This window comes from Flavobacterium sp. UBA4197 (genome assembly GCF_002379575.1).
Lineage (GTDB): Bacteria > Bacteroidota > Bacteroidia > Flavobacteriales > Flavobacteriaceae > Flavobacterium > Flavobacterium inviolabile.
The window spans coordinates 1-57,671 of the sequence record NZ_DFUB01000004.1 but is presented as its reverse complement, the minus strand read 5'-3'; the positions used below and the strand labels follow the sequence as shown (position 1 = coordinate 57,671).

The following is a 57,671-nucleotide window of genomic DNA, read 5'->3' as shown; positions in this document are numbered from 1 at the left end:
AGTGGTTGAATTGATTAAAAAAGATTACCTGAGCCTCTTTCTAAAAGGCTTTTTATTAAACTTCATTAATATTGGCGTACTTGGTTTTTGGCTGGCCATCATTATTACTTTCGGTCCAAAACTGGACATGGAAGCCGGCAGAATGCTCACCTTTTTTAGTGCTGTAATCGGTTCTTATTTTATTACCGATATCGGTAAAATCATGCTGGCAAAACAATTGCGTAAAAAATTAACGCCAACGAACATTATCCGGGTTAAAAAATTCAGCAGTGTTTTATTAATGGTCTTCGGGATGGTTTTAATGATTCAGGGATGGTTTCCTAAAGAAAAAGAGTTTGTAAAAAATACCTTAGAAAAAATAGAAGAAAAAAAGTAAGTCTTTTATACATCCAAACGATATAAAAACAAAAAAAGCTGTCAGAAGACAGCTTTTTTTAATTCTGAGGCATCGAGCGGATTCGAACCGCTGTAGACGGTTTTGCAGACCGCTGCCTAGCCACTCGGCCACGATGCCAGTGTTATTGGTGGGCAAACTTACTAAAATATTTTTAATTCCAAATCCTAAATTGATAATTTATTCGGTATATTTTGTAATTCGCTCGTTATCAATAATATTTTAACTTCTGTATTCTTCCATTTGTATCGTTACGGCTTCCACATCACCACCAATAGGCGGGTTTAGCTTGGAAACGGCTACAATTATTCTGGAAACAGCAGGAATTTCTTTAAAAATTCTTACAATAATACGCTTCGTAACATGTTCTAATAATTTCGAACGGATAGCCATTTCTTCACGAACGATACGGTTTAAATGAACATAATCAACGGTGTCTTCCAACTCATCTGTTTCCGATGATTTTCTTAAATCTGTTTTTATTTCTAAATCAACACTATAATCAGAACCTATTTTACTTTCTTCTACCAAACAACCGTGAAAAGAAAATGTTCTGATGTTTTTCAGCTTAATAATTCCCATTTTAAATGTATTCAATTATTGGTTATTCCTTCAATGGATAAAAGTACAACTTTTTGGAACGTATTCGTTGAATAAGCATTCAAAGAAATGAGTTTATAATGAACATTTTTGGTAACTTTGCCTTTCTAATTTTATTTTATGTCAACAAAAGAAAAATCATTAAATTTTATCGAACAAATCATTGAGGAAGATTTAAAAAATGGTTTATCTCAAGATAAATTACGTTTCCGTTTCCCGCCAGAACCTAATGGTTATTTACACATTGGGCATGCCAGTTCAATTTGTTTAAACTTTGGACTTGGATTAGATTATCAGGCGCCTGTAAACCTGCGTTTTGATGATACCAATCCGGCTAAGGAAGAGCAGGAATATGTAGATGCTATTAAAAGAGACGTACAATGGTTAGGATATGAATGGGCGCATGAATGCTATGCTTCCGATTATTTCCAGCAGTTGTATGACTGGACAGTTGCCCTAATTAAAAAAGGAAAAGCTTACGTTGACAGTCAGACTTCTGAAGAAATGGCGAAACAAAAAGGAACACCTACACAACCTGGTGTGGACAGTCCTTACCGAAATCGTTCCATTGAAGAAAATCTGGATTTATTCGAACGTATGAAAAACGGTGAGTTTGAAGAAGGAACACATATTTTGAGAGCCAAAATAGATATGACCGCGACCAATATGCTGATGCGTGATCCTATCATGTACCGAATCTTACACAAACACCACCACAGAACCGGTGATAAATGGTGTATTTATCCAATGTATGACTGGGCACACGGCGAAAGTGATTATCTGGAGCAGATTTCCCATTCTTTCTGTACACTGGAATTTTTACCTCACAGAGAATTATACGATTGGTTTTTAGACCAGATTATCGATACTAATTTAACACGTCCTAAACAACGTGAGTTTGCACGCCGGAACCTTTCCCATACCGTTGTCAGTAAACGTAAATTATTACAATTGGTTCAGGACGGGCATGTTACCGGATGGGACGATCCGAGAATGTCAACCATTTCAGGAATGAGAAGACGCGGTTATACACCGGCTGCTATCCGCAATTTTGCCGATACCATTGGTATTGCCAAACGCGACAACCTGATTGACGTTTCCTTACTGGAATTCTGTGTTCGTGAAGATTTAAACAAAACAACTCCGCGTGTCATGGCTGTTTTAGATCCGGTTAAACTGGTAATTACCAATTATCAGGAAGGAAAAGAAGAATGGCTGGAAGCAGAAAATAATCCGGAAGAAGAAGTTATGACCTATAGAACAGTTCCTTTTTCTAAAGAATTATATATTGAAAGAGAAGACTTTCTGGAAGAAGCAAACAGTAAATTCTTCCGTCTTACTCTTGGAAAAGAGGTTCGTCTGAAAAATGCTTACATTATTAAAGGCGAAAGCGTAGTAAAAGACGCTGAAGGAAATATAACAGAAATTCACGCTACTTATGATGAAGAGAGTAGAAGTGGCAGCGGTACAGAAGCCAGTAAAAGAAAAGTAAAAGGTACTATTCACTGGGTGTCCGTTTCACATGCTATTCCGGCAGAAATAAGAATCTATGACCGTTTGTTTTCACATGAAAACCCGGATGGAAACAAAGAGATTGATTTTAAAGAATTTTTAAACCCTAATTCATTAGAGGTGATTACCGGATATTTGGAACCAAGCCTGAAAACAGCTGTTGACGGGGACCGTTTCCAATTCCAACGCTTAGGATATTTCTGTGTCGATAAAGAAAGTACTGCTGAAAAGTTAGTATTTAACAAAACCGTAGGCCTGCGGGATACATGGGCAAAATTAGAAAGTAAAGAATAAAATCATGTTGGATCAGTTTTTAGGTGAACAAGGTGTTGCTAACGTTTATTTGTACTCAGCACCTTTACACATTATTATCATATTGTTTGAAATGTTTTATAGTCGTTCTCACAAAAAGAAATTCTATGAAACAAAAGATACCTTAACGAATATTTACATGGCTTGTTTGAACTACGGTTTGGACATTATCATGAAAGCCTTTGCGATAGGGGTGATGTTTTTTTTCTATCAGCACCGCATTTTTGATTTGGAATTTAACAGTATCTGGTACTGGATTGGCGTATTCCTGCTGCAGGACTTTGCCTATTATGTGCACCATTACGTAGACCACCATTCAAGAATGTTCTGGGCTGTTCACGTAACACACCACAATTCAGGGTATTTTAACATTACAACAGGATTCCGATCCCCGGTTTTACAGCCGTTATACCGTTATTTATTCTTTTCACCCATAGCCTTTTTAGGTTTTGATCCGTGGCACATTATGGCCGCTTATGCAATTATCCAGATCTATGGAACCTGGGTGCATACGAAAACCGTGAAAAGCATGGGAATATTGGAATGGATATTGGTAACACCTTCTCATCACCGTGTACACCATGCTTCCAATGCAAGATACCTGGACAGAAATATGGGAATGGGCTTAATTATCTGGGACAGGATTTTTGGAACATTTGAAAAAGAAGATCCCAACTATGAAGAAGTTCGTTTTGGTTTAACTTCCGAAATAAAAGACAAAGGTCCCTTGAATATTGTTTTCCACGAATGGAAAGATATCTGGAAAGATGCTTCCCAACCGGGAATCAAATTTACCGACCGCTTAAAATATATTTTTTACCCGCCGGGTTGGTCCCATACCGGAGATTTTAAAACTTCTGCAAAATTAAGAGCCGAAGAAAAGGCAAATAGAAAATAACTATGAAAGACTCCTAAAACGGAGTCTTTTTTTATTATATACATTATCTATTATTTTTATAATTTTAATATTTAAAAACTATTAAAACCGACTTTAAATAAAAGCTTAAAATCAATTATTATTTTTCCTTAATATATTTTCTTATCTTTAAAAATATGATTCAAAATAAAGCCTCTAATTGAATTTTTGAAATAAACAAGAATTTATTAACGCCTTTTTAACGTATTAGCCGTTTTTATTTTCGTAAGTTTATAATTATTAATTTTTAAAAAGTGAGATTATGTCAAACAACGCAGGAAACACATTATTGGCACTTTTGGCTGGAGCAGCTATCGGTGCTGGAGCAGGAATACTATTCGCCCCGGATAAAGGTTCTAAAACAAGAAGAAAAATTAAAGATGGTTTCGACAGAGAAACAGATCATCTGAAAGACAAATTTAATGAAGCTACCCATAACCTTAAAAATAAATTCTCGAAAGCTAAATTTGATTTAGAATCTGAATTTGATCATTTAGTAGCCAATGTGGATAATAAAACAGAAGATGTAATTGCCACACTGGAAAGAAAACTGGAAGATTTAAAAAAACAGCACGCTAAAGCAACAAAATAGTAGGCTATGGCTTTCGAAAAATTAAAAGAAAATACCGAGCAGATTCAGGATAATGCCAAAGCATTATTGGAAAGCAACGTGGCTTACTATAAACTATGGTTTTTTAAAGTAGCCATGAAATCAACAACAATGATACTTAAAATATTCCTTTTGAGTATATTTTTGATGTTGATGGTACTTTTCTTGTCCATTGCCGGAGCTTTTGCTTTAGGAAACCTGTTGGGCAGTTATGCCCTTGGTTTTTTAATCGTTGGAATTTTATATTTAATCTTATGTATCGTTGTATATTATATCAAAGATAAAATTGTGGAAGGCCCGATTCTTGAAAAATTCTCTGAATTCTTTTTCAATGACTAATTATGGAAAAAAAGAAATATTCATCATACGATGAAATCAATCGTGAACTGGAAATATTAAAAATCCAAAAAGAGTTGGACTATCAACGGCTGGTATATGCTGTTGAAAAAACCAGGGACAATCTTACTCCCAGAATTCTTACATCCGGATTTATGGGTTCTGTAGGTTCTTTTTTCACCAGGTCGGGAACGATACAAAATCTTATTCTTAGCTTTATATTCAACAGGTTATTCAAATAAAAAAGAGGCTTTACAGCCTCTTTTCTTTTGATATTTTTTATTCTTCTTCCTGAATCGGAGTATCGTGATTTGGCCTTGCGCCGTCATCCTTTTTCTTTTTCTGAACATTTTTCATGGCTTCACCAACCTGGTTTGAAGCTGTAAATGAAGCTACCATGTTGTTAAGCATGTCACTACCGGCCTGAGGCGAATTCGGTAACAAGATCAGGTTCGAATTGGTATCGGAACCTATTGCCTGCAACGTATCATAATGCTGTGTTACCACAATTAAGGCAGAGGCTTCCTGTGAATTAATACCTACTTTATTCAACACATCCACACTTTCTACTAATCCACGTGCAATTTCTCTACGCTGATCGGCAATACCCTGACCTTGTAAACGCTTGCTTTCCGCTTCTGCTTTGGCTTTGGCTACAATACGGATACGGCTTGCTTCTGCTTCATATTCGGCAGCTGTTTTTTCACGATCGGCAGCATTAATTCTGTTCATCGCATTTTTAACCTGAATATCCGGATCTATATCCGTGATTAGTGTATTGATAATATCATAACCGTAAGTAGTCATCGCTTCATTTAATTCGCGTTTTACAGCTACAGCAATATCATCTTTTCTTTCAAAAACATCATCTAATTTTAATTTAGGAACTTCGGCACGAACCACGTCAAATACATAAGAAGTGATCTGATCATGCGGATATTCTAATTTATAGAAAGCATCATACACTTTTTCCTGAATTACTTTAAACTGAACGGAAACTTTCATTTTAACGAACACGTTATCTTTTGTTTTCGTTTCAATAATGACATCCAATTGCTGGATTCTTAAATTCACTTTTCCTGCAATCCTGTCAATAACCGGAATTTTTAATTGTAATCCGGAATGGCGAATACTATTGAATTTCCCGAAACGCTCCACAATTGCAGACGATTGTTGCTTAACCGTAAAGAAGGAGGCTAAAAAAAGAAATACAACTATAATAATAATGGCATAACTAAACATAAGAATGTAGTTTAAAAGGTTAATTCGGTTAAGATACAAAATAATAGAAAAAAACCTCCAATAAATTGGAGGTTTCATCATATTTATAACGTACTTATTGCTTTTTGTATTCGCTGTACGGTTTCTTCTTTACCTATCATTTCCACGATATCAAACAAGTGTGGTCCTTTTAAAGCCCCTACAAGGCTCAAACGGAACGGTTGCATCACTTTACCCATTCCTATCTCGTTTTTCGTCATCCAGTCCTTTACAATCGTTTCTATAGTAACGGAAGTAAAATCACCAATGTTTTCAATAACAGAGATTAATTCCTGCATAATAGTTCCTGTATCTTCTTTCCAGTTTTTAGCTGCTTTTTCATCATAAGCGGTTGGTGCTGCAAAAAAGAAATCGGACAAATCATATAAGTCAGTTACAAACGTAGCGCGTTCTTTTACCAAAGCCACTGCTTTTTCAACATACACTTTTTCAACAGTAATACCTTTTTCTTTTAAAATCACATCAAACTTTTCTGCCAGTGATGCATTGTTTTCTTTTACCAGATAATGATGGTTGAACCATTTATTCTTTTCCGGATCAAATTTTGCACCGGCTTTATGAACACGGTTCAAATCGAATTTCGCTATCAGTTCCTCTAAAGAAAATAACTCCTGATCGGTTCCGTCATTCCATCCCAATAAAGCTAAAAAGTTAATAACCGCTCCTGGGAAAAAACCTTTTTCTCGGTAACCGGACGATTTCTCTCCCGAAACAGGATCTGTCCAATCCAACGGAAATACCGGGAATCCTAACTTATCACCATCACGTTTGGACAGCTTACCATTACCAACCGGTTTTAATATCAGCGGTAAATGTGCAAACTTAGGTGCTTCCCAGCCAAAAGCTTTGTATAACAATTCATGCAGAGGGAGAGAAGGCAGCCATTCTTCACCGCGAATCACATGTGAAGTTTCCATTAAATGGTCATCTACTATATTCGCTAAATGGTACGTTGGCATACCATCACTTTTAAACAATACTTTATCGTCTAATAAATTCGTTTCAAACTTAATGTCACCACGAATGATATCGTTTAAATGCAAGGTTTCATCAACAGGCGTTTTAAAACGAATCACATACTCTTCACCGTTAGCAATACGCTCGGCAACTTTTTCTGCAGCATTGGTAAGCGAATTATCCAATTGCTCCCGAACAGTATGATTGTATATAAATGTTTTACCGGTTTCTTCTGCGGTCTTTCTCAAATGATCCAGGCTTTCGGCTGTATCAAAAGCATAATATGCCCATCCGGAATTTAATAACTGATCTGCATATTCCTTATATAAGGCCTTGCGTTCGCTTTGACGATAAGGTCCGAACTTTTCGTTTTTACCGATAGTTTCATCCGGAGCAATACCCAACCATTCCAGTGCTTCCATAATATAAGCTTCCGCTCCCGGAACAAAACGATTCTGATCGGTATCCTCTATTCTTAAATAAAAGGTACCGCCATGTTTTTTAGCAAATAAATAATTAAATAAAGCGGTTCTTACACCACCTATATGTAAAGGTCCCGTAGGACTGGGTGCAAATCGCACACGAACTGGCTTTGACATTTTTTAAAAATTTTACGCAAAGATACAATTATGCCAATTTGAATACCCAACTATTTAAAAAATTGAACAATTAATAATGTTTATAGTATCGTTCATTTTCTGTTCATCCTATTTTAAAAATATTTTCCGCAGGCATTCCCATTAAAAATACCTTTGTATTACAATATTGCTAACAAGTAGATAATCCTGTTGAATTAAGTGTAGTATTCTAAAAGCAGAAATTGAATTATTAAAAGCATAATATGCTGAAAACCAGTTAAGTTTTAATCATTTTAACATTAAAATTGAACAATGTTAATACAACTTTACATTGTATTGATTTTCAGTTAATTATAAGTTAACATATATTGTTTATAACTTTAGATAGAAAATTATAAAAGATTTTTGGTTGTATCGAAAAAAAGACTAATCCAAAACCCGGATGAAACTACCAAATCTATTTTTAAAAATTTGCTTTGGAGTTATTAAAAGTTAGTGAGTAGTTATTAACAGAAATTAACAAGTAAACTTATTAATAATTTCAAAGTAAACTGGTTTTTCAACGATTGTTAATAACGTTTTAAAAACACTTCATTTTAAAAGAATTAACCTCAAATAACATTGTTGATAAAGCGGTATAAAATTGTATAACTCCAAAATCATCCTAAAAAAAATAAAGTTATTGCCACAATTAACAAGCTATAATAACAACAATAATTTTTTAAAATTTTAAATTTCTTTTTTTTATTATTTTAATGTTTGTTGAAAACTATCCTTTGATAATCTCTTCCAAGAATTTGAAAAAGGAACAATTGTACTGTTGTTTGATGCAATGAAATAGTTCCTTTTCGTTTCAATTAAAATTGTAATTTTATCGGTTATAAACAATTTACGGAATTTGGAAACGAAAAATTTGATATTTCAAAAGCTTGAAGACTTTATTAAAAAGTTTTATACGAATGAGTTACTGAAAGGAATTATTCTTTTCATTGGTTTAGGACTGCTTTACTTTTTGTTCACGTTGCTCGTGGAACATTTTTTATGGCTCTCCCCAGTGGGAAGAACAATATTGTTCTGGCTGTTCATTACTGTTGAAATCTTCTTTTTACTGCGTTTCATTTTGTTTCCTTTGTTTAAACTTTTCAAACTGCAAAAAGGAATTGACTATTCCCAGGCTTCTGCCATTATTGGAAATCACTTTACGGAAGTAAACGATAAGCTTACTAATTTCCTGCAGCTGTCCGGTCAATCGGAACAATCAGAATTATTGGCTGCATCCATTGAGCAAAAAGCAAATACCCTGCAGCCCATTCCGTTTAGTAATGCCATTAATTTTAAAAAGAATATCAAATACCTGCCGTATGCAATAGTCCCGTTATTGTTTTTACTTTTCTTTCTGGTTTCCGGAAATACAAAACTGATCACCGAAAGTCTGGACAGGGTAGTGCACTACAAAAAAGAATACCTGCCACCGGCTCCTTTTGAATTTCAGATTGTAAACAATTCGCTGACATCAGAGCAGGGACAGGATTTTATCTTACAGGTAAAAACTGTTGGTACTAAAATTCCGGAGAATGCCATGATTGCCCTCGGTAATGAAAGCTATTATCTGGAAAGTGTTAAACCCGGAGTTTTTCAATACCGTTTTGAGAAAACCAATAAGAATATAGACTTCCGGCTGATAGCCAATGAAGTAACTTCAAAAACCTATGAATTAAATGTAGTCGCTGTTCCGACCATTGCTAATTTTGAAATGATTCTTACGTTTCCTGCCTACCTTGGCAAAAAAGCGGAAAGAGTACAGGGTACCGGTAATGCAGTGGTACCGGAAGGAACAACGGTTACCTGGAAAGTTAATGCGCTGGCTACAAATTCGGTAGCCTGGAAAAGTGCAAACGAAGCAAATGAATTCAATATTACAGACAATACCTTTAGTTTATCGAAAAGAATTAATCAAAATACAGAATACCAGATACTTACTTCAAACAAAAAGGTGAAAAACCATGAAAAGTTGCAATACCAGATTACAACTATCAAAGATCAGTTTCCTACTATATCCGTACAATCGGCACCGGATACTTTAAAACTGAAAAAGAATGTTGTTTTAGGTCAGGTATCAGATGATTACGGATTAACGAAGCTGCTTGTTGTGTATTACCCTAAAAATAATCCGGCTCAGGTTTATCGTGGAACAATCCCGGTTAAAAAAGAAACGTTCGATCAGTTTGTTTATACCTTTCCGAACGGATTGAATATTCAGCCCGGTGTTGACTATGATTATTACTTTGAAATTTTTGATAACGATGCATTGCATAATTTCAAAAGTTCAAAATCTTCGGTTTTTTCCCATAGAGAATTAACGGCTGATGAAAAAGAAGATAAGATTTTGCAGGAACAAAACAGTAATATTAACAGCCTTGAAAAATCTATTAAAAACCAGGATAAACAATTATCGGAGTTAGACAAGCTGCAAAAATTAGGAAAGGAAAAAACAAATCTTGATTTTAAAGACCAGAAAAAAGTACAGGATTTTATTAACCGTCAGAAACAGCAGGATGAAATGATGAAAGAATTTTCTAAGAAATTGGAAGATAACCTGCAGCAATTTAATCCGGAGAAAAAAGATGAATTCAAGGACGAGCTTATGAAACGTCTGGAGAAAAATGAAAAAGAGCTCGAAAAAAATGAAAAACTTTTAAAAGAATTAGAAGACTTAACAAACAAATTAAAAGAAGAAGAACTGTTTGAAAAAATAGATAAGTTCAAGCAGAACTCTAAAAATCAATCTAAAAATCTGGAGCAGCTGGTTGAGCTGACCAAAAGATTTTATGTAGAAAAGAAAGCCGAACAGCTGGCCGGTAAACTGGATAAACTCAGTGAGGAACAAAACAAACTATCCGATAGTAAAGACAACAACCAGAAAGATCAGAATAAGATCAATTCTGAGTTTGATAAATTACAGGAAGAATTAAGAGAACTGGAAAAACAAAATGAAGATTTAAAAGCTCCGATAGATATTCCTTCCGACAAGCAGGAAGAGAAAGACATCAAGGAAGACATGAAAAATGCTTCAGATGAATTGCAAAAGCAAAACCAGTCCAAGGCAAAACCGAAACAAAAATCAGCTGCACAGAAAATGCAGAAGATGGCGCAGAAAATGCAATCTTCTATGGAATCCGGCGAAATGGAACAAATGGAAGAAGATGCTAAAATGCTGCGACAAATTTTAGATAACCTTCTGGCATTTTCTTTTTCTCAGGAAGATCTGATGAAGAATTTCAAATCATCCGGCGACAGAAGTTTAGGCTTTAATAAGCTGTTAAAAAAACAGCAGGATTTAAAATTACAGTTCAAACATGTTGATGACAGTTTGTTTGCATTGTCATTACGGAACCCGAAGATCACCGATCTTATCACGAATGAAGTGGGCAACGTACATTACAATGTTGACAAATCCCTCACAAGCTTTACCGATAACAACATTGGAAAAGGAGTGTCGCATCAGCAATACACGATCACAGCTTCTAACAAACTGGCCGATTTTTTAAGTGACATCATGAACCAGATGCAGATGGAAATGCAAATGCAGATGTCTGGCGGTGGAAAAGGAAAACCAAAACCAGGAAAAGGAGAAGGAATGCAGTTGCCGGATATCATTAAAAAGCAGGAAGGCTTAAGCGAAAAAATGAAAGAGGGAATGAAGAAAGGTGAAAAGCCTGGTGACGGCAAACCGGATAAAAGCGGTAAAGATGGTAAAAGTGGTAAAGACGGACAAAAAGGAAATGATGGAGAAAACGGACAGGATGGAGAAGGAGATGCCGGTCAGGTTTTAGAAATTTACAAAGAGCAGCAGCGTTTGCGGGAAGCTTTACAAAAAGCATTGGAGAAAGAAGGAATGGGTGGCAACGGTCAGAATGCCTTGCGGCAAATGAAAGACATTGAAAAGCAATTGCTGAACAAAGGCTTTAAAAATGAAACCTTACAAAAGATGCTGAATTTAAAACACGAGCTTTTAAAATTAGACAATGCGATACAGCAGCAGGGAGAAGAAAACAAAAGACAGTCGCAAACCAATAAAAAGGAATTCAACAGTACTAATAACCAATTACCTGCGGCACTGAAAGAATATTTGAATAGTGTAGAGATTTTAAATAGACAAAGCTTACCTTTGCGCCCAAATTTTAATCAAAAGGTGCAAACCTATTTTAGAAAAGATGATTAGTTTTAATTACGAAACCGACTTTGAATTAGAAAACGAATCCCAATATGAAAATTGGATTTCTAATGTCATTGCATCCGAAGGAAAACATGAAGGAGAGATCAATTATATCTTTTGTGACGATGATTACCTGCATAAAATCAATGTAGAATACCTGGATCATGATACCCTTACGGATATCATTAGCTTTGATTATAGTGTAGGAAACGAATTACACGGTGATATATTCGTTTCTATTGAAAGAGTTAAAGATAATGCCTTAGATTTCAACGTTTCTTTTGATGAAGAAATCAAAAGAGTAATCATTCATGGTATACTTCACTACTGCGGTTATAAAGATAAGTCTGAAAAAGACGAACTTTTAATGCGTGCAAAAGAAGATGAGAAAGTTGCAATGTTCCACGTGGAACGTTAAACATCTTAATTCTTTGATAAAATATAAAAGAGATTTTATCCTTCTGCGTAATTTTGCATTCGGAATATATAGAAAATTTTAAAAGAAACAGTAAAGTGTTTCACGTGGAACAATGAGTTTATTTCAAGATACATATGATGTCATTGTAGTAGGTGCCGGCCATGCCGGCTCTGAAGCTGCTGCTGCTGCTGCTAACATGGGTTCCAAAACCCTGCTGGTTACAATGAGTTTGCAAAACATTGCACAAATGTCCTGCAATCCTGCCATGGGTGGAATTGCAAAAGGACAGATCGTTCGTGAGATCGATGCATTGGGTGGTTATTCGGGAATTGTTTCCGATAAAACAGCCATCCAGTTCAAGATGCTGAACAAATCAAAAGGACCGGCAATGTGGTCGCCAAGAGTACAGTCAGACCGTATGCGTTTTGCTGAAGAATGGCGCCTGATGCTGGAACAAACCCCAAACCTTGATTTTTACCAGGAAATGATTTCCGGTTTGATCGTTGAAAATGATAAGATAGTAGGTGTGCGCACTTCGTTAGGAATCGAAATCAAATCGAAAACGGTTGTGCTTACGAATGGAACATTTCTAAATGGATTGATCCACATCGGGGAAAAACAGTTTGGTGGTGGTAGAGCAGGCGAGAGTGCTGCCTACGGTATCACGGAAGATCTGGTTAAAATGGGATTCACTTCCGGAAGAATGAAAACAGGAACACCGCCACGCGTTGATGGACGTTCGCTGGATTACTCCAAAATGGAAATACAACCCGGTGATGAAAACCCTTCCAAGTTTTCTTATCTGGATATAACCAAACCATTGACACACCAAAGAGCGTGTCATATGACGTATACTTCAGAACTGGTTCACGATTTATTGCGTGAAGGTTTTGACCGCTCGCCGATGTTTAACGGTAGAATTAAAAGTTTAGGACCGCGTTATTGCCCGTCCATTGAAGATAAAATTAACCGTTTTGCCGACAAAGAACGCCACCAGTTATTCGTAGAGCCGGAAGGCTGGAATACGGTAGAAGTTTATGTGAATGGCTTTTCAACTTCCCTTCCGGAAGATGTTCAGTTTAAAGCCTTGCGTTCTGTAGCCGGATTTGAAAATGTAAAATTCTTCCGCCCGGGTTATGCGATCGAATACGATTATTTCCCGCCGACACAGTTAAAGCACACTTTGGAAACAAAATTGGTGGAAGGTTTATATTTTGCCGGACAGATCAACGGAACCACAGGATATGAAGAAGCAGCATCACAAGGTTTGATTGCCGGAATGAATGCACACTTAAAAGCACACGATCAGGATCCGTTTGTTTTAAAACGTAACGAAGCTTATATCGGAGTGTTGATTGATGACCTGATTACAAAAGGAACGGAAGAACCATACCGGATGTTTACTTCCCGAGCCGAATACAGAACGTTATTACGCCAGGATAATGCCGATTTTCGTTTGACGCCAATGTCACACGCTGTTGGTCTGGCTTCCGACAAACGTTTGCAACGTATGGAGCAAAAAAGAAACAATTCGGAAGCGTTTGTTAATTTCTTTAAAGAAACCAGTGTAAAAGTTGCCGAGGCGAATCCTATTTTGGAAGCCAAAGGTTCTGCACCAATTTCGCAGCCGGATAAGATGTTTAAAGTATTTTCCAGACCACAATTGGATTTGGAAGATATTTTGAAGTTTGAAAAGGTTAAAGAATACGTTGAAGAAAATAATCTGGATCTGGAAGTAATCGAGCAGGCAGAGATCCAGGTAAAATATTCCGGTTATATCGAAAAAGAAAAAAATAATGCCGACAAACTAAACCGATTGGAAGATGTTCGTATTCCTGAAAATTTCGATTACGATAAAATAAAATCCCTTTCGTTTGAAGCAAGAGAAAAATTAAAGAAAATAAAACCGGCCTCTGTTTCACAGGCATCCCGAATCAGCGGTGTATCACCAAGTGATGTTTCTGTGTTATTGGTTCACATGGGAAGATAAAATAGAAGCGGTATAAAGATTGAAAAGTAACGGAAGTATAAAGTACTCAGGTTATTTTTCAATCTTTGCTTTTTATGTTCCACGTGAAACTAACTTTGCGAAGGCTTGTAAATAAAGAGATTTAGCTCCAAAAACAAAATTTTTAAATTCGTTTAGCATCCATGAATTTTTCAGACAACACCATTTATATAAAAGTAAAAGACCATTCCGTTTCCAAAGAAAATTTTGAATTACTGTTGGACGAAGAGCTACAGCTTTTAAAAACCAGTCCGCAGCCCTCTTTAGAAAAATTACCGTCTTATTATGAAAGCGACGATTATATTTCGCACACAGATGGAAAACGTTCTTTGTTTGAAAAAATATACCACTTCATTAAAAGAAAAGCCATTCGTGATAAAGTGCGCTTAATAACAAGCCTACAAAATCAAAAAGGTTCTTTATTGGATATTGGTGCCGGAACTGGCGATTTTTTATTGGAAGCAAAAAAACAGCATTGGAATACTATCGGAATTGAACCCAGCGAAAAAGCAAAAGGAATTGCAATTCAGAAAGGAATTGCATTTGCAGAAAATTTAGCCTCACTTCCGGATCATTCTTTTGATGTCATTACAATGTGGCATGTATTGGAACACGTTCCGGATTTAGAAAATCAGATCGCTGTTTTAAAAAGATTATTGAAACCAAATGGAACAATAATTATAGCTGTGCCAAATTTTAAATCCTACGATGCCAAATATTACGGAGCATACTGGGCAGCTTATGATGTGCCGCGACACCTTTGGCATTTTTCAAAAACTGCTATTGAAAAATTATTCCGGAAGCAAAATATAAAACTGGTAAAAGTTTTGCCAATGGTATTTGACAGTTTTTATGTTTCACTTTTATCCGAAAAATATAAAAACGGGAAAATGAATTTTATTAACGGTTTTTGGATAGGCTTACAGTCAAATTTAAAAGCAAAACGAAATTCGGAGTATTCTTCACACATTTATATCCTGAAAAACGAGTAAAAATTAAAATAAAAGGAAATAATAAACGTTTAGAAGCTGAAATATCCGATTTATAGGGGAAATTTAGAAAGTGGCTTAAATCGCTTTATTTGAATCCGGTTTTTATAGCTATTTATTATTGATTATAAATTCAGCATAAAGAAATCTTATTCCTTTAAAAAAACAATAAAACGAACGGAATTTGAACTTTCCGGTGTACAACTTTGGAACTTTGATTCGAATTCTTATTTTTACAGAAAATTATAAATCATAATTCATAAAATGAAAAAATCCTTATTAATAATCGGACTTGCATTTGCAATGTTTTCTTGTAACAATGCTACACAATCATCTTCTGAACACAAAACGGCTTATGTGGATACAGCCAAATTATTAGAAGAAAACGATGAAGCAAAAGACATCGAATCGAAATACAAAACCAAATCGCAGGAAATGGGAAGAGAGTTAGAAGGAGAAGCGAAACAATTCCAAAGCGATGCGGCAACTTTTCAAAGAGATGCACAGGTAAAAGGAATGGCATGGGCGCAACAAAAAAGTGCTGAATTGCAAAAAAGAGAGCAACAACTGGGAATGAAACAACAGGCAATGTTGCAAACATTACAACAGGAAAGTGGTAAAGAAATGGATTCTTTAGTAAAAAGAATTAAAGAATATATCAAAGATTACGGTAAGAAAAACAGCTACGAATATATTTACGGAACGGGTGATGCAGCTTCCATATTGTATGCTAAAGAAGGATATGATATCACAGAAAAAGTAAGCAAAGAATTAAACGAGAAATATAAAGCCGGCGGTAAAAAAGAAGAGCCAAAAGCTGAAGAGAAAAAATAATCAAAAGCCTTCCTTGTGAAGGCTTTTTTATTGTAAATCAAATACTTATTTATAGTATCTTAGAATATTATTATAATTCTACGCCAAATGGAAAAAATTTCAAACGCCGCAGCTTATGTTTTGCGCTTTATTAACCAAACCCAGAAGTCCGTATTTTTAACGGGCAAAGCGGGTACGGGCAAAACAACCTTGCTACTCGAAATCATCAATACAACTCATAAGAACACCGTTGTAGTGGCTCCCACAGGGATTGCCGCATTAAATGCCGGTGGTGTCACGATACATTCCCTGTTTCAGCTGCCTTTTGCGGCCTTCCTTCCGGATGCGACAATGGATCCGCAGGTTTCCGAAACCACACGCTTTGAAAACCAGGTAACCCTGCGCCGCCATTTCCTGATGAGCAATGTCAAACGTGCCGTTATTCAAAACATGGAACTGCTGGTCATTGATGAAGTGAGTATGCTGCGGGCAGATGTTCTGGATGCGATGGATTTTATGCTTCGGAAAGTAAGACGCAACGAACAGGCATTTGGCGGAGTACAAGTTTTATTTATAGGAGATTTACTACAATTACCACCCGTTGTAAAAAATGAAGAATGGTCGGTGTTGCAGCGTTATTACCGTGGTAAATTCTTTTTTCATTCGCATGTGATCCAGCTGAACCCGCCGTTATACATTGAACTGGACAAAATTTTCCGGCAAACCGATTCGGATTTTATTGCCGTTTTAAACAACCTCCGCAATAACAAAGTCACGAGTGAGGATCTGGCGATACTGAATCAGTTTGTAAAACCCGATTTTGATTTTAAAAAACACAAAGGTTATATTACCCTTACCACACACAATGTAAGGGCAGATACCATAAATACCGAAGCCTTAAAGGATCTGGAAGGAAAAGAATATACGTTCCATCCGGAAATCGTTGGGGAATTTCCGGAAAAGATCTACCCGGTGGACCAGCTTTTAAACCTGAAAGTAGGGGCGCAGATTATGTTTGTTAAAAACGACCTCTCTTTTGAAAAGCTCTTTTTCAATGGAAAAATGGGAATAATCAAATCGCTTTCGGCTAACGAAATCTTTGTCCATTTTCCGGAAGAGAACAAAACAATAGAAGTGGAGCGCTACGAATGGAAGAACATCCGCTACTATGTGGATGAGATGACCAAGGAAATCAATGAAGAAATCCTGGGAACGTTTACCCATTATCCGATTAAGCTGGCGTGGGCGATAACGGTACACAAAAGCCAGGGATTAACCTTCGACAAAGCTGCGCTCGATGTATCACGCGTTTTTCTGCCCGGACAAGCCTATGTTGCTCTTTCGCGTTTGCGTTCGTTAAAAGGGCTTATTTTGCTTTCCCCGATACATATGAACGGTATTTCGAACGATGCCGATGTGATGGACTATGCACAAAACAAAGCCACGGAAGAAAAACTGGAAGATTCGCTGGAAGCCGAAACCCGCTATTTTATTCATAACTACCTGAAAAACAGTTTCGATTGGAGCGACCTGGCGGCACAATGGAGCAAACACCAGCAAACCTACCTTTCCGAAACCGAAAAATCGACCAAATCGAAATCCAGAACCTGGGCACAGCAGCAATCAAAAGCGGTGCATGATTTACTGGAGCCGTCCCGGAAATTTATTGCACAGCTCAACAAACTGTTTTATGAGGAACCCATTAATCTTGAATTCATTGACGAAAGAATAAACAAAGCCTTTGACTACTTTTTTCCGAAAATGGATGCTTTGGCGTTTGATATTTTCTGGAAAATAGAAGAAATAAAACGCCAGAAAAAAGCCAAAACATTTTATGAGGAACTATCCGAGCTGGAAGAACTCCAAACCAATGCTGTCCTGCGATTGCTAAAGACAAGGCTGCTGATGAAAGCCATACTGGACAAGGAAGAAATTTCAAAAGAAAAACTGACCTCACCGTTATTGCAGCGTTACAAACAGGATAAAATTGAGGTGATCAAAGAAGCCCTTCGTAAAAACCCGGTAACACTGATAGAAGACGAGGAAGATGTGCAACGGTATACTTCCAGAAAGAAAAAAGCAAAAGAACCCAAAAAATCGACCATCGAAGAAACGCTGGAACTCTGGACGCAAAACCTTTCGATACCGGAAATTGCCGGTATCCGGAAGCTTACTGTGGCAACCATCTATACCCATTTTTCAAAGCTGATCCAAATGGAAGCATTGTCCCTTTCCGACCTGCTTCCGGAAGAAAAAATCAAACAGATGAAAAAAGCGTTCAAAGGATATAAAGGCGAAAGTCTGAACGAAATAAAAGAAAAATACGGCGATGAATTCTCCTGGGATGAACTGCGGTTGTATAAATCCAGCTTATAAAAAAAGAGCCTCTGATAAACGTCAGAGGCTCTTTTTTTATAAGGAGTATATTTTTATAGCCAGTAAACCGCTAAAATAGCCGGAATAAAATAAATTACAATGGTACGGGCTCCGTCATAATCCTTGGCAATTCGCTGACCGAAAAGCAAAAACAATAACGTCACACAGGAAAAAGTAGCGCCATAATGACCAAAAGTAGTGCTGCCGTTCATAACCAGCTGTGCAATTCCGATCACACACAAAGCGCCGGCGATAACTTCTAAAACTAAAATCAGCAATAGCGATTGCGGTACCTGGTTTTTGATAAAGGTTTTCGAAAAATGCCCTTTCAGCCATTCTACATTTCCTTTCCAGTCCATGATTTTATCATATCCGGATTGTAAAAAAGTAATAGCCAGAAAAGCTAAAATTAAGATTCCAAAGATTTCGGTATTTGTCATGTTGTTTATTTTTTATGTATTAAACGGGTTAGTTTTATAGAAAGGTCGGTAAGGATAATCTTGGCATTTCCGTTGCGCTCAATGTGGTAAATAGCATCCGAAAGTTCCTTGAAAATATCGTGGATGTTATTGCCGTTAACAAAAGGGGCAAAATTTTCCAGTTTGAATTTTTCAACGGTCGGTTCGATGTACACCAGTTTTGGAGACTGATAGTTCAGCAATAAAGCCTGGCGGAACATTTCGATACAAAAATGCAGGAACTGTTTTTGTGCCTCACGGCCAATACCGGCAATTTCCTCACTCCAGGAAATCAAATCCTGAATGGCTGCAGCATTTCCCTTGGCACGAAAAGCCGCACGAACCCATTGTACAAACCAGACTTCAAAAGGAAAATCATCTTCATTTTTGTGCAATAACTGTAAGGCCTTGTTGTAATTACCCTGTGCCTGATGCGCCAGTTTGAAAGCCGATTTTTCTTCGATTTTTTCACGTGAAACAAGGGTTTCCGCAATAACAGTTTCCGGTAAACCGCTAAAATGCAATACCTGGCAACGGGATAAAATGGTTTGAAGAATATCGTCCTCATTTTCTGTGATTAGCAGGAAAACCGTTTTTTGCGGCGGTTCTTCCAGCAGTTTCAGCAATTTATTTGAAGTGGCGATATTCATTTTATCGGCCATCCAGATAATCATCACTTTATAACCGCCTTCGTAAGATTTTAGCGACAAAGATTTTACGATTTCCTGTGCTTCGTCAACACCAATCTGTCCCTGCTTGTTTTGTATGCCAATGGATTTATACCAGTCAAACAAACCGCCGTAAGGAGTAGTGGTCACAAATTCGCGCCAGTGCTTCATAAAATTGGCACTCACCGGGTGGCTTTTCACTTCATCATTTGATGAAACCGGAAAAACAAAATGCAGATCCGGATGTGAAAAATGAGCAAACTTTAAATTGCATGCCTCATTTCCCGAATGGTTTTCACCGTCAACATTGGAACACAGTATATATTGCGCATAGGCAATTGCCATGGGTAAAGTACCTGAACCTTCGGGTCCTACAAAAAGCTGCGCATGCGGAATCCTGCCCGAATCGGCACTTTTTGTCAAATGGCTTTTAATATGAACTTGTCCTAATATTTCTGAAAATAACATAGAGCAAATATAGAATAAAACCCCAACAGTAAAAACAGGGAAAGCAATCACCGCAAAAAAACAATATTTTACCGCAATAATTTTACAGGCTAAACCAATAAGCTTATTTTTGATAGGAAACTTTTAAAAAATGAAAAGAAAGATCTCATTTTATGGTTATCATCTCTGCATCTGCATTTCATTTTTAGTGCTGCCCTATCTTTTTTCATCCCAAAACAGCATCATTAAAATACCGGATATTTTTAATAACGGACATGACAGAACCTATTTTGTGATCTATCTCGGTTTGCTGATTTTCTTTTATGTAAACTATTATTTTTTTATCCCGAAACTGTATTTTGCCGATAAGAAAACGCTGTACTTCACGCTTCTTTTTTTCTTCCTGATTGTATTACTGCTGCTGTCGCATTTTTTTGACAAACCGGAAATGGATATTTTCAACCTGGAAAGAATGCCCAAACCGGAGCCGCCATTCAAAGGAGGACCGGGACCGGAATTTCATCCGATGCACAAGGATAAACCAAATCAGAATTTTAATACAATTTTGGTATATCTGACCGGAACCTTAATGAGCCTTTTTCTGGCAATCAACAGACGGCTTCAAACGGTTGAACGGGATAAAATGAAAGCCGAAATTTCCTTATTGAAAGCACAGATAAACCCGCATTTTCTTTTCAATACGCTAAACAGTATTTATGCACTGGCAATTCGTAAAGATGACCGCACGGCAGATTCGATTGTTCAGCTTTCGGAATTAATGCGCTACATTATCCGGGATGCCCATGACGATAAAATTGCCTTGGAAAAAGAGGTCAACTATATCAACAATTATATTTTATTGCAGCGTTCCCGTTTGGGAAACACGGTAACTATTGAATATGAATTAAACGGCAGCACGGCAGCGAAACAGATAGCACCACTGATCCTGATTTCATTTATTGAAAATGCCTTTAAACATGGCGTGAATCCGGATCAGCCATCGGAAATAAAAATAAAGATTTCAATTACCGATGAAAACATTATGCTGTTCGTCAGCAATAAAAAAGTTGATTCTGTCCAAAGCGAAAAAGGAATGGGATTGCAGAATACGACAGAACGGCTGGAATTGCATTATGCCGGAAAATACAATCTGGAGCTAACGGATACAGCAGCTAATTATACCATTGCACTAAATCTTGAACTATGATCAGAGCCATTGCCCTTGATGATGAACCGCCAGCCTTGGAAATTTTGCAAAGTTTCTGTAGTCAGACAAACGATATTGATTTACAGAAAACATTTACAAAATCGGAAGAAGCATTAAAGCATCTTAAAAAATATCCCACGGATTTATTATTCCTGGATATCAACATGCCGTCTATTTCAGGAATTGATTTCTTTAAAAAAATACCCCATAAAATAATGGTTGTTTTTACAACCGCATATTCCGAATTTGCCGTTGAAGGATTCACCCTCAATGCCACCGATTATCTTTTAAAGCCATTTTCGTTTTCCAGATTTCAACAGGCTGTGGAAAAAGCAAAAAATCAATTTGCTTCCGAAAATAAAAGTCAAAACACGGAACAGCAGTTTTTGTTTATAAGAGCCGATTACAGCCTGATAAAAATTCCCGTTTCGGATATTTTATTTATTGAAGGATTAGACGATTACCTGAAAATCCATATCCGGAACCAGAAAACAGTTGTGGCGCGGATGACGATGAAAAGCATATTGGAAAAATTATCTCCTGATGAATTTTTCAGAGTACATCGGTCGTATATCGTTCCGATAGGCAAGATTGATAAAGTGAAAGGTAAAATCATCCATATCGGCAATGAAGAAATACCTGTTAGTGCAACGTATGAAACTATTTTTTTTCAGGCATTAGAACATAAATCATGAGCAAGTTTTTACAGCAGCCTTCGCAAATTTACAAAGCCCCTTTCCGTGAGCATATCGAAAATAATATCCATCGCTGTCTGGCGACATTTAACTATCTTGAATATCAGGAAGACAGCCGCAAACCGTATAGAAATATTCAGCTGATTAACGATGAAACACTTGCGGCTCAGCAAAAGGTAGTGTATACCGCTCAGCAAAACCAGGATGTCCTGATTATCCCGCTGGTGGGTGCGCTCGATTGTAAAACAACGGCAGAACCGGTATTGGTAAATACCGAACAATGCTTTTTGTTTTCGGCAAATGCCGGGATGCCGTTTGAAATACAGAACCCATACGAAAAGGAGCTGATTAATTTTATTCAGATCCGGTTTGACAATACCGGATTATACCGGGAGCCGTTATTGAAAACATTTGATTTTACGGTAAAGAACCACTTATTTCCATTGGCAGTCACGGATAATTATGCTGTTTTTACCGGAATGTTTGCGGGCAGGGAAGAAGGAACCTATACTCCAAAGAATACCCAAAACGGAATATTTGCCTATGTTATTCACGGTGCTTTCGAATTTCAGAACCGGCTGATAGAAAGCAGGGACGGATTAGCGATTAGTGAAGCCGAAACCATTGAATTTGAAGCACTATCTGAAAATGCGATTTTATTGCTTTTTGAAACGAAATAAAAACGGTTTAAAAATCAATATTCTACAGTTTACCTCAAAATAAAAAGCGTTTACCTCATTTTTTTGGCAATAAAAGTTAGCAAATCTAAATTTGAGTAACTAAATAGCTAAAAAGGATGGAAAGAAAAGTATTTTTAAAGAACAGCCTGGGTTTTCTCGGAATGGTTGTGGCAGCTCCTTCACTTTTACGGGCAGCAGGATCCTGTCAGAGCGATATGGAAATTGAAAACACCGCTGCCTGTAGTGTTACAAATAGTGAAACGGCAGGACCTTTTCCTACTATTTCCCCGGCTTCATGGGTAAGAACCAATATTGTGGGCGACAGAACCGGAATCCCGTTTACGATCAATATTACCATTAAAAATACCAATGGCAATTGTAATGCACTCACCGGAGCAATTGTAGATATCTGGCATTGTGATAAAGATGGTAATTATTCTGAATACGGCGGAACCGGAATGCAGCCTGCCAATTATACCAGCAACCATTTTTTAAGAGGAAGACAAACTACGGATGCTAATGGATTAGTCAGTTTTACCTCCATTTTCCCGGGTTGGTATACCGGAAGGGCTACGCATGTTCACGTACATGTCTATAACGCTTCGGGAACCTCATTGTTAATTACTCAAATTGCATTTCCGGAAGGTACAAACAGTGCTGTTGTTCAGGTTAATGCTGCGACCAGCTACGGGTACACAAAAGGAATGACCGGTTATACTTACAATGCCGGCGACAATGTTTTTTCGGATGGCGTGAGTAATGAAATGTCGGTGATTACCGGAAGCATTGCAGAAGGCTTTGTACAGACACATACCATTTTTGTTGCCGGTCCAACCTTAGGCGTTGCAGATGCTGCCCAGAAAGAATTCCAATTGCAGCAAAACTTCCCGAACCCTTTTCAGACCACAACCAAGATACCATTGCTTTTAAATTCGTATTCTACCGTTAAAGTGGATATTATAGATTTAAGCGGCAGGCATATAGGAACCCCGATTAACGGAGAGTTTCCGGCAGGAACAAATTACCTGGAACTGAACAGGAATAATTTAAGCAGCGGATATTATATTTTTAGAGTTATTGTTGAAAATGATAATGGTGTATTCAGCGAAAGTAAAAAAATGCTGGTACATTAAACTACGTCTGTTTAAGCTGAAGAAGATACAAAAAGTATCTTCTTCTTTATTTTCAGGATATTAAAACAAATTCGGGATGAAATTTTCAAAAATAAGATTAGCCTATCGTATGGTTATTGACAATACATCCGGTATTGTCTGGCAGCAATATGTTTTTGAGGATACCTTTAGAGAATATTTGATGCAGCAGCAGGCATACAATTCCAAAGAAAATCCACAGTTTACCTTCAGGGATTTACTGTATCATAACGATAAGGCTGAAAAGCTGCATTTTTTAACCGGAATAGCAGCAGAACCCTATATCAGCCAGTTAAAAGGAAATATTTATAATGTTCCGGATGCCTTGGGCAACAACTATTTGCCATTTATCAATTACAAACTGGATATTATCAATACCGATATCCGGGATAGTACAAAACACAAAATCGGGATTACGTTCTATTCTCCGGTTGTAAGACTGATTGATCTGATCGACAGGCATTATCTGGTTTCGGTCAATACAGAAACCGATTCAGCATGGGAAACCCTCTCTTTTCCGTTTCAGGAAAATCTGGCTATTTGTTACTTCGAGAAAGCAGACTACTAAGAAATACAAGGTTTGCAGCATGTTTCAGCCATATCAAAACCATCCTTTTTTTACCGTGTAAAAAATCATTTTAGTAGTAAAAATGGCTTTTCTACCGATAGAAATAAATAATACGCAGTTTTGACCGGTTTATTTTTCATTAAAATTCAAAAAAGCACATAAAAAATAAAAATATTATATTTGTAGATTATAAATAAAACAATCAACAAAAAAATATCAAATGAAAACCCTGAACGACTTTAATTTTAAAGATAAAAAAGCTATTATACGTGTCGATTTTAATGTACCGCTTAATGAAAATTTTGAAGTAACCGATGCTACCCGTATTGAAGCGGCAAAACCAACTATCGATAAAATTTTAAGTGAGGGTGGAAGTGTTATTTTAATGTCTCACTTAGGACGTCCGAAAGGCGTTGAAGAGAAATATTCCCTGAAACATATCGTATCGAAAACCGCAGAAATTCTGGGAGTTCCGGTAACATTCGCCTCCGATTGTATTGGAGCTGTTGCTGAAAATGCGTCCCAAAATTTAAAACCGGGTGAAGTTTTACTTTTGGAAAACCTTCGTTTTTATGCTGAAGAAGAAAAAGGCGATGTTGATTTTGCAGAAAAATTAGCCGCATTAGGGGATATCTATGTAAATGATGCTTTTGGAACGGCACACAGAGCACATGCTTCCACAACCATTATTGCCCGTTTTTTCCCGGAAAACAAATGTTTCGGATTATTACTGGCAAAAGAAATTGAAAGCTTAAACAAAGTTTTAAATAATTCGGAAAAACCGGTAACCGCCGTTTTAGGAGGTTCTAAAGTTTCTTCGAAAATCACCGTTATTGAAAACATCCTTGACAAAATCGATCACATGATCATTGGCGGCGGAATGACTTTTACCTTTATCAAAGCCCTGGGCGGAAATATTGGTAATTCCATTTGTGAAGACGATAAAATGGCATTGGCATTGGAAATATTGGAAAAAGCCAAAGCAAAAAATGTTCAGATTCATTTACCGGTTGATGTTGTGGCTGCCGATGCTTTTTCGAACGAGGCAAACACTCAGATTGTTCCGGTAAACGAAATTCCGGACGGATGGCAGGGATTGGACGTAGGTCCGAAATCGCTGGAAGCGTTAAAAGATGTTATTAAAAATTCGAAAACCATTTTATGGAACGGTCCTTTGGGTGTGTTTGAGCTGGAAAAATTTGCAGAAGGAACCATCACTTTAGGGAATTTTATTGCAGAAGCGACTAAAAACGGTGCTTTTTCCCTTGTTGGAGGCGGTGATTCTGTTGCAGCGGTAAAACAGTTCGGATTAGAACCAAAAATGAGTTATGTTTCCACTGGTGGCGGGGCAATGCTGGAAATGTTAGAAGGAAAAACACTACCCGGAATTGCAGCTATTTTAGATTAATTTTCTTTTTTTAACAATATTTATAGAAAATATAAGTTATTAGCTATTATGTTTGCAATGCCTACATAAAGAATTGAGTTGTAATATGTTATAAGATAGAATGTATGAATAATAAAAAAATGTTATCTTTATTTCTCGGTCTTTTCAGCCTGGCTGCCTTAGCTCAGGAAACTGCCGAAAATGAAGTCCAAATCAAACCCGAGATTAAACTATCCTATCTGGATTCCCTGAAATCTACTTTCATCAAATATGAAACCAGTGCCTGCATTGATGAAATGTGGATGAAAGAATTAAGCAATCAGGAACTGTTTACCGATATGGAATCGGACATTGCTAAAGTGAATATTGATCAGGAAGTTTCTTATGATTTACCAACAGACCTACTGAAAGAACGATTGAAAAAACTGGATGAAAAATCCCCGTTTAATATCGAATACAATCCGGCTCTGGAAAATGTAATCAAATCATTCTTAAAGAACAGACCGAAAGCTTTCGAACGAATGATGGCTATTTCGGAGTATTACTTCCCGATGTTTGAAGAGCATCTGGCAAAATACAATATTCCGCTGGAAGTGAAATATCTGGCGATAGTGGAATCGGCTCTGAATCCAAAAGCAAAATCAAGAGTGGGCGCAACAGGATTATGGCAATTCATGTATGCTACCGGAAAACAATACAACCTTGAAGTGAATTCTTATGTGGATGAACGCAGCGATCCTTTGAAAGCTACTGAAGCGGCATGTCAGTACTTCTCAGCGATGTACGGCATTTTTGGTGACTGGGATCTGGTTTTAGCATCCTACAATACCGGACCGGGGAATGTTTCCAAAGCAATCCGCCGTTCGGGAGGATTAACAAACTACTGGAACATCCGTAAATACATGCACAAGGAAACACAGGGATATTTGCCGGCTTTCCTGGCAACCATGTATATTTATGAATATAAAAAAGAACATGGAATTGTGCCTAAAAAAGCACCATTGACCTATTTTGAAACCGATACGTTAATGGTTAAACAGAAAATGTCATTCAAACAGCTTTCCGACTTACTGGATATTCCGGTGGAGCAATTGCGTTTGCTAAACCCGATCTACAAACTGGATGTGGTTCCTTATTTTTCAGACAAACCGCATTATATCCGTTTGCCAAAACAAAAAGCGGGAATGTTTGCTTCCAATGAAGATAAGATTTATGCCTATTTGAAATTTGAAGAGGACAAACGCGAAAAACCATTTACTACAATTCGCAAAGAGGCACTTGCACAGCGAACAGCAAATGGAACAGGCAGGGATTCTGTAGCGATAGCCGATGTGGAAGATTTCCCGATGAAATCCGTTAAAAAAACGAAAACAAAATTCCATACCGTTAAGCGTGGTGACAATCTATCTGAAATATCGTCTAAATACAACGTGACGGTGGCAGAACTGAAAAAATGGAACAAGCTGAAAAAGAATAGCGTTAATGCCGGTCAGAAATTAAAAATACAGTATGAAACTACTGTGGCTGTTGCCGACAGAACAACTGCTAAAAAGAAAATAACAGAACCAAAAGTTGCAGAACCTAAAATCGTTGAGCCTAAAGTTATTGAGAGCGAAGGATTGTATGTGGTTCAAAAAGGAGATAACCTGACAGCAATTGCCGAAAGACATAAAATTACCATTGACCAGTTAAAAGACTGGAATAATATGGAATCGAATGAAATTCAGGCCGGACAGAAATTAACGGTGCAACAGCCGGTTGAAGAAGCGGTTGCCGTTGTGGAAAAAGAAGTTGCCAAAAAAGAAATCATCAGAAGAGATTCCAGCAAAGAACGCAACTATAACAAAGAAAGAATGTATATCGTTCAAAAAGGAGATTCGTTGTTTAGTATTGCAAAAAAACACCCGGGAATTACCGTTGCTGAAATTAAAAAATGGAATAATATAGAAACTGAAAATATTAAACCGGGTATGAAGCTTAAAATAAACGGCTAATACCTGCCCAAGACATAAGTGAAAAAAGGAATCTTTTTGACCATTATCTTATTATTGCTTTCTCTTGTTTCCTGTCAGCAAAAACAGGAACAAGGGGAAGCTTTTTTGCCTTCTTCAAAAGGCAACATCAACGACATTGCGATTGTTATTGACGATGTTTTATGGTCCGGAGAAGTGGGCGACAGCCTTCGTAAAAAACTGGCTTACCCTATTGACGGGCTGCCGCAGGAGGAACCCATCCTGACGATCAACCAGTATTCTCCCAAGATCTTTGAGGGTGTGGTAACCCAAAGCCGGAACATAATTGTGGTTTCCAAAGGCATTACCAAAGAATTCAAACATGTGGAAAACAAATATGCCAGGCCGCAGAATGTTTTTTACATCACCGGATATTCCATACACGAGATTCTGGATCTGATCGAATTGCATTCGGAAACAATTATCTCCATTATAAAATTTTCCGAAATCCAGGTTGTCCAGCAAAAAATGGGCAAAGCGCTGCTGAAAGATGATAAGCTGCGGGGCGTGTTTTTAATCAACATTAAAATACCGGATACGTACAAGTATGTTGCGGAAAAAGAAAATTTTTACTGGATCAAAAAAGATATTCCGTCCGGCAGTTCGAGCCTATTGGTCTATCAGGTGCCGATGGGACAGATAGAAAGAGGGAACGACATCGTTGGAAACATTGTCAAAGTAAGGGACTCCGTTGGAAACCTGTACATTCACGGAACGATGGAAAACTCCTCGATGATCACGGAAGAAGGCTATTCCCCTTATTTTTTTACAACAAAAGTAGACGGGAAGCTTACCTATGAAACGAAAGGTACCTGGGAACTCCAGAATAATTTTATGAACGGACCGTTTCTGAATTATGTCATCCGCGATGAAAAAAACAAACGATACCTGATTTTAGAAGGATTTACCTATAATCCGTCCAATGCCAAAAGAGACCTTATTTTTGAGCTGGAAGCGATTATCAAATCCGTTCACATATTAGAATAATTACTTTTATCAATAAACAATGAGTTTAGAATTCAAAATAAAGCGTTTTAACGAGCTTTCGCTTGTTGAGTTATATTCGGTATTGCAACTGCGCTCAGAGATCTTTGTAGTGGAGCAGGATTGCGTTTATCAGGACATTGACGGTAAAGACGACAAAGCCTTACACGTATTGGGAACTTTTAACGGTGAATTGGTGGCTTATTGCCGGTTGTTTCAGCCGGGCGATTATTTTGCAGATGCTTCTATCGGAAGAGTAGTGGTTAAAGCAACCTATCGCGATAAAAAATGGGGACACAACCTGATCCGGGAAGCCATTAACGGAATTGCAGCCCGTTATAATGCTGCAGTCATAACCATTTCGGCACAGCTTTACCTGAAAAAGTTTTATGAATCCCACGGATTTGTAAAAGTATCGGAAGAATACCTGGAAGATAATATTCCGCATATCGAAATGCGGAAAGCATAAACCGTTACACTTTTGTGATAACCAGTTCCACGCGGCGGTCCTGATCGGGGCCGTTGCCCAATGGCTGTGTGTTGCCGTAACCTTTGAAGGTCATTCGTTTTTTATCGATCTTTTTCTGGATTAAAAACTTATATACGGCCTGCGCACGGTTATGGGATAACATCCTTTTTTTAGTATCCTTGTCTATCGCTTCTTTTTGAAAAGTAGGCGTACAGCAGATATGCCCCTGTATTTCAAACTCTAAGTTTTTGTATTTGTGCAGTAGTTTGGCAATCCTTTCCAGTTCGTTTTTTGACTTTAAGGTCAGGCGGCTGCTGCCTTTATCGAAAAGGATTTTTTCAAGATAGATCCTGTCGCCAATTACCAGGTCGCTTTTAATGGTGGAATGAATACCCGGAATCGGTTTTAACGGAACCGGTTTGAAGTTCATCACAACATCCACGCGGCGGTTTTTCTGGCGTACTTCCGGAAGATTGTCAATAATATCATCATCGATAAGCACGCGCCCTTTTCCTTCAATGGTTACAATGATCTTGTTTTTGATACCCTTTTCAATCAGCTTGTTTTTGATCGTATTGGCACGATTGTTCGAAAGCTTATAGTTATAGGCATCTTTGCCGCGATCGTCGCAATAACCGTAAATCTGGATGCTTTCCACGCGGGTAGTATCGATGGCCTTGACGAAAGCCACCACATCGTTAGCCTGTTTTTCTTCTAAATTAAATTTGTCGAATTCAAAATATACAGAATGAACAACTTCTTCCTGGGCGCTGATGAACTGCGTAATAAACAATAAAAGAAAAACAAACTTCGATAGTTTCATAATGGCTAAGATTGGGTTACTTCCTTTCTTTAATTCTGGTTAAGCTTAAATCTTCCGGCGGGTGAATCACAATCGGATATTGTTCGATTTTCACCGAGCTGCTGTCCAAACCGAAAGCCTGCTCTTCTGAAAGACTTATTTTTTTCAGGAAGAAATAAATATCCAGGATAATTCTTTGGTACCAAGGGAAATCGTTGTCATACGATACAAATTTCTCAATTAATACAAATTTAAAATCACCCAGTACATTGTTTCTGTTTAAGGATTCATAACGGCTGGTAATATCAACCTCTCCGTTTTTCACCATATCCTGAACTACTTTTTTGAATAATAAATTAATACGCGGTGCCACACGGAAACCTAAGTAAAAGTCCACACGGATAATGTCGTCTTTTACAATTTCGCGAACACGGTATTCCATTTCATACGGTTCATCCACAACATTCACGTGAATCAGCCAGTAGATGTCGGCTCTTTTCGGACGCTTCTGTAAAATGGAATAGATAATTTTCGATTCGATTTCGTCACCATGGCTGGCATTGGTCATGTACACCAGGTGCGTTGCATATTTCGGAATGGAAAGGTCATTGCTCAATTCTGAAATGACATTTTTGAATTTCCCGATTTTGACAAATTCGGTATAATCTTTTCGGATTTTTTTAGCGGTAAACCACGTAATCATGATGAAGGCCAGTAGTCCGGCAATAAATACGGATACATAACCGCCATGCGGGAATTTCTCAATATTGGCCAGGAAGAAAGAAATCTCTATGGTCAGATAAACAGAAACAACCAGAACGATAAATATTGGATTATAACGTTTTAGGACCATAAAGAATCCCAGCAGGATCGTGGTCATGATCATACACATTACGATCGCCAAACCGTAGGCCGCTTCCATATTTCCGGATTCTTTGAAGTGTACTACAATGAACACACAGCCAATGAATAACAGCCAGTTAATGGAAGGAATGTATAATTGTCCTTTTAATTCGGTTGGATATTTGATGCGCACTTTTGGCCATAAGTTCAGACGCATTGCCTCACTGATTAAAGTGAACGATCCGCTGATTAACGCCTGGGAAGCAATAACGGCCGCCATTGTAGCAATCGCAATTCCGAATGGTAAAAACCAGTCCGGCATTACCAGATAGAAAGGATTTCCGGGATTGTTCGCGTTTCCGCTCAACTCGATTAACGTACTTCCGGTATGCGAAATCAGGTAGGCACCTTGTCCGAAATAGTTGATAACCAGCATACTTTTTACAAAGATCCAGCTGATACGGATGTTTTTAATTCCGCAATGTCCCAAATCACTGTATAAGGCTTCGGCTCCGGTGGTACAAAGGAAAACATAGCCTAAAACATAAAATCCTTCGTGGTGTATTTTTAATAAATGAAAGGCATAATAAGGGTTAAGTGCTTTTAAAACAGCTACATTGCCCATTAGGTGAATGATACCCAGCGTTCCCAGCATTCCAAACCAAAGCAGCATTAACGGGCCGAAAAATTTTCCAACCAGCTTGGTTCCGAATCGCTGAATAAAGAATAACGCAAATAAAATTCCAATTACAATCGGAATGGTATTCAGTTCCGGATTGTAGGTTCTTAATCCTTCAATGGCAGAAGAAACCGAGATGGGCGGGGTAATAATACCATCAGCCAGCAGGGCACTTCCTCCGAGGATAGCCGGCACAATGAGCCAGCGTTTTTTTAGTTTTTTAACAAGGGTGTATAAGGAAAAGATTCCTCCTTCCCCTTTATTATCAGCACGTAATGTCAGGATTACGTATTTGAAAGTTGTCTGAATTGTCAGGGTCCAGAAAATACAAGAAATAGCACCAAGTACAACATCAGGATTTATTGCTTGTTTGCCAACGATGGCTTTCATTACATATAACGGAGAAGTTCCGATATCTCCGTAAATGATTCCTAATGTTACAATTAAACCACCTAAAGTGACTTTGTTAAGGTGGTTACTGCTATGGGTAGAACTCACGATGTGAAATATTTAAAATCACAAAATTATCATAAAAAACGAAAGTCATGCATAATTCTTTGAAAATTAATTTTTAAGAATTTTGTTGTACTCGGCCGTATTATTCAATATTGCCTGTGCTTTAGTAATTTCGGCATTACTTTTCGTGTAATATTGGTACAATCCTTCCTTGTATTGATAACGTTTTATGATTTCATCGGTGATGAGTTTTTTGATTTCCGTTTTGTTTTTTTCCAGTTCTTTTTCATCACTTCGCTGCAAAGCGGCTAAAAGCTGCTGGTATTCTGCAGTGATCGTTTCGTCTATTTTCTCTTTTTTGGCTGTTGCCAGTGTGTTTTTAAGCGCCAGTTCCGTTTCGGTATCAAATTCGAATTTCTCTTTTTTAAGAAAGGCTTTAAAATCGGCAAAATCGGTATCCGAAAAATTAGGAATGCTGGTACCCAGATTCGGATTTTTATAGTAGTACTGCGTTACATAATTAAAAATACCGTCGTTTTTCAGTAAAGCATCAGCAATGGTACTTTGTTTGGTTTCGGCTAATTCCACATCGGGCTGAATACCGCCGCCGTCATAAACCGTTCTTCCTTTTTTGGTTTTAAATGCATTGTACTGGCTGGCATCGGTGCGGATTGCTTTTCCGTTTTTGTCTTTTTTGGAATAGTCCAAAGCCTGGATGCATCTTCCGGATGGGGTGTAATATCTTGAAATAGTCACTTTTACCTGAGTGCCATAGGTCAGATCCAACGGACGTTGCACCAAACCTTTACCAAAACTGCGGGCACCTACCACTACGGCACGGTCTAAATCCTGTAAGGCACCGGCAACAATTTCGGAAGCCGATGCACTGCGGCCGTCTACTAAAACAACCAGTGGAATTTCCAGATCAACAGGCGGTTTCTGGGTTTTATAGCTGTTATTGTGTTTTTCAATTTTCGATTTCGTCGTTACAATAATCTCATTCTGAGGAACAAAAAGATTACAGATGTTTACCGCTTCGTGCAGTAGTCCGCCCGGATTACCGCGCAGATCCAGAACTATTTTTTTAGCACCCTGGCTTTTTAATTTTTCCAGTGCCTCTTTTGTTTCGGCCGAAGCTTTCGAATTGAATTGCGACAGCACGATATAACCGGTAGTATTATCGCTTAAAAGCGCATAAAACGGAACGGCTTTCAGTTCCACTTCATCCAAAACCAGCTGGGTGTTCATCAGTTTTCCCTGACGTTTGTACTGGATGTCGATTTTGGTGTTTTTGGTACCTTTCAATAATTGTGCGGCATCGTCTTTAAAATCAACCAGATTTACATCGCCAATCTGAACAATTTCGTCACCGGCTTTTAAACCTGCTTTGTCTGCCGGAAAATTTTTATACGGTTCGCGGATAATCAAACGGCCGTCCTTACGGCTGATGTAGGCGCCGATTCCGGTATATTCACCGGTCGAATTGATTTTGAATTTGGCAACGTCCTGTTCGTTAAAATAAACGGTATACGGATCCAGATCCAGTAGCATGTTCTTGATGGCTTTGTCCATCAGTTCTCCCGGATTGGTTTCATCAACATAGTTTTGGTTGACTGTTTTAAACAGGGTTGTGAAAATTTCTATCTGCTTGGCAATTTCGAAGAAATCATCCCGGAAACTGGCACCAACAAATAAAAAACCTCCTGCCACTACAGGAATAATATATTTTTTCTTTAACAGACTTAGCATTTTTTAAACTGATTTTTTCTTAAACCTTCTGCGAATGAAAACAAAAAGCAACACGAAAATAATGATAAATGGCCATACTTGCAGTAATCCCAGAAAGAAAGTTGAAATTCCAAAAAAGCCTTCCTTAAAAGAATTCCACATTTTACTGCCGTAAGATACCGTCGCACCGCTTTCGGAAGCATTGTTCGTGTACATTTCAATCGTTACCGTGCTCATTGCTACCCGGCTTTGCAGGTATTTTAGCTGCCCTTCTTTTGCCTCGATTTCCTCACGAACGGTTGCCAGCCCTTTTTCAATTTCAATTATTTCGGAAACCTTGGTGGCTTTGTTCAGCAATTCGAGATAGCGTTTTTCTAATGTTTTCTTGGTATTGATGCGGGATTCCACATCAATATATTCTTCGGTAACATCGTCTGATGAAATCTCTTTCCGGTCAAAATGGGAAACACCCTGACCGATGTCGGTTATAAAAGCATCAAAAGCAGTATTCGGAATGCGGACGATGAGGTTGCGGTACACCGAACCGTAATCTTTTCCAGACACATCGTTTTGAATGGTGGCTTTGTATTTTACAATGGCTTTCTGAACATCGGAAAAAGACTGGTTGAGGTCGGAAGTCTCAAACCGAAGGTTGGCATTTTTGATAATTTTGGCTTCGATTTTAGCTTCTTCACCGGCACCGCCCGACTCGTTCTGCAGGGATGGTGCCATAGCAGCGGCAACAGGCGCTGCATCATATTCGGTCGCAGCAATTTGTTCTGAACGCTGTTTTTGACAGCCAATGGTAATTAGTAATAACGACAGGGCAACGATAATTCTTTTCATAAGCAATTGCTATTATTTGATATACAACGTAAAAGAGTATTTAAAAGTACACTTTTTGACGGAATATTAAGCCAATAACACGATTGCTAAAACAATAAAGATTATTGATCTGCTGGGTTGATCGTTGCAATGAACTTTTCGAAAAGCAGTATGGTTTTTTCGTTGATTTCCTGGTAAGTCAGGCGTTCTTTGGTTTGATACAGGAACATAAAAGCATAGGGTTTGTCTGTGTTTTCCAGCAACAGCTGTTTGTTGAGACGGTACGTTTCCCGCAAAACCCTTTTAAAATAATTACGGTCCACCGCTTTTTTGAAATAGCGTTTGGAAACGGAAACACCCATTTTGATTTTTGCTTCCTGTTCTGATTCCAGTGGGGTATAGACTAAGCGCAGCGGATATTTCGATACGGATTTCCCTTCAGAGAATAAAATATCGATGGTGTTTCTGCTTTTTAGTTTTTCCGATTTCGGATAGGTGTTTTTCATGTACGTAATTAAGCGGCAAAGTTACGAAGGGAATCACAGAAATAAAAAGCCTTTCTTCAAAAGAAAGGCCGGAACTTATTTATTCTTAATTAGTTTTTTGGCAATTTCATGCAGTGCGTCCCGGTTTTGGTCCACAAAAAACAAACCTGCCTGGATGAGTTCGTAGATGTTTTTCTTGGAAGTATCGTCCATTTCGGATGAAGCATTTTTGAGTTGCGGCATTAAACGGTAATAGTTTTTCCGATTTCTGGGACCCAGGGTTTCATACATTTTTGTCAGGTGATAATCCACCGTTTCCACGTTGGCAGACAACAGCATATCGATTAAAGGAGCGATCCATTTTATCTTTCCGGCATTTTCAAACTTTTCAAACGTATAAGGTTTGTGCACTTCGCCGGTTCCTACCGAAACAATGATCATATCGTTTATAGCGGGATAATCCGGTTTTTTGTCATCGGACAAAACTTTTGAAAAAGCGATCTTGCGCGCTTCCGCATAAGCACAAAGTGCCGGATTGTTTGCATATACGCCGCCATCGATCAGTACAAACTCCTGGCCGTACAGGGATTTTATTTTTGCCGGCTCGAAATAGGTGGGTGCGGCACTGGTGGCCCGGCAAACATCTTTTACATAAAAATTTTCCAGACTGGAATGCGCTTCATGGCTGGCAAAGAATTTGGCTTTGCGCTGACCGATGTCGTATGAAGTGATCAGGCAGGGCTTGATAAAATCTTTTATTTCCAGGTTACCGAAGACTTCTTCCAGCTGTTTTTCGAGATTTTTCTGCGAGATTTTTTCATTAAACAAACCAAAAGGATTGATCGCGTGTTCCCAGAGGGAAACATTGAAAATGCTTTCTCCTTTTTTAGCATACAGATCCAGAGCGGCTTCCACCGAAAATTTTGCCTTTTTGTTTTTATCCGGAAAGAGCAGGATAGAAGTCAGCAATCCACCGGTGCTGCTTCCGGCAATAAGGTCAAAGTAATCACCCAGCCTGGCTGTGGGGTTGTCGAGCTTCTGTAATTCTTCTTCGATATATTTTAAGATGACACAGGTGATGATTCCCCGGATTCCTCCTCCGTCCAGACTTAATATTCTTATCTTTTTAGACATGGCTTTTACGCTGTTAAGTTTCCTCCAAATAGTGGGGATTTATGTGTAGCTAAAGTATTATTAAAGGACAACATATCCGCTTTTATCCTGTTTCAATTTTGATAATTTTTTCCAATCATTATAACCGCGTTTATCAAAATGCGGCAGGTCTTTGAATTTTTTCCAGTTACCGCCCCATTCCCAACCGTGTTTGGCAAAAATGCGGACACATTCGTACCAGTCGGAAATGGTATCGTTGTCCCAGTCTTTTACTGTATCCCAGGAAGCGGTTTTGCCGTCAATGATTAAACAAATATCTACTGCAAAGCCATAATTGTGAATGGACTGGCCGCCTTTGGCATTGGTGACTTTTTTTCCGGGAACGGTTCGCCCGATGGCGTATAGATCGTTTTGTTCCTTTACCGTGCGCAATCCCTGTGTGATCCTGATTTTTGCCCTGCCGGTGAGTTGCTTGTCACATTCCTGTATGATTTTCGTCATTTCCTCCCTGACAAAAGGGTGTAGTTTTTCAATGCGCTGTTGGGTAGCTTTGTCCATGGTTTTTTGGTTTTAGTCTTTTTGGTGGTATAAAATTAAAAGAAAAAAGCGAACACAAACCGGAAGTGGCCGGTTTTGTCCGTCGGCACGGCGCTATCAGGATAAACAAGTTGTAACGTCTAAATAAAGGCGTTTGCGCTTGTAAAAGCCGGTGTCCGGATCAATTCCGGGTATTAACAATAAAAGCGGCTCTAAGGCCGCTTTTATTGTTATTAAGGCTTCCATAGCGGAAGCTTTGGTATTGGTTATGGTTTTGCCGGATAAACATTGTTTTCTTTTTTCACATCGGCCATTAAATCACTCGGATCAATAACAATCGCTTTGATTGCCGATTTCTCTTTTTTGATCGGTAATTCGTAGGTTGTAAATGCCCAATCCCATCCGTTAAGAATTGTTCTGTTAATGTCCGGGAACGGGTTTTCTTTATTCCAGCGCATTAAGGTGTTCGGGATATAGAAACTTTCTTTGGTTCCGTCCTGGTAAACCACAAGAATATCCAATGGCATTGGCATTCTTCCGATTCTTTCCAAAGTTACTTTGGTGTTTTTACCATCTTCCGTTACGGCTTTGATACCGTAATCAATGGTATTGGTTGTTTTGGTCCAGTCGTTTAAATACCAGTCCAGTGATGCACCGGAAACTTTTTCGGCAGTACGCTTGAAATCGTTAGGCGTAGGGTGTGTAAATTTAAAATCGGAATAGTAACGTTTTAAAGTTTCCATCATTTTGTCCATTCCAATCACATATCCCAACTGTGTCAGGAATACTTCTCCTTTGCTGTAAGCCGAGATACTGTAGACCATGTTTTCATCGAAACGGTCGGCATGTGTAGACTGCGGTTGTTCCCTGCCGGTATTTACCATATAGAAATAGTTATTATAGGCAGACTGGAACGGGTTTTCGTCTTCCTGTAATTTTTTCTCCATTACGTTAATCATGGCCAGGTCGGAAATAAAGGAAGTAAATCCTTCGTCCATCCAGAAATGTTTGCTTTCATTGGTTGCCAAAACGTGCTGGAACCAGGAATGCGCCATTTCGTGAGCGGTTACACCAATTAAACTCGGAAGACTTCTGTCGCCGGTAATCAAGGTACACATGGCATATTCCATTCCGCCATCGCCACCCTGGATCACCGAGTATTGTTTGTACGGATACTGGCCTACGGATTTGTTGAAGAATTCCATTAAAGCAGCTGTTTTTGGCTGGAACTCTTTCCATTTGTCTTTGTATTTCGGGTTGTTTTTGTAGAAAAAGTGTAATGCTACATTGTTTGGTCCCGGATAGATGTCGTGGATAAAATCCTTGTCGGCGCCCCAGGCAAAGTCATGAACCATTGGCGCTTTAAAATGCCAGGTTAATGTTTTGGCTTTTTTAGGGTAAGTAACAGTCACGCCTTTATCCTCATAACCGTGTCCGATTTCATTTTTATTTTGCAGGTAACCGGTCGAGCCAATTACATAATCTTTATCCAGTGTGATCTTTACGTCGAAATCACCCCAAACTCCGTGAAATTCACGTCCGATATACGGATCGGCATGCCATCCTTCGAAATCGAATTCGGCAATTTTCGGATACCATTGGGTCATGGAAAGTGCGACACCTTCGTCTGAATTTCTTCCGGAACGACGAATCTGCAACGGCACCTGTCCGTCGAAATCCAAAGTAAATGTTGTGGATTTACCCGGTAATAATGCTTTGGCAAGATCAACTTCCAGTACAGTTCCTACCACACGGTTGTTTGCCGCAACACCATCCTGTTTGAAGTTCGTTATTTTCAGGTAACCGATTTCATTTGGTTTTAATGTGCTTATTCTACTTTCTTTTACCGTTTTATCTCCGGTTTTGAAGCTTTTTACCATTCTTTTATCCGGATCGGAAATGGTTTTCAATCGCGCATCCATTTCGCTTCCCGGCTGGAAAGCATTGAAATATAAATGGTAAAATACCTTGCGTAAGGTATCGGGAGAATTGTTTGTGTAAACCAGGGTTTGCGTTCCTTTATACTGGAAATTTTTCACATCCATGTTTACCTCCATTTTATAGTCAACATGCTGTTGCCAGTATCCCGGATTTGGATTGTGCTGAGCAAACAAACTACCGATGCTCAGTAAAGAAAGTAGGAATAACTTTTTCATTTTTGTAGTAATTGAATTTAGGCCGGAAGCGGCCTTATGTAATAGTAAAATGGAAGGGAAAGCCCCTTCCATTTTATTCTTTTCTTATTTTTTTGAAGCTACTTTTTCAGCCATGATCAATGCATTGTATGCATTAACCATTTTTCCTGATTTGGAAATTTCGCTGAACATACGCTTGTTGTCAGGATCACCACCTAAAATAACTTCCTGTTTCACTGCAATTCCGGAGTCCATGATAATTTGTTTTACCTGGGCAGCCGTTAAGCCTGGATAGTAAGAACGGATTAAAGCAGCTACTCCGGCAACATTTGGCGAAGCCATTGAGGTTCCCTGTAAGTACTCATAACTTTGGTTTGGCGTAGTGGCATAGATCTTTTCACCCGGAGCAAAAACATCTACATCCGATTTTCCGTAGTTGGAGAAATCAGCTACCAGTTGCGGTCCGTAAACATAGTTTAAGGCACCAACCGTTAAAAAGTTGTCTGCAATTTCCGGCCCCATCTTGATGTTGTCATTCGGGAAACGGTCCACACCGCCGTCTGCATTCAGATCCAATCCTTCATTTCCGGCAGCAACAACGATCAATACGTCTTTTGAAGCGGCATATTTGATAGCATCATAAACCCATTCCGGATGTTGTGAAAAATATTTACCGAAACTTCCGTTGATTACTTTCGCACCGTTATCTACAGCATAACGGATACCTAAAGCGATATCTTTATCATATTCGTCTCCGTCCGGCACGGCACGAACAGCCAGGATTTCAACATTGTTACTCGCTACACCGTCGCCGCCCATTCCGTTAGCTCTGGTTTGTGCAATGATACCCGCAACGTGAGTTCCGTGTTTGGCACCGCTTTTTACAGGACCGATAACATTGTTGTCTCCGTATTTTTTATCGTTAATATCGTTTGGATTGTCACCAACTAATTTTCTACCGTCGAATTGTAAATTCATGTGGTAGTTTACCTGGCTGTAAACCTGATCTTTAAACTCGTCAATTTTGGTCAGATCGTTACCGGTTTGCGGCAATACCTGCGACATTACCATTTTCGCCTGGCTTAAAGCCGGTTCTGAAGTCTGGATTTTCTGAATATCTTCAAGCGTATAGGTATCTTTCTTTAAATGCTTTTTAATAGTGTTGCTGGCATTTAAGATAAAATCAAGCTGTTGTTTCGCCTGCATTACCTCACTGGATTCTTTTTCGTATTCTGCTTTTGCTTTTTTATAGGTTTCAGAACCGTCGTCTCCTTTTTTAAGGATACGGATATATTCCATGTTTTCATGTTCTGCTTTTCCTAAAAAGTTCCAGCCGTGGATGTCATCAATATAACCGTTTTTGTCGTCATCGATTCCGTTTCCGGCAACCTCTTTCGGATTTGTCCAGATAACCGGTTTTAGATCTTCATGGTCAATATCGACACCGGAGTCTACAACACCAACGATAACTTTTTTGCTTTTTTTGCCTTTTAATAATTCTGCATAAGCTCTGTCAACACTCATTCCGGGAACGGTATCTTTGATTAAGTCAAGATGGCTCCAGCGTTTCAAATCTTTTTCAGCCAGTTTTCCAACTTTTACAGGCATGTTGTCTGATGCCGTTAAAGGAGTATATACTGCTGTTTTCTGAGTTCCGCAACTCGCTAGGGCTAAGGCAAGTGCAGCAGATAAATAAAGGGGTTTTATTAATTTCATATACTTTTTGTTTTTCTAATTTTATAGGTCGAATGTATTTGTTTTTGTTACAATTTTTTTTGAGATTAACACTACTTTAGTATTTCATCACATTGAAAAACGTCTTTAAGACGCACTCCTTTATCGGTGCGCTCAACGGTTATAATCTGATTGTGCGCATCGTGTTCCAAAAATAAAAAGTAATTTTTGTCGGCAGCATTGTTCATGAATTTTGTTTTTTCATCAAGCGTCAGCAGCGGTCTTGTGTCGTATCCCATTACATACGGAATCGGGATATGCCCGGCTGTCGCTAATAAATCGGCACAAAAAACAAGTGTTTTATCCTGGTATTGAATATGCGGGATCATTTGTTTTTCGGTATGGCCGTCTGCAAATAAAATTCCGAATCCCAGTTCTGACTGTTCAAGGAAATCGCCTTCCGGACGATTGATGAATTTTAATTGTCCGCTTTCCTGGATTGGCAGGATGTTTTCACTTAAAAACGAGGCTTTCTCTCTGGCATTTGGTTGGGTTGCCCATTCCCAGTGGTTTTCGTTTGTCCAGTAGGTAGCATTTTTAAAAGCCACTTCATAGCCGGTGCGGTCTTTGTTCCAGACTACGCTGCCGCCGCAATGGTCAAAATGCAGGTGGGTCATGAACACATCGGTAATGTCATCACGGTGAAAACCGTATTGTGCCAGGGATTTGTCGATAGAGTGTGTTCCCCAAAGCGAATAGTAACCAAAGAATTTATCGGATTGTTTATTTCCCATTCCGGTGTCGATCAAAATCAGCCGGTTGCCGTCTTCAATAAGCAGGCACCGGGCTGCGATATCGATTAAATTATTCTCGTCGGCCGGATTTGTTTTGTTCCAGATGGTCTTGGGAACCACGCCAAACATAGCGCCGCCATCCAGTTTAAAGTTGCCGCTTTCTATGGGATATAGTTTCATTACAAAAAATTTAATTGGAATGTAAAGATACTTTTTAAAGATAAAATAGAAAAAAATAAATGCGCAATGCAAAAAGACAATGCATGCTGCCCGGAATTACAGTAACGGTATTTGCCGGAATGATGACGCAAAGACGGGTTTTCCGAAATGAAAATCGCGCAAGATAATCGTTGGAAATCATTACAGAGCTGACAATTATCATAGAATAACGTTTTTCTATCAAGCTATTAGTTATAAAAATGTTAGGTAGTATGGCAAACCGCAATATTTGTAATATCTTTGCATCAATTTAGAAATAATCTGTTTAAACGTTATGATAAAAGTATCTGAGACAGCAAAAAAAAGAATCGTTAACTTAATGGAAGATGACGGTTTTAACGCTACTACTGATTATGTTCGTGTGGGTGTAAAAAGCGGTGGATGTTCAGGCTTATCGTATGACTTAAAGTTTGATAAGAGCCTGGGAGATGACGATAAAGTATTTGAAGACAACAATATAAAAATTGCCGTAGATAAAAAAAGCTTTTTGTATTTAGTAGGCACTACTTTAGAATATTCCGGAGGGCTGAATGGAAAAGGATTTGTATTTAACAATCCGAATGCCAACAGAACTTGCGGTTGTGGTGAAAGTTTTTCACTTTAAAAAGGTAAGTCATTACGCTCCATACCATGATTTCAGAGTGGTTTAATTCTGAAATCACGGTAAGAGCAATCGACAATAAGACAAAAGAAATGAGTAAGTATACTGAAGAAGAATTAAAAAAAGAACTGGAAACCAAAGAGTATGAATATGGTTTCTATACCGATATTGAATCGGAAACGTTTCCTGTTGGATTGAATGAAGACATTGTCCGGGCCATTTCAAAAAAGAAAAATGAGCCGGAATGGATGACAGAATGGCGATTGGAAGCTTTTCGTGCCTGGGAACAGATGATTGAACCGGAATGGGCAAATGTTCATTATGAAAAACCTGATTTTCAGGCGATCTCTTATTATTCTGCCCCGAAGAAAAAAGACAAATACGAAAGTTTGGATGAGGTAGATCCGGAATTACTGGAAACCTTTAAAAAACTGGGAATCTCTATAGACGAGCAAAAAAAATTAGCAGGAGTAGCAGTCGATATTGTAATGGACTCTGTTTCTGTAGCCACTACCTTTAAAAAGACACTGGCCGAAAAAGGCATTATTTTCTGCTCTATTTCGGAAGCCATTCAGGAACATCCGGAACTGGTTCGTCAGTATATCGGAAGTGTTGTTCCTCAAAAGGATAACTTTTATGCCGCATTGAACTCGGCAGTATTCTCGGATGGTTCTTTCTGTTATATTCCGAAAGGCGTTCGCTGCCCGATGGAATTATCTACTTATTTCCGTATCAACCAGGCAGGAACAGGTCAGTTTGAAAGAACACTTGTTGTTGCAGACGAAGGCAGTTATGTGAGCTACCTGGAAGGATGTACAGCACCTTCCCGTGATGAAAACCAGCTGCATGCCGCTGTTGTTGAGCTTATTGCTTTAGACAATGCCGAAATTAAATATTCTACCGTTCAAAACTGGTTCCCCGGAAACAAAGAAGGAAAAGGTGGTGTTTACAACTTTGTAACCAAAAGAGGTTTGTGTGAGAAAAATGCAAAAATCTCCTGGACACAGGTTGAAACCGGATCGGCAGTTACCTGGAAATATCCTTCCTGTATTTTAAAAGGAGATAATTCGGTAGGTGAGTTTTACTCTATTGCCGTAACCAATAACTTCCAGCAGGCAGATACCGGAACCAAAATGATTCACTTAGGAAACAATACGAAGAGTACCATTATTTCCAAAGGAATTTCTGCAGGAAGATCCCAAAACAGCTACCGTGGATTGGTTCAGGTGAGTTCCCGCGCGGAAAATGCCCGTAACTTCTCCCAGTGTGATTCGTTGCTGATGGGTAACAATTGCGGGGCGCATACATTCCCGTATATCGAATCCAAAAACAGTTCGGCAAAAATCGAGCACGAAGCAACCACCAGTAAAATTGGTGAAGACCAGGTGTTTTACTGTAACCAGAGAGGTATTCCAACGGAAAAAGCCATTGCATTGATTGTAAACGGATTCAGTAAAGAAGTTTTAAACAAACTTCCGATGGAATTTGCTGTGGAAGCTCAGAAATTATTAGAAATATCATTGGAAGGATCGGTTGGTTAAGCTGCGGAAACCCTTCAAAAACATATATCAGAAATAAAGGAACGTCAACAACGTTGCTACATTTAAAAATTAAACATTGGAAACAAAATGTTAGTTATAAAAAATTTACACGCTAGCGTAGAAGATAAAGAAATATTAAAAGGAATCAATCTTGAAGTAAAAGCAGGAGAAGTTCATGCGATAATGGGACCAAACGGAGCCGGGAAAAGTACCTTATCATCGGTTATTGCCGGTCGTGAGGATTATGAAGTGACCGAAGGGGAAATCCTTTTGGAAGGGGAAGACCTGACCGAACTGGCACCGGAGGAAAGAGCACACAAAGGCGTGTTCCTGTCGTTCCAGTATCCTATTGAAATTCCGGGAGTTTCGGTTACGAACTTTATGAAAACGGCGATCAACGAAACCAGAAAAGCAAAAGGTCTGGAAGAAATGCCGGCTAATGAAATGCTGAAAATGATCCGTGAAAAATCGGAGCTGTTGGAAATCGACAGAAAGTTTTTATCCCGTTCGTTAAACGAAGGATTTTCCGGAGGTGAGAAAAAACGTAATGAGATCTTCCAGATGGCAATGTTAGAACCAAAACTGGCTATTCTTGACGAAACCGATTCCGGATTGGATATCGATGCTTTGAGAATTGTGGCCAATGGGGTTAACAAACTAAAAAGTGAAGAGAATGCCGTAGTTGTGATCACGCACTACCAAAGATTGTTAGACTATATTGTTCCTGATTTTGTACACGTTTTACACGATGGTAAAATCGTTAAGACCGGAGGGAAAGAGCTGGCTCTGGAACTGGAAGAAAAAGGATACGACTGGATTAAAAACGAAAACTAGATTTCAAAAAAGATTGAAAGCATATTCAATTTTTGAAACGTAGCAAACATGGATTTAAAAGAAAAACTGATCTCCTCTTTTATGGCTTTTGAAGAGCGTGTAGATGTGCAGGCAACCCTGCACGATACCCGTACAGAAGCATTAAAGAATTTTGAAAATAAAGGCTTCCCGACTAAAAAAGAGGAAGCATGGAAATATACCTCACTGAATGCGGTTTTAAAAAATGATTTCAGTGTATTTCCTAAAAATGAAAGTGCTGTAGATTTTAAAGAAGTAAAAAAATACTTCCTGAACGATGTGGATACCTACAAAATTGTTTTTGTAGACGGTGTCTTCAGTTCGTTTTTATCTTCTACAACACATGACGGACAGGATGTTTGTCTGATGTCTTCGGCATTGACAAAGCCTAAATATAAAATGATCATCGATACCTACTTCAACCAGGTTGCGGACAAGGAAGAAAGCATGACTTCCCTGAATACCGCTTTTGCCTATGAAGGAGCGTATATCAACATCCCGAAAAGCAAGATTGCCGATAAACCGATTGAAGTAATTTACTTCTCCACAGGAAATGAAGCCGCTTTGATGGTACAGCCCCGAAATTTGATTATCGTTGGGGAAAACGCCCATGTGCAGATCATAGAGCGTCATCAGAGTCTGAATGAGAACCCGGTTCTGATCAACTCGGTAACCGAGATCTTTGCCCACAAACGCGCCATCGTGGATTTCTATAAAATCCAGAATGACGTGCAAACGGCAAACCTGATTGACAATACCTATATTTCCCAGAAACAGGAAAGCATCGTGTCGGTACACACCTTCTCTTTTGGAGGGAATATCACCCGAAACAACCTGAATTTCTACCACCAGGGCGAAAGAATAGACAGTACTTTAAAAGGAATCACCCTTATTGGCGACAAACAACACGTGGACCACTATACTCTGGTGCACCACGCACAGCCAAACTGCGAAAGCCACCAGAATTACAAAGGAATCTATGGCGATAATTCGACAGGGGTATTCAACGGTAAAATATATGTGGAAAGAGAAGCACAGAAAACAGATGCTTTCCAGCAGAACAACAATATCTTACTGAGTGATAAAGCCACGATTAATGCCAAGCCGCAATTGGAAATTTTTGCAGATGATGTAAAATGTTCACACGGTTGTACGATCGGACAATTGGACGAAAGCGCCATGTTCTATATGCAGCAGCGCGGAATTCCTAAAAAAGAAGCGAAAGCGTTGTTAATGTATGCCTTTACAAGCGAAGTAACATCCAGTATTAAAATCCCGGAACTAAAAAATAAGATTGCCCGTATTATTGCGACTAAATTAGGCGTAAACATGGGGTTTGACTTATAATTAGTGATTACAATAATTAAAAAGCCTGGCAGTTTTGTCAGGCTTTTTTTGTTTTAAATCGTTTTTATTCGCGTTTTAGTATGCTTCATTTGAGCTTATTACGATTTTTATTGTTAATTTTATTAACAGAAATTGAAAATCTAATAAAAATCTAATGACATAAATTAGTTTTTATTTTAGTGAACATAGAATTTTGTTGCAGAATTATGATTTGTTGTTGAATACAATTTTTCAATACTGTTTTATATGAAATTGAAACTATTTCTCACTTTTGTTTTACTGGTTACAGCAAAAGATGTTTTAATGTCACAAACCGTTTATGACATTAAAACCGCCCTCCAAACGGCAAAAGCCAACAACCGGGAGCTAAAAACCGAACAGCTTAATGTTCAGGTGGCTCAGGCCGATGTTGTAACGGCAAAATTAAGACCCAATTTGTCGTTGAATAACCAGACGTTACAATTGGCAGAATCGGCACATTATGCTCCGGATACCAAATGGAGCAATTCCCAGAACAGACAGGTATGGTGGCAGTTAACCAAACAGTTCCAGCTGCCTTCGCAAAGAAAAAACAAAATTGATGTTGCGAATAAAGGTGTTGCGGTTACAGAAGCGAACTACAAGGATTTTGAGCGAAACTTACTAACGGAAGTTGCCATGAACTGGCTGGATGTATGGCTGTCGCAGAAAAAATGGCAAACCGCATTAATGGCAAAAAACAACTGGGATACGTTGGTTACCGTAAACAAAAGCCGTCTTAAAAACCAGGTGATCACCACTACAGATTACAGCAGGACAGAACTGGTAGCCAGTCAATACAACGTGCTGGCACAAACGGCAAAACAGGATTACCAGAACAAGCTCAACAACCTCAAATTCATTTTGGGCGTTACGGATGACATCACGATTGCCGGTGACGATGCCGTGGAGCTGGGCGCTCTGGCAAACCAGGAAGAACTGCTCAACAATGCTATCGAAAACAGAAGCGATATCAATGTGCTTAAAAGCAATATTGAAGTCATGAAAAGCAATGTTTCCCTTCAAAAAAGCTTAGCCTATCCGCAGCCGGAACTGGGCGCTGTTTACAACCCGCAGAACAACGTTCCGTATGTCGGGATATACGCAACTATCGATCTGCCTTTTTTCGACAGAAATCAGGGAGAAATTAAAAAATCGCAGGTAACCAGAGATAAAGCAGAGCAGGAACTGATCACGTCCAAGGAAAAGATCAAAACGGAGATCAGTAATGCCTATACCAGCTACAAACAATTTGAACAGAATGCGGCCAATCTGAAAAAAATGCGGGAACAATCCTATCACATTTTAGACAATGTGAAATATGCCTACATGAGAGGCGGAACCACCCTGATTGACTTTCTGGAAGCACAGCGAACCTGGTATGACACGCAGGAAAACTATTATGAAGCGATATACCAGCATAAAGAAAGTTACATCAAATTACTATATACAACAGGTTTAATACATCAAATAGCACAATAAATGAAAAGCGTTTTCTCACTCGTAATCATGATGCTCTTATTTTCTTGCAATTCCAAAGAAACCAAGAAAGAAGAAGCACCACAACCTCCAAAAGTCGAAGACAATGGTACCCGTATAACGTTTAAGGATAAAGCCATCTTTAAACTGTTTAAAACCGAAACAATAGCCGATGGTTCCATTACCGGCGACCTGGTTTCGGTAGGATTGGTAGGAGCTACCGTTTTAGGATCCGACTCCGGAAGTTCGAATAATATTGTTTTATTTGAAAACCCGGAACTGGCATCGAACTATACACAGTTAATCCAGCACCAGATCAATATTAAACAGATCAGCAATGTCAATATCAAACAAAGACAGATCGAGCTGGCCAGAGCAAAAGACCTGAACCTTCACGGCGCGATGACCGGACAGGAATTGCTGAATACCCAAACAGCGCTGTCGATGGAAATGACAAATCTTTCCAATGAAAAAGCGGCGATAATCGAGCATGAAGCAATGCTGAAATCGGCGGGATTTGATCCGGACTTATTGCGCAGAGCGAAAAAAGGAACGGCTTATCTGGTGAGTGATATTCCGGAAAACCAGATCAGCAAACTGAAAGTGGGCGACATCTGCAGAATACAGTTTACCGCTTACCCGAATGATAAATTTACCGGGAAAATAGAAGCGATTGCCGACCGTGTGGATTTTACAACCCGTATGGTAAAACTCAGAATCGGACTGGACAATACCAACAATAAATTAAAAGTTGGAATGTATGCCAACGTTGCTTTCGGACTGGAAAGTGACAACACGATGAGCGTTCCTAAAATGGCGATCGTTACCGTTCAGGGAATGAACTATGTTTTCATTCAAAAAGACGATGCACAGTTTGAGAGAAGAAAAGTAGAAGTAGGGCAGCAAATTGGCGACAGAGTAGTAGTGTTTAGCGGAATAAACAAAGGAGAGAAAGTCGTTACCCAGGGAATAATGCAGTTAAAAGGATTGTCTTTTGGATATTAATTTTAAAAAGTATGATACAGGCTCAGATTTTTATTGATAAAGATGAATTGAAAGGAATCAAACCTTTATACGAATTCATTTTGCTGTTCTTATTGGAAAGAAATATTGCCGGCGCAACAGCTTTTGTGGGCATTATGGGATTTGGTAAACACCAGAAACTGAAGCGCCCCAATAGCGGGTTTTCATTTGATGAAACGCCGCTGGTAATTACTTTTATCGATGAAGAAGAAAAAGTGAAAAATGCGTTAACAGAATTAAGAAATCAATACAGCGGCGGTTTTATTATAACACAGGCTGTGGAACAATGGTAAAAAATGATTAAGAACTTACTTTTATTCTCACTGCGAAACCGATGGATCGTAGTGGGTATAAGCATCGCATTAATGCTTATAGGTTACCTGTGTTTCACACAACTAAAAATAGAAGCCTATCCGGATATTGCCGATACGAACGTAATTGTTGTGGCGCAGTATAAGGGAAGAGCGGCAGAAGAAGTAGAGCAACAGGTTACGGTAGCGATTGAAAGAGCGCTTCAGAATACACCGAATGTACTGGACAGAAGAAGCCGGACCATTTTTGGTTTGGGAATCGTTCAGCTTACGTTTAAAGACGGAACGGATGATTATTTTGCCAGACAGCAGGTTATGGAACGACTGGCAACCGCAGAATTACCGGAAGGGGTAGATGTGGAACTGGCACCGTTATCGACTGCCGTAGGTGAAATTTTAAGATATGTGGTGGAAGCACCGCCAAGCTATACGCCAACGGAAATACGCGACTTGCAGGATTGGGTGATCAAACCGTATTTACTGCAAACAGACGGTGTGGCGGATATTACCACCTTTGGCGGACCGCTGAAACAATTTCACATTCAATTGTCGCCGGATAAACTTCGAAAATACAACCTGAGCATTGCCGATGTGGAAAGCAAAATTGTGGCCAACAACATCAACTCGGGCGGTAACACGATAGAACGTGGCGGACAGGCTTTTGCCGTTAGGGGATTAGGAGCCATCAAAACGGAAAAAGACATTGAAAATATCGTAATTAAAACGGCGAACGGCTTACCGGTATTTATCCGTGATGTGGGCGATGTGGAAATTGCACCACCATCTCCAAGCGGGGTTTTAGGATATACCATCAATGCCGAAAAAGTAGATGTGAGCAATGGCGTGGAAGGAATCGTATTGTTAAGAAGATACGAAAACCCGAGTGAAGCCTTACAGAAACTAAAACAGCGTATTACCGATTTGCAGGATCACGGCCTTCCGGAAGGGGTAACGATCAGAACGCTATACGACAGAAGCTTCCTGATTAACCACTCTTTGGAAACCGTTGGAAAAACCTTGTTTGAAGGGGTTAGTATCGTAATCCTGGTTTTAATTTTCTTTTTAGGAAGTTTCAGAAGTGCGTTGGTAGTAGCCTTAACAATTCCGTTTTCACTGTTGTTTGCGTTTATCATCATGCGGTTAACCGGAATTCCGGCCAACTTATTATCCCTTGGTGCGATCGATTTTGGTATCATCGTGGACGGAGCCGTTGTAATGGCGGAACACCTGATCAGGAGGTACCGCAAGGCCAGTGTGGAAGAACGGAAAGAAGGAATTGTAGCGATAACGATGTTGTCTGCCCAGGAAGTAGGACGTGAGATTTTCTTTTCCGTGGCCATTATCATCCTGGCTTATATGCCGATATTGTTAATGACCCGTGTGGAAGGAAAACTGTTTTCACCAATGGCGCTTACATTATCTTTCGCGGTAATCGGTTCCATGCTGGCAGCCTTAACGCTAATCCCGGTATTGATCTCCTTTGTGTACAACAAAGTGGTATCCAATGTTGATGCGGAAATTAAAGAACACAAAAATGTTGTCCTGGACTTTTTAGATAAAAAATACAATAACTTTTTGTCGGTTACCCTGAGAAAATACAAAAGAACCGTTTATATCGGAATGTTTTTTGTACTGGTTTTAATTGCTTTCGGAGCGAAACTGGGATCGGAATTTTTACCGGCATTGGATGAAGGTTCCATTTTTTTCAGAGGAAACTTTGCATCGGGCATTTCAATCCAGGAAAATGCAACATATTCCCCTAAGATCAGGAAAATCATAGCCAAGTATCCGCAGATATCATACGTTATTACGCAGGCAGGAAGAAATGATGACGGAACGGATCCTTTCCCGGCGAACCGAAACGAGATACTGATAGGACTGAAAGATTACAAACTGTGGAGCGATACCATTACGAAGAAAGATCTGGTAAAACGCATCAGCGCCGATCTGGAACACCAGCTGCCAAGCGTGCGGTTCTCATCCGGTCAGCCAATTATTGACCAGGTAATGGAAATTGTAACGGGTAGTGCTGCCGATCTTGCAGTGAGTATCGTCGGGGACGATTTAAAACTGATGCGGGCCAAAGCCGACAGTATCGTTTCGATTGTGAACAACATGAAAGGAAGTGCTTCCGTTAATATCGAGCAGGAAGGACCACAGGATCAGCTGTCGATTACCATTGACCGGGAAAAAACGGCCCGATTCGGGATCAATGTATCCGATATCCAGGATATTATTGAAGCCGCGATTGGTGGAAAAGCCGTTACCACACTATACGACGGGGTGAAACGCTATGATGTTATCGTGCGTTACCTGCCGCAGTATCGTGCCAATATTGATGAAATCAAAAACTTACTGGTAACCTCTACCAGCGGTTCGCTTATTCCTATCGAACAACTGGCAGATGTGAGCTTTATTCAGGGTCAGACCAACATTTACCACTATAACGGCAAACGTATGATTACCGTGAGAACCAATATTGTAGGCCGTGATCAGGTAGGATTTGTAAATGAATTACAGGCAAAAATTAAAAAATCCATTCCAACACCAAAAGGCTATGAAATCATATACGGAGGTCAGTATGAAAACCTGGAAAGAGCCGGTAAACAATTGTTAATGACTATTCCGTTAACCATCGGGCTGGTATTTATACTGTTGTTTTTCCTGTATAAAAATTTCAAAGACACCTTGTTAACAATGACCTGCATACTGTTTGCACTGGGCGGCGGAATCGTAGCCTTACTGCTTCGGGGTTATTATTTCAACGTATCGGCCGGAGTTGGTTTCGTTTCGATCTTCGGAATCTCAGTAATGGCAGGAGTATTGCTGGTTTCGGCGATGAACCGGGCAAGCCTGATCCCGGATGAAGAAGATTTCAAAGACAAGGTACAGCGAACAGCCAAAGAACAGCTGCGGGCCATCATGTCGATTATCATACTGGCCGTTCTGGGATTAATACCGGCAGCAATTTCTTCGGGAATTGGTTCCGATGTTCAACGACCGCTGGCAACGGTAATTATTGGCGGATTATTGAGTACACTACTGTTTACACCAATCGTCATTCCGCCGTTGTATTACTGGCTGCATCCGGAGAAAAAAAGAAAACCCTAAATAACGAAAGCCCCGATTACCGTCGGGGTTTTTTATTGGCATTCCGGCAAAAGACAAATAGCCTTAAATCTGTCTTAATTTATTCTTGTTTTAAATAAACATCCCGTAAATTTGCATAAAAATAAAATGAAACGGATTTGCAGGTGCTAATAACCTGCTTTGAAGTTCCGTCTGACCTTAAAAAAACAAGACAAAATCAGATGAAAAAGATAGACATTCAGGCTGTAAGAGCCGATTTTCCAATACTTTCACAAACAGTTAACGGCAAACCATTAGTATATTTTGATAACGGAGCAACCGCTCAGAAACCGAAAGTGGTTATTGATGCGATTACAAAGTATTATGAAGAAATTAATGCCAATATTCACAGAGGTGTTCACACGTTGAGCCAGTTGGCTACAGATGCCTATGAAGTATCCCGTAACACGATACAAAGCCACCTGAATGCGAAGCACAACTATGAAATCATTTTTACTTCCGGGACCACACATGGCATCAATCTGGTTGCAAACGGTTTTGCCGCTATTTTGAAACCGGGCGATGAGGTAATGGTTTCGGCCATAGAACACCACAGCAACATAGTGCCGTGGCAGATGCTATGCGAACGCACCGGTGCCCGGCTGGTTGTCATCCCGATGAATGAAAACGGAGAATTGATCATGTCTGAATTTGACCGTTTGCTGAATGAAAAAACAAAGGTGATAACCGTTAACCATATTTCCAACGCATTGGGAACCCTTAACCCGATTGCGGAGATTATTGAAAAAGGGCATAAAGTTGGCGCTGCCGTTTTAATTGACGGAGCGCAGGCAACGCCGCACTTACGTCCGGATGTTCAGGAACTGGACTGTGATTTTTATGTGTTTTCAGGACACAAGGTTTGCGGGCCAACCGGTATCGGGATTTTATATGGTAAAGAAAGCTGGCTGAACCGGTTACCGCCGTATCAGGGTGGTGGGGAAATGATTAAAGAAGTGACTTTCGAAAAAACCACATACGCCGAACTGCCGCATAAATTTGAAGCGGGAACGCCCAATATCGCCGGAGGAATAGTGCTGGGTAAAGCCATTGACTATCTTAATTCCATCGGGTTTGACGCTATTGAAGCGCACGAACAGGAATTGCTGGCTTACGGAACAAAACGACTATTGGAAATCGAAGGACTGAAAATATACGGAACCGGAGCTAAAAAAGCATCGGTAATTTCGTTTAATATTGAAGGCATTCACCCGTACGATATTGGTACGATTGTTGACAAATTAGGTATAGCGGTGAGAACCGGACATCATTGTGCACAGCCCATTATGAACTTTTTCGATATTCCGGGAACGGTAAGAGCCTCTTTTGCTTTTTATAATACCAAGGAAGAAATTGATATATTTGTAGAAGCGGTTAAAAAAGCACAGCAAATGTTATCCTAAAAAACAAAAAAGATGAAACTATTAACGCTTTTAGTAGCAGTTGTTGTTAGCTGTACAAGCTGCAACTCTGCCCAGCAAAAAACAACTGACGATTCCGGTAATACAACAACAGCAACCATGAAACAGGAAAAGGAATCACCCGTTTTTGAATATGAAGCCTCTTCAAGAGGACTTTATACTAAAATTGTTCTGGACAATAAAGCCTTAAAAGTTGTAAAGGGAAGAGGCGACTCGGCAGTGCCGAAAACCATTGCGGTTTCCGATAAAGACTGGAATGAAATCCTGGGGTATTTTAAAAACCTGGATTTAGCCGGAATCCCGAATCTGAAAGCGCCTACCGAAAAAAGATTTTATGACGGAGCGGCTATGGCAAACTTTAAAGTAATTACAAAAGACGGAACCTATGCTTCCGATACTTTTGACCATGGATTTCCGCCGGCAGCCATTGCAAAAATTGTAAACAAACTAAACGAACTGACTGAAAAAAAATAAAACAATGACCATAAAAGATATTCAGGAAGAAATAGTCGATGAGTTTTCCATGTTTGACGACTGGATGCAGCGATACGAATACATTATCGAATTGGGGAAAAGCTTGCCGCTGATTGATGAAGAATATAAAAAAGAAGAAAATATAATCAAAGGATGCCAGTCGAAAGTATGGCTTCACGGAGAAGAACAAAACGGTAATATTGTTTTTACGGCCGATAGCGATGCCATATTGACCAAAGGAATTATTGCCATATTGATCCGCACGTTTTCCAATCAGTCGCCGCAGGCAATACTGGAAGCGAATACGGATTTCATTGACGAAATCGGATTAAAGGAACACTTGTCGCCAACCCGTGCCAACGGATTGGTGTCAATGATTAAACAAATAAAAATGTATGCTTTGGCGTTTCAGGCCAAAAACTAAAGAATATGGAAGAGTTTAACGATACAATCAATTTGGGAGAGGATGTTGTAAAAGTACTGAAAGGTATTTATGATCCGGAAATCCCTGTGGATATTTACGAATTGGGTCTGATTTATGACGTGATGATCAACGAGGATAACGACGTAAAAATCCTGATGACTTTAACATCTCCTAACTGTCCGGTAGCAGAAACGCTGCCTATGGAAGTGGAAGAGAAGATCAAATCCATTAATGCTGTTAAATCCTGTGAGGTGGAAATCACGTTCGATCCGCCCTGGAGTAAGGATTTAATGAGCGAAGAAGCCAAACTGGAATTGGGAATGCTGTAATCAACGGGCAATAAAAAAATGGAAGAAATTGTAAATAGGGTTGCCAATAGCGCTCTGGAGGTTTTTGACCTAGAGGATTATTATCCGGAAGGACAGCGGTTTGCGATTGATATTGCCCAATGGCTGTTTGAAGGATTTGTCCTGCGCGAAAAAGACTTTCGGGAGCAATTAAAAAATTTCGACTGGTCTGTTTATAAAGGCGGCTATGTGGCCTTGTTCTGCTCAACGGATGCGATAGTCCCGGCATGGGCCTATATGCTCATTACGTCTTATTTAAAGCCGTTTTCCGAGAAAGTCTACCTCGGTTCCCTTTCGCAGATGGAAACCTCTTTATTTCAGGATATTTTAAACCGGCTGGATTATTCGGCCTATGAAGGTAAGCCTGTTATTATTAAAGGCTGCTCTAAAAAACCGGTTCCGCAGGAAGTATATGTACTGGCGACAGAAAAATTAATGCCTGTTGCCAAAAGCATTATGTTTGGCGAAGCCTGTTCTGCCGTACCGATTTACAAGAGAAAATAGACTTTTGTCGGTTTTTACGTCGTAATTTTGTGATTTTTTTTTGTTTTTTTGTTACTTTGTGTGAACAGAAAAACCTTATCTATGAGAAAAATTGCTTTTTCACTGCTTTGTTTCATCGGTACGATTGCCGTACAAGCACAGGAAACCGTTCAGGATACGACCAAACACTGGACGAAAAAAGGAAATGTTTCGTTTCTTTTTAATCAATCTGCTTTTAATAACTGGGTTGCCGGAGGTGAGAATAATATCGCAGGTAATCTGGGTATAAATTACGATTTTAACTACAAAAAAGGACCGTGGTCCTGGGATAACAAGATTATCGCAGCCTATGGACTTGTAAAAACAAAGAACTCCGCTTTTGAGAAAAAAACGGATGACCGTTTCGAGTTTAACTCCCTGCTTGGAAAAAAAGCCTCAGGATATTGGTACTATTCTGCTTTTTTAAACTTTAAAACCCAGATGACAAAAGGATATGTTTACGGCACGGATACTGATGGTGCAGAAACGCGTTCGGAATATACGAACTTCCTGTCTCCGGGATATCTGACTTTTGGCCCGGGTATGCTGTGGAAGAAAAGCGATAACCTTAAAGTGAATCTGGCGCCGGCTACTTCTAAAGTGACCATAGTAGACAAAGATTTTACCCTTCCCAACAATGCCTATTTTGGTGTGGATCAGGGGAAAAGTTTACGTTATGAACTTGGTTTTTATGCTTCCGGGTACTATAAATTCAGTTTAATGGAAAACGTTTCGTTTGAAAACATCCTGAGTTTGTATTCGAACTATCTGGAAGATCCGCAAAATATCGATTTGGATTACCAGTTAAACATCGTGATGAAAATCAATAAATACCTGTCAACGAATTTAGCGTTCCAGACCATCTACGATGACAATGCCTTCAAAGGATTCCAGATCCGTCAGGTTTTGGGAGTGGGTATTAATTACGGTTTCTGATAACCATTATAGAAATAAAAAAAGCCCGATCAAATCGGGCTTTTTTTATGCTTCATTGTCTTCTTTTTCAACAGCATCCTTATAATCGGGATATAAGAAATTGTTATACGGGAAACGGGTGATATGAATAGTTCTTACCGCTTCATATACTTTTTCCCGGAATTCCTCGAAATTCTCTTTGTTCGTTGCCGAAATAAACAGCGCATTATCTTCTCCCACTTTAGACATCCAGGTGTTTTTCCAGTCTTCAAGGGTATAGTGCTTGCTGGTACGTTCCGTGATCAGATCATCGTTGGCTATCGTTAAATGCTTGTAGGCATCAATCTTATTGAACACCATGATGGTTGGCTTGTCGGCACTCTTGATGTCCTGTAAAATCTGGTTTACCGAGGCGATATGATCTTCAAAATCAGGATGTGAGATATCAACCACATGCAGTAATAAATCGGCTTCGCGAACTTCATCCAGCGTACTTTTAAAGGATTCTACCAATTGTGTCGGAAGCTTGCGGATAAAACCTACCGTATCCGATAACAGGAACGGAAGATTTTTAATAACCACTTTCCGAACGGTAGTGTCCAGTGTTGCAAACAATTTGTTTTCAACAAAAACGTCACTTTTTCCAATCGCATTCATTAAGGTCGATTTTCCAACATTGGTATATCCCACTAAAGCCACACGAACCATCGCTCCGCGGTTACTGCGCTGTACCGACATCTGTCTGTCGATCGTGCGGATTTTTTCTTTTAGCAAAGCAATCCTGTCCCTTACAATTCGACGGTCGGTTTCGATCTCCGTTTCTCCGGGACCACGCATACCAATACCACCCCGCTGGCGCTCCAGGTGGGTCCACATACCGGAAAGCCTTGGCAGCAAATATTGGCATTGTGCCAGTTCAACCTGTGTACGGGCATAGGAAGTCTCTGCTCTTTGTGCAAAGATGTCCAGGATAAGATTCGTTCTGTCCAGTACTTTACAATCCAATACCCTTGTAATATTTTTTTGCTGAGCGGGAGTTAACTCGTCATCAAAAATAACCGTCTTAACATCATTATCTTTTATATAATAATTGATCTCCTCCATTTTACCGGTTCCTACAAATGTTTTAGGATTTGGTTTTTCCATCTTTTGGGAAAAGCGTTTAATGACTTCCCCGCCGGCAGTAAAAGTAAGGAATTCCAGCTCGTCGAGATACTCACTAAGTTTCTCTTCCGACTGCTCCTTAGTAATGATTCCTACTATTACAGTCTTTTCAAAATTGATTACTTCTTTTTCTAGCATTTTATTCTTTTGAATTGCAAAAATAAGCAATTCCTGCCGAATCAGATGTGTTAAAATATTGTAACAAAAAACGGTTTTTTTGTTTATTTTAGAAATATAAGTTATTTATTTGTTAAATAGGCATTATATTTAAAAACTACTAAAACTATATAACACAAATGCTTATGAAAAAAATTACGCTTTTAATTTTTATGTCATTATTGAGTTTTGTGGGCTTTTCCCAGACTTTTCCTGAAGGTTTTGAGGGAGCTTCTGCCTTGCCAACAGGCTGGCTGATCCTTGATAATGGTGTAGGAATGGGACCATCAAACACCAATTTATGGCTTCGAAGTGGGCCTAACTCGGCGACTTCACCGCCACACACCGGGCAATATGCCTATTCCGTTGAACGGGTAAACATTGGAATCGGAAATACCGAAGAAGACTGGTTAATCACTCCCCCGGTTACCATTCCCGCAAACGGACAATTACGCTTTTTTGCACAACAAGGCCGTGCCGGAGATCAGGGATCTAAATTACAGGTTCGTATTTCAACCGGCAATGTTCAGAATAACATGAGCAGCTATACCATAATGGCCGCTGATTTAACCGAATCACAAATATCTTCAACAGCAGGAACTTATGTAGAACAGG

The 57,671-nt window shown here is 39.1% G+C and carries 52 protein-coding genes and 1 tRNA gene (1 of these 53 running past the window's edge); 36 read left to right on the top strand and 17 right to left on the bottom strand.

Translation table 11 applies throughout. The annotated features are described in order from the left end of the window. Positions 1–376 carry the 3' portion of a LysE family translocator gene (locus B3394_RS01355; RefSeq protein WP_177730930.1) on the top strand. Its footprint begins 311 nt before the window's first position, so only the last 376 of its 687 coding nucleotides appear in the window; the start codon falls outside the window, past its left edge; its stop codon occupies positions 374–376. Positions 377–443: 67 nt separating this feature from the next. On the opposite strand, the gene B3394_RS01350 is transcribed toward B3394_RS01355, so the two are convergent. Together B3394_RS01350 and folB are read right to left on the bottom strand one after the other, a co-directional pair. Beyond that, a tRNA-Cys gene (locus B3394_RS01350) sits at positions 444–514 on the bottom strand. Between the two features lie 102 nt (positions 515–616). After that, positions 617–976 (bottom strand): dihydroneopterin aldolase, encoded by a 360-nt coding sequence (gene folB, locus B3394_RS01345; RefSeq protein ID WP_177730932.1) that lies wholly within the window; start codon positions 974–976, stop codon positions 617–619. Positions 977–1,114: 138 nt separating this feature from the next. On the opposite strand from folB, the gene B3394_RS01340 reads away from it, so the two are divergent. The 5 genes from B3394_RS01340 to B3394_RS01320 all read left to right on the top strand — a co-directional run bounded on the left by B3394_RS01340 (position 1,115) and on the right by B3394_RS01320 (position 4,922). Next, positions 1,115–2,800, top strand: a complete 1,686-nt coding sequence (locus tag B3394_RS01340; protein WP_286912177.1) for a glutamine--tRNA ligase/YqeY domain fusion protein — start codon at positions 1,115–1,117, stop codon at positions 2,798–2,800. 4 nt (positions 2,801–2,804) lie between these two features. Beyond that, positions 2,805–3,716 (top strand): sterol desaturase family protein, encoded by a 912-nt coding sequence (locus B3394_RS01335; RefSeq protein ID WP_177730936.1) that lies wholly within the window; start codon positions 2,805–2,807, stop codon positions 3,714–3,716. 280 nt (positions 3,717–3,996) lie between these two features. Continuing rightward, positions 3,997–4,326, top strand: a complete 330-nt coding sequence (locus B3394_RS01330; protein WP_177730938.1) for a YtxH domain-containing protein — start codon at positions 3,997–3,999, stop codon at positions 4,324–4,326. A 6-nt stretch (positions 4,327–4,332) separates the two neighbouring features. Continuing rightward, positions 4,333–4,683 (top strand): phage holin family protein, encoded by a 351-nt coding sequence (locus tag B3394_RS01325; RefSeq protein WP_177730940.1) that lies wholly within the window; start codon positions 4,333–4,335, stop codon positions 4,681–4,683. Between the two features lie 2 nt (positions 4,684–4,685). Further along, positions 4,686–4,922: a DUF6327 family protein gene (locus B3394_RS01320; RefSeq protein ID WP_177730942.1), complete on the top strand. Its 237-nt coding sequence runs from the start codon at positions 4,686–4,688 to the stop codon at positions 4,920–4,922. A gap of 37 nt (positions 4,923–4,959) precedes the next feature. Here the strand turns inward: B3394_RS01320 and B3394_RS01315 are convergent, their stop codons facing one another. Both B3394_RS01315 and gltX read right to left on the bottom strand, forming a co-directional pair. Beyond that, a complete protein-coding gene (locus B3394_RS01315; RefSeq protein WP_177730944.1) occupies positions 4,960–5,922 on the bottom strand; it encodes an SPFH domain-containing protein in 963 nt (320 codons plus the stop codon). An 83-nt stretch (positions 5,923–6,005) separates the two neighbouring features. Continuing rightward, positions 6,006–7,517, bottom strand: a complete 1,512-nt coding sequence (gene gltX / locus B3394_RS01310) for a glutamate--tRNA ligase (RefSeq protein WP_286912176.1) — start codon at positions 7,515–7,517, stop codon at positions 6,006–6,008. A gap of 877 nt (positions 7,518–8,394) precedes the next feature. Between gltX and B3394_RS01305 the strand changes: the two genes are divergently transcribed. The 6 genes from B3394_RS01305 (at position 8,395) to B3394_RS01280 (ending at position 18,316) form a co-directional block, all read left to right on the top strand. Then, positions 8,395–11,718 carry a DUF4175 family protein gene (locus tag B3394_RS01305; protein ID WP_414654220.1) on the top strand — a complete coding sequence of 1,108 codons (3,324 nt, stop codon included), beginning with the start codon at positions 8,395–8,397 and terminating at the stop codon, positions 11,716–11,718. Further along, positions 11,711–12,130, top strand: coding sequence for an rRNA maturation RNase YbeY (ybeY, locus tag B3394_RS01300; protein ID WP_286912172.1), 420 nt, complete (start codon positions 11,711–11,713; stop codon positions 12,128–12,130). The genes B3394_RS01305 and ybeY overlap by 8 nt, the downstream gene beginning before the upstream one ends. 112 nt (positions 12,131–12,242) lie before the next feature. Next, complete coding sequence (gene mnmG / locus B3394_RS01295) at positions 12,243–14,120, top strand: tRNA uridine-5-carboxymethylaminomethyl(34) synthesis enzyme MnmG (RefSeq protein WP_177730960.1); 1,878 nt, start codon at positions 12,243–12,245, stop codon at positions 14,118–14,120. A 161-nt stretch (positions 14,121–14,281) separates the two neighbouring features. Continuing rightward, positions 14,282–15,130, top strand: a complete 849-nt coding sequence (locus B3394_RS01290) for a class I SAM-dependent methyltransferase (protein WP_177730962.1) — start codon at positions 14,282–14,284, stop codon at positions 15,128–15,130. A 261-nt stretch (positions 15,131–15,391) separates the two neighbouring features. After that, positions 15,392–15,961 carry an OmpH family outer membrane protein gene (locus B3394_RS01285; RefSeq protein WP_273246585.1) on the top strand — a complete coding sequence of 190 codons (570 nt, stop codon included), beginning with the start codon at positions 15,392–15,394 and terminating at the stop codon, positions 15,959–15,961. Between the two features lie 87 nt (positions 15,962–16,048). Then, positions 16,049–18,316 carry a helix-turn-helix domain-containing protein gene (locus tag B3394_RS01280; protein WP_286912163.1) on the top strand — a complete coding sequence of 756 codons (2,268 nt, stop codon included), beginning with the start codon at positions 16,049–16,051 and terminating at the stop codon, positions 18,314–18,316. A gap of 53 nt (positions 18,317–18,369) precedes the next feature. Here the strand turns inward: B3394_RS01280 and B3394_RS01275 are convergent, their stop codons facing one another. Together B3394_RS01275 and B3394_RS01270 are read right to left on the bottom strand one after the other, a co-directional pair. Continuing rightward, a complete protein-coding gene (locus B3394_RS01275; protein WP_177730968.1) occupies positions 18,370–18,756 on the bottom strand; it encodes a DoxX family membrane protein in 387 nt (128 codons plus the stop codon). Between the two features lie 5 nt (positions 18,757–18,761). After that, positions 18,762–19,910, bottom strand: a complete 1,149-nt coding sequence (locus tag B3394_RS01270; protein WP_286912144.1) for an ATP-binding protein — start codon at positions 19,908–19,910, stop codon at positions 18,762–18,764. Positions 19,911–20,040: 130 nt separating this feature from the next. Between B3394_RS01270 and B3394_RS01265 the strand changes: the two genes are divergently transcribed. The 9 genes from B3394_RS01265 to B3394_RS01225 all read left to right on the top strand — a co-directional run bounded on the left by B3394_RS01265 (position 20,041) and on the right by B3394_RS01225 (position 29,042). Then, entirely contained in the window at positions 20,041–21,096 is a 1,056-nt protein-coding gene (locus B3394_RS01265) for a sensor histidine kinase (RefSeq protein WP_177730972.1), read from the top strand. Next, entirely contained in the window at positions 21,093–21,791 is a 699-nt protein-coding gene (locus B3394_RS01260) for a LytR/AlgR family response regulator transcription factor (protein WP_286912141.1), read from the top strand. The genes B3394_RS01265 and B3394_RS01260 overlap by 4 nt, the downstream gene beginning before the upstream one ends. Beyond that, positions 21,788–22,471: a hypothetical protein gene (locus B3394_RS01255; protein ID WP_286912139.1), complete on the top strand. Its 684-nt coding sequence runs from the start codon at positions 21,788–21,790 to the stop codon at positions 22,469–22,471. Before B3394_RS01260 ends, B3394_RS01255 begins: the two co-directional genes overlap by 4 nt. Before the next feature lie 116 nt (positions 22,472–22,587). Next, positions 22,588–23,604: a T9SS type A sorting domain-containing protein gene (locus tag B3394_RS01250; protein ID WP_286912135.1), complete on the top strand. Its 1,017-nt coding sequence runs from the start codon at positions 22,588–22,590 to the stop codon at positions 23,602–23,604. Between the two features lie 76 nt (positions 23,605–23,680). Beyond that, positions 23,681–24,190: a hypothetical protein gene (locus tag B3394_RS01245; protein WP_286912126.1), complete on the top strand. Its 510-nt coding sequence runs from the start codon at positions 23,681–23,683 to the stop codon at positions 24,188–24,190. 220 nt (positions 24,191–24,410) lie between these two features. Continuing rightward, entirely contained in the window at positions 24,411–25,598 is a 1,188-nt protein-coding gene (locus tag B3394_RS01240; protein ID WP_177730982.1) for a phosphoglycerate kinase, read from the top strand. A gap of 119 nt (positions 25,599–25,717) precedes the next feature. After that, the gene (locus B3394_RS01235) at positions 25,718–27,571 is read left to right on the top strand and encodes a LysM peptidoglycan-binding domain-containing protein (RefSeq protein ID WP_286912122.1); all 1,854 of its coding nucleotides are present in this window, start codon (positions 25,718–25,720) and stop codon (positions 27,569–27,571) included. A 36-nt stretch (positions 27,572–27,607) separates the two neighbouring features. Then, positions 27,608–28,576: a DUF4837 family protein gene (locus B3394_RS01230; RefSeq protein ID WP_273246595.1), complete on the top strand. Its 969-nt coding sequence runs from the start codon at positions 27,608–27,610 to the stop codon at positions 28,574–28,576. Positions 28,577–28,595: 19 nt separating this feature from the next. After that, entirely contained in the window at positions 28,596–29,042 is a 447-nt protein-coding gene (locus B3394_RS01225; protein WP_286912113.1) for a GNAT family N-acetyltransferase, read from the top strand. Between the two features lie 4 nt (positions 29,043–29,046). Here B3394_RS01225 and B3394_RS01220 read toward each other — a convergent pair whose 3' ends face one another. From B3394_RS01220 to B3394_RS01175, 10 genes are all read right to left on the bottom strand, one after another. Next, the gene (locus B3394_RS01220) at positions 29,047–29,865 is read right to left on the bottom strand and encodes an OmpA family protein (RefSeq protein ID WP_177730991.1); all 819 of its coding nucleotides are present in this window, start codon (positions 29,863–29,865) and stop codon (positions 29,047–29,049) included. A gap of 16 nt (positions 29,866–29,881) precedes the next feature. Next, on the bottom strand, positions 29,882–31,864 hold the full coding sequence (locus B3394_RS01215; RefSeq protein ID WP_177730993.1) for a KUP/HAK/KT family potassium transporter: 1,983 nt from the start codon (positions 31,862–31,864) through the stop codon (positions 29,882–29,884). A gap of 66 nt (positions 31,865–31,930) precedes the next feature. Continuing rightward, positions 31,931–33,571 (bottom strand): S41 family peptidase, encoded by a 1,641-nt coding sequence (locus B3394_RS01210; protein WP_177730995.1) that lies wholly within the window; start codon positions 33,569–33,571, stop codon positions 31,931–31,933. A gap of 3 nt (positions 33,572–33,574) precedes the next feature. Next, on the bottom strand, positions 33,575–34,396 hold the full coding sequence (locus B3394_RS01205) for a DUF4349 domain-containing protein (protein ID WP_286912110.1): 822 nt from the start codon (positions 34,394–34,396) through the stop codon (positions 33,575–33,577). 101 nt (positions 34,397–34,497) lie between these two features. Then, positions 34,498–34,881: a ribonuclease P protein component gene (rnpA, locus tag B3394_RS01200; RefSeq protein WP_273246597.1), complete on the bottom strand. Its 384-nt coding sequence runs from the start codon at positions 34,879–34,881 to the stop codon at positions 34,498–34,500. A gap of 75 nt (positions 34,882–34,956) precedes the next feature. Next, positions 34,957–35,994 (bottom strand): patatin-like phospholipase family protein, encoded by a 1,038-nt coding sequence (locus B3394_RS01195; protein WP_286912105.1) that lies wholly within the window; start codon positions 35,992–35,994, stop codon positions 34,957–34,959. Between the two features lie 60 nt (positions 35,995–36,054). Beyond that, entirely contained in the window at positions 36,055–36,531 is a 477-nt protein-coding gene (locus B3394_RS01190) for a M15 family metallopeptidase (protein ID WP_177731003.1), read from the bottom strand. 245 nt (positions 36,532–36,776) lie between these two features. Continuing rightward, entirely contained in the window at positions 36,777–38,666 is a 1,890-nt protein-coding gene (locus B3394_RS01185) for a M1 family metallopeptidase (RefSeq protein ID WP_286912101.1), read from the bottom strand. An 84-nt stretch (positions 38,667–38,750) separates the two neighbouring features. Beyond that, the gene (locus tag B3394_RS01180; protein ID WP_286912089.1) at positions 38,751–40,361 is read right to left on the bottom strand and encodes a S8 family peptidase; all 1,611 of its coding nucleotides are present in this window, start codon (positions 40,359–40,361) and stop codon (positions 38,751–38,753) included. Positions 40,362–40,432: 71 nt separating this feature from the next. Next, positions 40,433–41,293, bottom strand: a complete 861-nt coding sequence (locus tag B3394_RS01175; protein WP_286912088.1) for an MBL fold metallo-hydrolase — start codon at positions 41,291–41,293, stop codon at positions 40,433–40,435. Positions 41,294–41,606: 313 nt separating this feature from the next. Between B3394_RS01175 and B3394_RS01170 the strand changes: the two genes are divergently transcribed. From B3394_RS01170 to B3394_RS01105, 14 genes are all read left to right on the top strand, one after another. Beyond that, positions 41,607–41,936: a HesB/IscA family protein gene (locus B3394_RS01170; RefSeq protein ID WP_177731011.1), complete on the top strand. Its 330-nt coding sequence runs from the start codon at positions 41,607–41,609 to the stop codon at positions 41,934–41,936. Between the two features lie 89 nt (positions 41,937–42,025). Continuing rightward, positions 42,026–43,474: a Fe-S cluster assembly protein SufB gene (gene sufB / locus B3394_RS01165; RefSeq protein ID WP_177731013.1), complete on the top strand. Its 1,449-nt coding sequence runs from the start codon at positions 42,026–42,028 to the stop codon at positions 43,472–43,474. A gap of 87 nt (positions 43,475–43,561) precedes the next feature. After that, the gene (sufC, locus tag B3394_RS01160) at positions 43,562–44,308 is read left to right on the top strand and encodes a Fe-S cluster assembly ATPase SufC (RefSeq protein ID WP_177731015.1); all 747 of its coding nucleotides are present in this window, start codon (positions 43,562–43,564) and stop codon (positions 44,306–44,308) included. A 48-nt stretch (positions 44,309–44,356) separates the two neighbouring features. After that, positions 44,357–45,673, top strand: a complete 1,317-nt coding sequence (sufD, locus tag B3394_RS01155; protein ID WP_177731017.1) for a Fe-S cluster assembly protein SufD — start codon at positions 44,357–44,359, stop codon at positions 45,671–45,673. Between the two features lie 246 nt (positions 45,674–45,919). Beyond that, positions 45,920–47,173, top strand: a complete 1,254-nt coding sequence (locus B3394_RS01150) for a TolC family protein (RefSeq protein ID WP_177731019.1) — start codon at positions 45,920–45,922, stop codon at positions 47,171–47,173. Then, the gene (locus B3394_RS01145; RefSeq protein ID WP_177731021.1) at positions 47,174–48,175 is read left to right on the top strand and encodes an efflux RND transporter periplasmic adaptor subunit; all 1,002 of its coding nucleotides are present in this window, start codon (positions 47,174–47,176) and stop codon (positions 48,173–48,175) included. 11 nt (positions 48,176–48,186) lie between these two features. After that, positions 48,187–48,486: a DUF190 domain-containing protein gene (locus B3394_RS01140; protein WP_177731023.1), complete on the top strand. Its 300-nt coding sequence runs from the start codon at positions 48,187–48,189 to the stop codon at positions 48,484–48,486. Between the two features lie 3 nt (positions 48,487–48,489). Then, entirely contained in the window at positions 48,490–51,615 is a 3,126-nt protein-coding gene (locus B3394_RS01135; protein ID WP_177731025.1) for an efflux RND transporter permease subunit, read from the top strand. Between the two features lie 200 nt (positions 51,616–51,815). After that, the gene (locus tag B3394_RS01130; RefSeq protein WP_286912082.1) at positions 51,816–53,036 is read left to right on the top strand and encodes an aminotransferase class V-fold PLP-dependent enzyme; all 1,221 of its coding nucleotides are present in this window, start codon (positions 51,816–51,818) and stop codon (positions 53,034–53,036) included. A 12-nt stretch (positions 53,037–53,048) separates the two neighbouring features. Beyond that, complete coding sequence (locus B3394_RS01125) at positions 53,049–53,528, top strand: hypothetical protein (protein WP_177731027.1); 480 nt, start codon at positions 53,049–53,051, stop codon at positions 53,526–53,528. A 4-nt stretch (positions 53,529–53,532) separates the two neighbouring features. Next, the gene (locus tag B3394_RS01120) at positions 53,533–53,952 is read left to right on the top strand and encodes a SufE family protein (protein ID WP_177731029.1); all 420 of its coding nucleotides are present in this window, start codon (positions 53,533–53,535) and stop codon (positions 53,950–53,952) included. A 5-nt stretch (positions 53,953–53,957) separates the two neighbouring features. Continuing rightward, entirely contained in the window at positions 53,958–54,281 is a 324-nt protein-coding gene (locus B3394_RS01115; RefSeq protein ID WP_177731031.1) for an SUF system Fe-S cluster assembly protein, read from the top strand. Between the two features lie 18 nt (positions 54,282–54,299). Beyond that, a complete protein-coding gene (locus B3394_RS01110; RefSeq protein WP_177731033.1) occupies positions 54,300–54,803 on the top strand; it encodes a DUF2480 family protein in 504 nt (167 codons plus the stop codon). A gap of 81 nt (positions 54,804–54,884) precedes the next feature. After that, positions 54,885–55,757 (top strand): DUF3078 domain-containing protein, encoded by an 873-nt coding sequence (locus B3394_RS01105; protein ID WP_177731035.1) that lies wholly within the window; start codon positions 54,885–54,887, stop codon positions 55,755–55,757. Positions 55,758–55,802: 45 nt separating this feature from the next. On the opposite strand, the gene hflX is transcribed toward B3394_RS01105, so the two are convergent. After that, positions 55,803–57,038, bottom strand: coding sequence for a GTPase HflX (gene hflX / locus B3394_RS01100; protein ID WP_177731037.1), 1,236 nt, complete (start codon positions 57,036–57,038; stop codon positions 55,803–55,805). Positions 57,039–57,202: 164 nt separating this feature from the next. Here hflX and B3394_RS01095 point away from each other — a divergent pair. Next, positions 57,203–57,671: choice-of-anchor J domain-containing protein (locus tag B3394_RS01095; protein WP_286912078.1), on the top strand; the 469-nt coding region annotated here is incomplete at its 3' end.

Coding starts and splice junctions, on each gene's coding strand:
- B3394_RS01335 (WP_177730936.1), top strand. CDS start 2,805: ATGTTGGATCAGTTTTTAGGTGAACAAGGTGTTGCTAACGTTTATTTG.
- B3394_RS01105 (WP_177731035.1), top strand. CDS start 54,885: ATGAGAAAAATTGCTTTTTCACTGCTTTGTTTCATCGGTACGATTGCC.
- mnmG (WP_177730960.1), top strand. CDS start 12,243: ATGAGTTTATTTCAAGATACATATGATGTCATTGTAGTAGGTGCCGGC.
- B3394_RS01315 (WP_177730944.1), bottom strand. CDS start 5,922: ATGTTTAGTTATGCCATTATTATTATAGTTGTATTTCTTTTTTTAGCC.
- B3394_RS01110 (WP_177731033.1), top strand. CDS start 54,300: ATGGAAGAAATTGTAAATAGGGTTGCCAATAGCGCTCTGGAGGTTTTT.
- sufD (WP_177731017.1), top strand. CDS start 44,357: ATGGATTTAAAAGAAAAACTGATCTCCTCTTTTATGGCTTTTGAAGAG.
- B3394_RS01145 (WP_177731021.1), top strand. CDS start 47,174: ATGAAAAGCGTTTTCTCACTCGTAATCATGATGCTCTTATTTTCTTGC.
- B3394_RS01150 (WP_177731019.1), top strand. CDS start 45,920: ATGAAATTGAAACTATTTCTCACTTTTGTTTTACTGGTTACAGCAAAA.
- B3394_RS01195 (WP_286912105.1), bottom strand. CDS start 35,994: ATGTCTAAAAAGATAAGAATATTAAGTCTGGACGGAGGAGGAATCCGG.
- B3394_RS01115 (WP_177731031.1), top strand. CDS start 53,958: ATGGAAGAGTTTAACGATACAATCAATTTGGGAGAGGATGTTGTAAAA.
- B3394_RS01330 (WP_177730938.1), top strand. CDS start 3,997: ATGTCAAACAACGCAGGAAACACATTATTGGCACTTTTGGCTGGAGCA.
- B3394_RS01235 (WP_286912122.1), top strand. CDS start 25,718: ATGTTATCTTTATTTCTCGGTCTTTTCAGCCTGGCTGCCTTAGCTCAG.
- folB (WP_177730932.1), bottom strand. CDS start 976: ATGGGAATTATTAAGCTGAAAAACATCAGAACATTTTCTTTTCACGGT.
- B3394_RS01220 (WP_177730991.1), bottom strand. CDS start 29,865: ATGAAACTATCGAAGTTTGTTTTTCTTTTATTGTTTATTACGCAGTTC.
- gltX (WP_286912176.1), bottom strand. CDS start 7,517: ATGTCAAAGCCAGTTCGTGTGCGATTTGCACCCAGTCCTACGGGACCT.
- B3394_RS01125 (WP_177731027.1), top strand. CDS start 53,049: ATGAAACTATTAACGCTTTTAGTAGCAGTTGTTGTTAGCTGTACAAGC.
- B3394_RS01180 (WP_286912089.1), bottom strand. CDS start 40,361: ATGAAATTAATAAAACCCCTTTATTTATCTGCTGCACTTGCCTTAGCC.
- B3394_RS01135 (WP_177731025.1), top strand. CDS start 48,490: ATGATTAAGAACTTACTTTTATTCTCACTGCGAAACCGATGGATCGTA.
- B3394_RS01185 (WP_286912101.1), bottom strand. CDS start 38,666: ATGAAAAAGTTATTCCTACTTTCTTTACTGAGCATCGGTAGTTTGTTT.
- B3394_RS01260 (WP_286912141.1), top strand. CDS start 21,093: ATGATCAGAGCCATTGCCCTTGATGATGAACCGCCAGCCTTGGAAATT.
- B3394_RS01120 (WP_177731029.1), top strand. CDS start 53,533: ATGACCATAAAAGATATTCAGGAAGAAATAGTCGATGAGTTTTCCATG.
- B3394_RS01340 (WP_286912177.1), top strand. CDS start 1,115: ATGTCAACAAAAGAAAAATCATTAAATTTTATCGAACAAATCATTGAG.
- B3394_RS01280 (WP_286912163.1), top strand. CDS start 16,049: ATGGAAAAAATTTCAAACGCCGCAGCTTATGTTTTGCGCTTTATTAAC.
- B3394_RS01275 (WP_177730968.1), bottom strand. CDS start 18,756: ATGACAAATACCGAAATCTTTGGAATCTTAATTTTAGCTTTTCTGGCT.
- B3394_RS01225 (WP_286912113.1), top strand. CDS start 28,596: ATGAGTTTAGAATTCAAAATAAAGCGTTTTAACGAGCTTTCGCTTGTT.
- rnpA (WP_273246597.1), bottom strand. CDS start 34,881: ATGAAAAACACCTATCCGAAATCGGAAAAACTAAAAAGCAGAAACACC.
- B3394_RS01245 (WP_286912126.1), top strand. CDS start 23,681: ATGAAATTTTCAAAAATAAGATTAGCCTATCGTATGGTTATTGACAAT.
- B3394_RS01255 (WP_286912139.1), top strand. CDS start 21,788: ATGAGCAAGTTTTTACAGCAGCCTTCGCAAATTTACAAAGCCCCTTTC.
- ybeY (WP_286912172.1), top strand. CDS start 11,711: ATGATTAGTTTTAATTACGAAACCGACTTTGAATTAGAAAACGAATCC.
- B3394_RS01170 (WP_177731011.1), top strand. CDS start 41,607: ATGATAAAAGTATCTGAGACAGCAAAAAAAAGAATCGTTAACTTAATG.
- B3394_RS01190 (WP_177731003.1), bottom strand. CDS start 36,531: ATGGACAAAGCTACCCAACAGCGCATTGAAAAACTACACCCTTTTGTC.
- sufB (WP_177731013.1), top strand. CDS start 42,026: ATGAGTAAGTATACTGAAGAAGAATTAAAAAAAGAACTGGAAACCAAA.
- hflX (WP_177731037.1), bottom strand. CDS start 57,038: ATGCTAGAAAAAGAAGTAATCAATTTTGAAAAGACTGTAATAGTAGGA.
- B3394_RS01325 (WP_177730940.1), top strand. CDS start 4,333: ATGGCTTTCGAAAAATTAAAAGAAAATACCGAGCAGATTCAGGATAAT.
- B3394_RS01290 (WP_177730962.1), top strand. CDS start 14,282: ATGAATTTTTCAGACAACACCATTTATATAAAAGTAAAAGACCATTCC.
- B3394_RS01210 (WP_177730995.1), bottom strand. CDS start 33,571: ATGCTAAGTCTGTTAAAGAAAAAATATATTATTCCTGTAGTGGCAGGA.
- sufC (WP_177731015.1), top strand. CDS start 43,562: ATGTTAGTTATAAAAAATTTACACGCTAGCGTAGAAGATAAAGAAATA.
- B3394_RS01240 (WP_177730982.1), top strand. CDS start 24,411: ATGAAAACCCTGAACGACTTTAATTTTAAAGATAAAAAAGCTATTATA.
- B3394_RS01320 (WP_177730942.1), top strand. CDS start 4,686: ATGGAAAAAAAGAAATATTCATCATACGATGAAATCAATCGTGAACTG.
- B3394_RS01205 (WP_286912110.1), bottom strand. CDS start 34,396: ATGAAAAGAATTATCGTTGCCCTGTCGTTATTACTAATTACCATTGGC.
- B3394_RS01130 (WP_286912082.1), top strand. CDS start 51,816: ATGAAAAAGATAGACATTCAGGCTGTAAGAGCCGATTTTCCAATACTT.
- B3394_RS01270 (WP_286912144.1), bottom strand. CDS start 19,910: ATGTTATTTTCAGAAATATTAGGACAAGTTCATATTAAAAGCCATTTG.
- B3394_RS01175 (WP_286912088.1), bottom strand. CDS start 41,293: ATGAAACTATATCCCATAGAAAGCGGCAACTTTAAACTGGATGGCGGC.
- B3394_RS01140 (WP_177731023.1), top strand. CDS start 48,187: ATGATACAGGCTCAGATTTTTATTGATAAAGATGAATTGAAAGGAATC.
- B3394_RS01285 (WP_273246585.1), top strand. CDS start 15,392: ATGAAAAAATCCTTATTAATAATCGGACTTGCATTTGCAATGTTTTCT.
- B3394_RS01265 (WP_177730972.1), top strand. CDS start 20,041: ATGAAAAGAAAGATCTCATTTTATGGTTATCATCTCTGCATCTGCATT.
- B3394_RS01250 (WP_286912135.1), top strand. CDS start 22,588: ATGGAAAGAAAAGTATTTTTAAAGAACAGCCTGGGTTTTCTCGGAATG.